Source organism: Pseudoduganella sp. OTU4001 (genome assembly GCF_038440195.1).
Classification (GTDB): Bacteria; Pseudomonadota; Gammaproteobacteria; order Burkholderiales; family Burkholderiaceae_D; genus Rugamonas.
In genome coordinates this window covers 163,730-218,403 of sequence record NZ_JASATG010000005.1, presented here as the reverse complement: position 1 = coordinate 218,403, position 54,674 = coordinate 163,730, and the positions used below count along the sequence as shown (strand labels likewise).

Genomic DNA, 54,674 nt, shown 5'->3' with positions numbered 1-54,674 from the left:
CAACTGCGTGCGGCTATCGAAACGCCACAGCGCATACATGTCCAGCACGCGTTTGCGGCTGGTTTCCACGGTCTGCTTTTCGCTGACCCGGGTGCGGATCGGCGGGGTCCAGTTGTAGCCGGCGCCCAGCGTCAGTGGGATGTCTTTCAGGCGGTAGTCCATGCCCAGGTTGGCCGTCTGCCTGGCTTGCTGGTCGAGGCGGTTGTCCGGGCCAGGGATGCCGTCCACATTGGACCAGAAGCGGCTGTAGTTGCTGCGGAAGTCGACTTGCGGCGCGTCTTCCATCAGCTCCGCCAGCGAGAACTTGGCTTCCAGCTCGATGCCGCTGGTGCGCGCCTTGCCTACATTGGACGGCGCGGAGACCCAGCGCAAACCGAGCTCGGTCTGGCGCTGCACCAGGTCGCGGCGGATCAGGTCGTCGATCTTGCGCACAAAGCCGCTGATGCTGACGATGCCGTTGCGGCCCAGGTAATGTTCGTACGCCAGGTCGAGGCCGGTGGCCAGTTCCGGCTTCAGGTTCGGGTTGCCGGTGCGGTCAGGGCTGGTGGCGCTATTCAGGCGCGACAGCGCCGGCGCGGCGATCAGGTCCTGCACATTGGGCGACTTGTAGCTCTTGGTCAGGCTGGCGCGCACCTGGTCTTTTTCGTAGCCGGGGATTTTCCAGACCGCGTGCAGCAGCGGGCTGAATACCTTGCTGGTGTTGGCGATGCTGCCGTCGCTGCGGTCGGAGGTGGTGCGGATGCCTTCCCAGCGCGCGCCGAGGGAGGCCGACCATTGCGGCGTGATGTCCCATTCATCCTGCGCGAACAAGGCCACGCGGCGGGTGTCGGCTTGCAGGTTCTCGCCGGAGTCGGCGAATTGCGGCTTGCCGTCCTTGTCCAGCGAGACGCGCAGCTGTTCGCGGTTGCTGGCTTCCAGGTCCCAGCCGGCGGCGAGCAAGTGGCCGGCGCCCAGCGGCGTGGTGTACTTGCCGCCGGTGTTAAGGCTCTTGTCCTTGGTGTGGTCGGTGTCGGTGAAGCGGTCCAGCAGCGCGCCGCCATAATCGTACTGGTTGCGCACGGAATCGCTGTCACGCTTGCCCAGGCCGAAGCCGAACTTCACATCCAGCTTGCTGGCGCCCTGCAGGCGGTGCACCCAGTTGCCGAAGCCGCGCAGGAAGGTGACGTCGTTGTCGTTGCGCTGCTGCGCCAGGTTGTATTCCGGTCCGCCTGGACGTCCTGCCGGCAGCAGCGGTAAGGGCTGGTCGAGCGAAGTGGTGGCGTTGCTGCGGCCTTGCTGGTGCATCAGGAAGGTCTGGAAATTCAGCGTATCGCCGTTCTCGAACTTGTACGACAGGCGCGGCACCAGGTGCAGCATCTTGTTGGTGCCGGCGCTTTCGCTGTGCAGGAATTGCTCCTTCACCAGGCCGCCGTCGGCATCCGTTTCGGTGTTGTGGGTCTTGCTGCTGTCATGCTGGCGGTTCACGTTGAGCGATGCCGACAGGGTGTAATTCAGCGCGCCCGATTTGCCGGGAATAGTCACCGACAGTTCCGGCGAATGACGTCCCTGCTCCAGGCGGTCGGAGGCTTTGACCTGGATGTCGCGCACCTGGTAGCCGTCGCGCAGCACGATATTGATGGTGCCGGCAATGGCGCGCGCGCTGTGTTCCGCCACCGGGCCGCGCATGATTTCAATGCGTTCGACCTGGTCGGGCGACAGTGATTCCATGGAGAAACCTGCTGGCGGGCGCTCGCCGTTCACCAGCACCTGGGTATAGCCGCTGCCCAGGCCGCGCATGCGTACTTCGCCGCCACGTCCCGGACGGCCGCCCAGGGTCACGCCCGGCAGGCGCTTCAGCACGTCGCCGATATTGTTGTCGCCATTGCGGTCCAGCTCTTCGCGGCCGTAGATTTGCTTGCCGGCGGTGGAATTGCGGCGCTCGACCATATCGTCCTGGCGGCCGCCGCTGATGGTAACCTGGGGCACGACTGGATCGCTTGGCTTGCTGGCCGGCTGGGTCTGGGCGGCGGCGCTGGCCGCCACGCCCAGGCTTGCCAAGGCGAGTGGGATGAACTTCTTCTTCATGGAGCGGGATTGTAAACCCCGCCCCGGTAGCCGGCGCACGGCCGGCGCCTTTTTTACTATTTGATACTTACATGCCGCGGCCCGGGCCGCCACCCATGCCGCCGCGTCCACCAGGGCCGCCGCGATGGCCACCCTCGCCGCCAGGCGGACGCTCACCGCGACCGCCTCCGCCAGGACCGCCTTCCACGCGGACTAGTTGGTCCAGGAGAAACTTCGCCGCCGCCTCGCGCTGCCTGTCGTCCAGCGCATCGTTGATGCCCAGCCACCACTCGCGCAGCTGGCGGTCTTCGGCCGCCGACGTGGCCTGCTCCGCTTCCAGGCCGGCCTGCAGCTCGCGCAGTTCGACGTTCTGGGCCTCCAGCCGCTGGCGCGTGGCTTCCTGCAAGCGCTCCCGGCGCGCCTTGCGCTCACGCAACAATGCCTTGCTCTGGCTTTCCACTTTCGACCACAAGGTGGACTGGTTGGCGTTCAGGTTGAGGGACTTGCGGAATTCGGAGGCCATCGGCACCAGGTCTTCGGCGCGCATTTCCATGACAGGCACGGCAAATGCCGGGGCCACGGCCATGGCCAGCACCAGCCACGCTGCGCGGGCAGAACGGATCAGTTTCATGTCTTGCTCCAGATAAAAAAAGTGCCTGCGGGGCCGCAGGCACAAACCACTTAGGGTAGAGAGAGATAGCAAACCCAGTGTAGGGCGGCCCGTTACGGCCAACTGGCTTTCTTACAAATATTTACTCCGGTAAAAACCTTGGCATACAACTACAAACTTAGTAATTTTTCGTGGCTTTTCCTCGGATTTATTCCATGTCGGCAGCTACGATTGCTGGAAATCAGGTTTATACTGATTTCCAATGGCGGTCGAGTTAACCGCTGTATTCGGAACGGGTGACACATGGGCAAGAAACTCAAGAACGCCGGCCTGATTGGCTTGGGCGTGGTGGCAGGGGTCGCGGTATCCCTCCAGTTTTCCGCGATGGCACAGAAGCAGGTCGATCCTGTCCTGCCGCTGGAAGAGCTCAAGCAGCTCGCCGATGTGTACGGCCTGATCAAATCCGACTATGTCGAATCGGTAGAAGACAAGAAGCTGCTGACCGAAGCCATCGCCGGCATGGTCGCCTCGCTCGACCCGCATTCCGCCTACCTGGACAAGAAAGCTTATGCCGAGCTGCGCGAAGGCTCGCAGGGCAAGTTCGTCGGCCTGGGCATTGAAATCGGCCAGAGCGACGAGGGCTATATCAAGATCGTGGCCCCGATTGAGGATTCCCCGGCTTACCGCGCCGGCATCAAGCCAGGCGACATGATCACCCGCCTGGACGCCACTTCCCTGAAGGGCCTGAGCCTGGACGAGTCGGTCAAGAAAATGCGCGGCGAGCCTGGCACCAAGGTGACCCTGACCATCATGCGCAAGGATGAGCCGCAACCGCTGCAGTTCACCCTGAACCGCGAAGAAATCCACCAGAAAAGCGTGAAGGCGCGCATGGTCTCGCCGGGCTATGCCTGGGTGCGCATCTCGCAATTCCAGGAACCGACGGTGGAAGACCTGGCCACCAAGATCACCGAACTGTACCGCCAGGACCCGCACCTGAAAGGCCTGGTGCTGGACCTGCGCAACGACCCGGGCGGCGTGCTGCAAGGCGCGATCGGTGTGGCGGCAGCCTTCCTGCCGAAGGACACGCCGATTGTGTCGACCAACGGCCAGCTGCCCGATTCCAAGCAGATCTTCTACGGCCGCGCCGAGTACTACTCGCTGCGCGGCGACGGCGACCCGCTGGCCAAGCTGCCGGAAGCGGTCAAGCATGTGCCGATGGCCGTGCTGGTCAACACCGGCTCCGCCTCCGCCTCGGAAATCGTGGCCGGCGCCCTGCAGGACTACAAGCGCGCCACCATCATCGGCTCGCAGACCTTCGGCAAGGGCTCGGTGCAGACCATCCGCCAGCTGACGGCCGACACGGCGGTCAAACTGACCACCGCGCGCTACTACACCCCGCACGGCCGCTCGATCCAGGCCAAGGGCATCTCGCCTGACCTGGCGGTGGATGAGAACGAGGATGGCGACGGCCTGAACGGCTTGCGCATGCGCGAGGCCGACCTGGCCAAACATCTGTCCAACGACCGCGAGCAGGAAGCCGGCAAGCTGCAGCGCGACGAGCTGGAAGAACAGATGCGCATCCTGGCGTCCGAGAAGAAGCGCAAGCCGCTGGAATACGGCAGCGGCGAGGACTTCCAGCTGAAACAGGCGCTCAACCACCTGCAAGGCATTCCAGTGCAGCTGGCCAAGGCGGAATCCAAACTGGTCAAACTGGACCCGCCACCCAAGAAATAAGCGGTGAAAGATCAAGGCGGCGCCCCCTGGGGCGCCGTTTTTCGTTACAGATGCGGTAAAATCGGCCGGCTAACCGGTCGCTTGACCCATTCCCAAAAAAGAAAGATTGATCATGAAACAAGCCGTCATCAGCGGAACCGGCCTCTATACTCCAGAAAACTCGATCAGCAACGAGGAACTGGTCACCGCTTTCAACGCCTACGTCGAGCTGTTCAACGCGGAAAACGCCGCCGCCATTGCGGCAGGCACCATGACCGCGCTGGAACCATCCAGCGCCGCCTTCATTGAGAAGGCTTCCGGCATCAAGTCGCGCCATGTGATGGAAAAGAGCGGCATCCTGGACCCTAAGCGCATGACCCCGCGCATCCCTGAGCGCAGCAACGAAGAACTGTCGCTGCAGGCCGAGATCTGCGTGGCCGCCGCCCGCCAGGCGCTGGACCGCGCCGGCCGTACCCCTGCCGATATCGATATGGTGCTGGTGGCTTGCTCGAATATGCAGCGCGCCTACCCTGCGATGGCGGTGGAAGTGCAGCAGGCGCTGGGCATCGAGGGCTTTGGCTTCGATATGAACGTGGCCTGCTCCTCCGCCACTTTCGGCATCCAGCAAGCGGTGACCGCGGTGCAGACCGGCCAGGCGCGCGCAGTGCTGATGCTGAATCCTGAGATTACTTCCGGCCACCTGGACTACCGCGACCGCGACAGCCACTTCATCTTCGGCGACGCTTGCACGGCGGTGATCGTGGAGGACAAGGAGAATGCGGTGTCCAAGCACCAGTGGGACATCCTGGATACCAAGCTGAAGACCAGCTTCTCCAACAATATCCGCAATAACTTCGGCTTCATGAACCGCTTCGACGAAAGCGGCATTGGCGCACCGGACAAGCTGTTCAAGCAGCAGGGCCGTAAGGTGTTCAAGGACGTGTGCCCGATGGCAGCGCAGATGATCAAGGATTCGATCGACCGCGCCGGCCTGAAGGTTGAGCAGATGAGCCGTTTCTGGCTGCACCAGGCCAACCTGAGCATGAACCAGCTGATTTCCCGCACCATCCTGGGCCGCGATGCGGAGCCGCTGGAAGCGCCGGTGATTCTGGATACTTACGCCAATACCTCCTCGGCTGGCTCGATCATTGCCTTCCATAAGCACCAGGACGATCTGCCGTCCGGTTCTTATGGCGTGATCTGCAGCTTCGGCGCCGGTTACTCGATCGGCTCCGTGGTCGTTCGCAAGGTTTAAGGGCGATCAAAGGGGCGTGCTTTATACTCCTTGAGAAAGGAGTCCTGCATGCCCCATGACGTCAGCCTGATTACCACTATTGCCGCAGCCCTTGGCTTCGGTCTCGTCTTTGGCTTTATCGCCACCCGCCTCAAGCTCCCCGCCCTGGTTGGCTACTTAGCCGCCGGCATCCTGATAGGTCCCGCCACTCCCGGCTTTGTTGCCGATACCGCCCTTGCCGGCCAGCTGGCCGAAATCGGCGTGATGCTGATGATGTTCGGCGTCGGCCTGCATTTCTCGCTGGACGACTTGTGGGAAGTGCGCAAGGTCGCCCTGCCCGGCGCCATCCTGCAAATCGGCGCCGCGACCGGCATGGGCATGGCCCTGGCGCACTGGTGGGGCTGGAGCCTGGGCGGCGGCCTGGTGTTCGGTTTGGCGCTGTCGGTCGCCAGCACGGTGGTCCTGCTGCGCGCGTTGGAGGAACGCGGCACGCTCGATTCCTTCAACGGCCGCATTGCGGTCGGCTGGCTGGTGGTAGAGGATCTAGTCACCGTGCTGGTACTGGTGCTGCTGCCGGCCGTGGCGGGCGCGCTGGGCGGCAACGCGAGCGATGCGGCGCACGGCCATGGCGCGGCTGAAGGCGGCCTGCTCAAGGCGCTGGCTGTCACGCTGGGCCAGGTCGCGCTGTTCGTCGGCTTCATGCTGCTGGTGGGCCGCAAGCTGTTCCCCTGGGTCCTGTGGCAGGTGGCGCGCACCAACTCGCGCGAGCTATTCACGCTGTGCGTGATTGCCGCCGCTGTCGGTATTGCCTATGCCGCGACGGTCCTGTTCGGCATTTCCTTCGCGCTGGGCGCTTTCTTCGCCGGCATGGTGCTGCGCGAGTCGGAGCTGAGCCACCGGGCGGCGCATGAATCGCTGCCGCTGCGCGATGCGTTTGCGGTGCTGTTTTTCGTATCGGTCGGCATGCTGTTCGAGCCTGCCATCCTGGTCGAGCAGCCGCTGCGCGTGCTGGCCGTGGTGGGCGTCATCCTGTTCGGCAAATCGCTGGCAGCGTTCGCGCTGGTAGTGCTGCTGCGCTATCCGGCCGGCACCGCACTGATGGTTTCGGCCAGCCTGGCGCAGATTGGCGAGTTCTCCTTCATCCTGGCCGCGCTGGGCATATCGCTCGGCCTGTTGCCGCATGAAGGCCAGAGCCTGATCCTGGCTGGCGCCATCCTGTCGATTGCGCTGAACCCGGTGATGTTCCTGCTGAGCGACGGGCTGGGGCGCCTGCTGGGCAAGAACAAGGCGCTGGCGGCGCGTTATGCCCGCAGCACCGACCCGCTAGCCGAGCTGCCGATGACGACCGCAGCTTCCAAGCTGGAAGGCCAGGTGGTGCTGGTGGGTTACGGCCGCGTGGGCCGCAATATCGCCGAAGCGCTGACTGCGCAGGGTATCGAATACGTGGTAGCCGAGCAGAACCGCGAGCTGGTCGACCAGCTGCGCCAGCAAGGCATCGCCGCGGTGGCGGGCAATGCCGGCGAGCCGGCCGTGCTGATCCAGGCACACATCCACAAGGCGCGCATGCTGGTGGTGGCGACGCCGGATACCTTCCATGTGCGCGCCATGATCGAAACGGCGCGCGCGCTGAACCCGGATATCCAGGTCGCCGTGCGCACCCACAGCGAAGAAGAGGCGGCGCTACTGCGCAACGAGCGCGCCGGCGCCATCTTCATCGGTGAGCAGGAACTGGCGAAATCGATGGCCGCTTACATCACGGAAAAAATTGTCCTAAATCGTTCCTGACCCCAAAACGGACAATTAGAGCCTGGAGGCAAGTTCGGCGCCTTCTTTGATGGCGCGTTTGGCGTCGAGCTCGGCTGCCAGGGCGGCGCCGCCGATCTTGTGGAAGCGGGGGGCGCCGGGGGCGGGTGCTTCGCCTTCGGGCGGCATCAGCTCGGTCAGGCTTTCCTGGCCGGCGCAGATCACCACATTGTCCACGGCCAGCAGGCGCTCTTCTTCGCCGACCACGATGTGCAGGCCGTGGTCGTCAATCAGCTTGTATTGCACGCCGGGGATCATGACCACGCCGTTGCGCGCCAGTACGGCACGGTGCACCCAGCCGGAAGTCTTGCCGAGGCCGGCGCCGAGCTTGCTGGTCTTGCGCTGCAGCAGGTAGAGCTGGCGCACCGGTTCGGCCACCTTGGCCGGCACCAGGCCGCCGCCGCTCTTGGCGTGCAGGTCGACGCCCCATTCGGCAGTCCAGTGCTCTTTCGCCAGCGGCAGGGAGTGCGCGGGGTTGTGCAGCAGGTATTCGCCTACGTCGAAGCCGATGCCGCCGGCGCCAATAATCGCTACGCGTTTGCCGACCGGCTTCTTGTCTCGCAGTACGTCGAGGTAGGACAGCACCTTCGGGTGGTCGATTCCGTCGATCTTCGGCTTGCGCATGCGGATGCCGGTGGCGACGATCACGTCGTCATAGCCGCCGGCCAGCAGTTCTTCGCGCGTGACGCGGTGGTTCAGCTTGAGCTTGACGCCGGTCAGCTCGATCTTGCGGCCGAAGTAGCGCAGGGTTTCGTTGAATTCTTCCTTGCCGGGGATTTGTTTGGCGATGTTGAACTGGCCGCCAATGCGCTCGCCTGCGTCAAACAGGGTGACGTCGTGGCCGCATTCGGCCGCCACCGTCGCTGCGGACAGGCCGGCCGGGCCGGCGCCCACCACGGCCACCTTGCGGCGTGCGGCGGCCTTGCGGTACACCAGCTCCGTCTCATGGCAGGCGCGCGGGTTCACCAGGCAGCTGGCGCGCTTGTTCTGGAAGGTGTGGTCGAGGCAGGCCTGGTTGCAGCCGATGCAGGTGTTGATTTCGTCGACGCGGCCGGCGGCGGCCTTGTTGACGAACTCGGCATCGGCCAGGAAGGGGCGCGCCATCGATACCATGTCGGCATCGCCACGGCGCAGGATGTCTTCTGCTTCGGCCGGCATATTGATGCGGTTGGAGGCCACCACCGGAATCGTGACTTCCTTGCGCAGGCGCCCCGCCACTTCGGCAAAGGCGGCGCGCGGTACGGAGGTGACGATGGTCGGCACGCGGGCTTCGTGCCAGCCGATGCCGGTGTTCAGGATGGTGGCGCCGGCGTGCTGCAAGGCCTTGGCGACAGTCACCACCTCGTCCCAGGTATTGCCGCCGTCAACCAGGTCCAGCAGCGAGTGGCGGTACATGATGATGAATTCGCGGCCCACCGCCTCGCGCATGCGGCGTACGATTTCCACCGGCAGGCGCATGCGGTTTTCGATGCTGCCGCCCCAGCGGTCGGTGCGCAGGTTGGTGCGGGCGCACAGGAACTGGTTCAGCAGGTAGCCTTCGCTGCCCATCACTTCCACGCCGTCATAGCCGGCCTTCTGCGCCAGCCTGGCGGCGCGCACATAGGCCTTGATGGTCGATTCGATGCCGCCTTCGGTCAGCGCTTTCGGCTTGAAAGGCGAGATCGGCGATTTCTTGTCGGAGGCCGAGACGGCGAAGGGCTGGTAGCCATAGCGTCCCGCATGCAGGATCTGCATCAGGATCTTGCCGCCTTCTTCGTGCACGGCGCTGGTCACCTTGCGGTGGTTGAAAACGTCGCCTATAAAGTTCATGGTGCCGCCAAACGGCAGCAGCCAGCCCTGGCGGTTCGGCGAGATGCCGCCGGTGACGATCATGCCCACGCCGCCCCTGGCGCGCTCGCGGTAGAAGGCCGCCAGCTTGTCATAGTTGTAGAAGCGGTCTTCCAGGCCGGTATGCATGGAACCCATGATGACGCGGTTGCGCAGGGTGGTAAAACCCAGGTCCAGGGGGGACAGGAGATGAGGGAAATTCGTGGTCATGGCGGTATGGCGGGAGTTACGTGCGCTGGCTAACGAAGGAAGCGCGCGGCGCTTGTATTCTGCCATCAGTTCCCTTACGCTGGTAGCATGAAGCGACTGTTATTAGTACTGTTCCTCGGTTTTGCTGCGCCTGCGTTTGGCGCAGGGCAGGCGTCCCGGGTGGAGCTTCCGAAGCTGGAAGTGACCGTCCACCGGGTCAAGGCAGACGCGCTTCAGCTCTATGAAGTCAACGCCAGCGGCTCGGTGCATGCGTCGCTGCCGACGGTGTGGCGCACCCTCACCTCCTACGACAATATGGAGGAATTCGTGCCGGACATGGCTTCGTGCCGGGTGCTATCGCGCAATGGCAATGAAGTCATTATTGAGCAATTTGGTACGGCGCGCTTCCTGTTCATGTCACGCTCGATCCACCTGGTGGTGCGCGCGACGGAGCAGCCGATGTCTTCGATCGACATCGCCCTGGTCTCGGGGGATATGAAGCACTATGAGGCGCGCTGGGAATTGATTCCCATTCCGGAAACCGGCGGCACCCGCGTGATCTACAGCGGGCGCCTGATGCCGAACTTCTATGTACCCGGCATCCTCGGCACCAACATCATCCGCGGCGACGTGGAGCGCATGATGGGTGCGGTGCTGGCCCACCTGGAGCGCCAGCCGGCGCTGCCGAAACAGTCGGAGATGGCACGCGGCCTGGTCGGCGGCGTGCAAAACCCTTAAGCCGTGTAGTGGTCGCGGTCGCGCACTTCCGCGAAGTTTTCCAGGCTGCCGATGCGGATCATCACCGGGTTCATGCTGGACTTGGACTGCATCGAACGCCAGGCGAATTGCCATTCTTTCTCGACTGCATCTTCACGCGTCTTGGTGAAGGCCGCGCCCAGGGCGGAGCGGCCAAAGTATTCCATGGCGCCATCGATACCGGCCCAGTTTGGCAGGGTGCGCTGGACGGCGCGGTGGATGCGCTCGCCGAATTCTTCGGTGTTGTGGATGACCAGGCAGCTGTCGGCGCCGAAATGGTCGAACAGTTCACGTTTCCAGGCTTGCGAGAAGCTCAGGGTCAGGAAGCTGCCCACAGGGCGCAGCACGAACTGGCCTTCCTTCAGGGCTTGTTCGAGTTCGCTGCGCGGGCCGTAGCGGTGCAGCGTAGGGGGACGTTTGTAGTCGTGCATGATGTTTCTTAGTTCTGGTTTCTTTCAATGTGCCGCACATGGCGGTGGGCACGCATAAACGTCGAGGCGATGAAGATTTCGCGCAGCAGGTAGCCGAAATTGCCGATCAGGCAGATCATCGCGGCGATGAACAGGCCGGCGATGTATTTGTCCAGCGGCAGGTTGGTGGTGTCGCCGACGAACAGCAGGGCCACCACCAGGCAGACCAACAGGCCGCAGGCCGTGGCCAGCGCAATCGCAACGTTGATCAGGTGCGAACGGCGGTACAGCACGTCCAGTTCGTTGATGTAAGTGTCGTTATAGGCTACATCCAAACGCTCTTCCAGCACGCGCGATCGGTCGATGATGCGCGCCAGGCGGTTCAGCAGCACCAGCAGGTTGGTGCAGACGGTGGACAGCATGAACACCGGGGCAATCGCGAGCTGGATGATGTGGGCGATATCGCCAAGCTGGAGATTCATTATGCGAAGCGTCCTTGCTGTCGGAATTGTTCGGTGGCGCCGACCAGGGCGCGGCTGATGCCCAGCTCCATGGCGCCGTGGCCTGCATCCGGGATCATTTTCATGACGGCGTTGCCGCCCCAGGCTTGCTGCAGGCGCCAGGCCGATACCGGTGGGCAGATCACGTCATAGCGGCCCTGCACGATCACGGCCGGCAAATGGGCGATGCGATCCACATTGGCCAGCAGCTGGTTGTCGCTGAAGAAGCCCAGGTTGGCCATATAGTGCGATTCCATGCGGCCGACGCCCAGGTCCAGGGTGTCCGACGGCGGTTCGTCCGGCTGCGGCAGCAGGAACACGCGGCGGCCTTCGAATTTGCTCCAGGCGCGCACGGCGGGCCAGTGCACGTCCGGATTCGGGTCCATGATGCGTTTGACGTAGGCTTGCAGCAGGTTGCCGCGCTCTTCTTGCGGGATGGGGGCGATGAATTCGTCGTACACCTCGGGGTGGAACCATTCGGAGCCGCCCAGGAACCAGTCGATTTCCTTCTGCGTGCAGAGGAAGATGCCGCGCAGGACGAAGCCCAGGCAGCGCTCCGGGTGCGCCTGGCCATAGGCCAGCGCCAGCGTGGAGCCCCAGGAGCCGCCGAATACCAGCCATTTTTCGATGCCGAACAGGGTGCGCAGGCGCTCGATGTCCTCGATCAGCAGCTGGGTGGTGTTGTTGCGCACTTCGCCCAGCGGGGTCGATTTGCCGGCGCCGCGCTGGTCGAACAGGATCACGCGGTAGTGGTCCGGGTTGAAGAAGCGGCGGTGCTGCGGCGACATGCCGGCGCCGGGGCCGCCATGGAAGAACACCACCGGGATGCCGTTCGGGTTGCCTACCTCTTCCCAGTAAATTGTATGGATGTCATCAACCGCCAGCATGCCGCTGCTGCGGGGCTGGATCGGGGGGAACAGGTGTGGCAAGGCGTCAGGCATGGTTATCCTCTGTGCGTGAAGCCAAGATTGTAACCGCTCAGAAGAAGGTGTTCACGGCTTGCAGGACGTTGTACGTGTCATCCACAAGCAGCAGCACGGGCCATTTGTCGAAGGTGGTGCAGGGATGGGAGATGCCGCAGCCTACCAGGTCGCCCACCTGCAGGTCGGCTTGCGTGCCTTCCGGCCAGCGCAAATAGGCGTGCTGGTCGTTCATTTTGTCGATCACGGCGCCGGCCGGCAGCGCCAGCGGCGCGCCGCCGGGACGGTGCGCCGCGATTGCCATCGGCAAGCCCAGGTCGAAGCCGGCATCGCGCTTGCCCATGGACAGGATGGCCAGGTTTGGCTCCGGGCGCGAGAGCACGGTGGTCCAGACTTCCAGCGCCGGGCGCAAACCCGCGCCGGCCTTGCTGCCTTCGCGCGCATCCAGTTCGGCGATCTGGTTGAAATAGTGGCCATGGTCGTTGGTCAGGTAGCAGCCGCTGCGCAGGACAGGTAGCACCTTCTTGCCCGTCACCGCCAGACCACTGAAGCCGCGCGCCACCAGGTCGAAGTACGACGAACCGCCAGCGGAGATGATCACCTGCTCGCCAGCGAACAGGCCCTCGCCCGCTGCGGCCTGCAGCAATTCCCCCATGCGGCCGAGGAACAGGTTGACGGTGTCCACATCCGACGCCAGGCCTTCGTAGCCTTCAATGCCGGCCAGCTGCAGGCCCGGCGCGGCGGCCACCGCACGCGCCACCGCCATCACCTCTTCCGGTTCGCGGCAACCGGCGCGCTTGCCCCGCATGCCCAGCTCTACCAACAGCGGCAACGGCCGCTCCAGCCCGGAGGCCTGCACCGCCTGCGACAGGCGCTGCACGCCTTGCAGCGAATCGGCCAGGGCGAAGAATTCGAAGCCGGGATCCTCCTGCATCAGGTGCAGCACGGCGCGGATATCGGCCGGCGCCACCAGCTCATTGGCCAGGATCACCCGCCGCACGCCAAAGCGCACCGCGATCTGCACCTGCGGGATGGTGGCCAGCGTAATGCCCCAGGCCCCGTTCTCGATCTGCGCCGCGAACAGCTGCGGGCACATGGTGGTCTTGCCGTGCGGCGCCAGCAGCACCCCGTGGCGCTCGCAGAAGCCGCGCATCCAGGCCAGGTTGTGCTGCAAGGCAGAGGCCTTCAGCACCGCCACCGGCAGGCTGGTATCGGCCGCCAGCACGTTCCAGTGCTGGGCGCCGACCATGTGCTGGCGCAATGGTTCCAGCAGCGGAAGGCCTTTGACGCCGGGCAGCAGGGTCTGTTCATCAAGTTCAGGCAGGGCGTACATAGGATTCGGCCTCGAAATAATAGTTCTCGCCTTCGTCGAGATAGGAATTCACCAGGCGCATCCCGGCGGCGGCAAGCAATTGCCCATATTGTGCCTCACCCAGCGACTGCGAGGGCCGGCCAGTCTGGAGGTCGATCCACTCGGCGGCCTGGCGCGGTGCGCTGAACAGGAAACGGCCACCCGGCTTGAGGGCCCGGCCGACGCGTTCGATCAGCTGTCGCTGCCCGTCCGCCGGCAAAAGGAAGATGAGGCCGACTGCAATGGCCGCGTCAAAGGTTCGATTGAAAAAGGAGCTGGCCTGGGCCGTTTCGCAGGCGGTTGGCGCATCAGGAAAGCGGTGGCGGAAGGCTGCCAGCAAGGTCGGGGAAGCGTCGATGCCGAAGATGCTGAAGCCCTCTTCCGCAAGGGTAGCGGCGACCGGTACGCCCGCACCGCAGCCGATGTCCACCACCTCTCCGCCCCGGGGCAGCGTTTTAGCCCAATGCCGCACGACATTGCGCCCGATATCGGAACGGGCTGCAATGAAGTCGTTGGCGATGGCTTCCCAGCCGCCGGAGGGGTCGTCAATCAATGCCAGAGCCCCAGGATCAGGCCGAACACCAGGAACTGGGCGGTATGGTAGCCGCCGTCGATCAGCCACAGCTTGAAGCTGCGCTGGGCGAACTGGTAGTTGATGCCAAAGCAGGCTGCCGCCATGCCGAAGCCTGCCATGAGGCCGTGCTTGAGGGCGTATTCCAGCGAAGCTTCCGGGCCGATCCAGCGCGCGAACGTGACGGCGGCCAGCAGCGAGAACAGGAAGGCGATGCCGAATACCTTGGCCGGGTGGCCGTCCTGCTTCACGCCGCCATTTTCATCATTCCACATCTTGCCGAACAGGACTGGCGAGTACCACAGGCCGCCCAGCATGAAGCTCGATACCGCCGCCAGCAAAACTGCCCAGTAATTCATTCCCCACATTTCCATCGTTGTCTCCTGTTGGTTATTGTTGAGCAGAACGATATGCGAGGTGGGGCCGGCGGTCAATTAACTGTTGCAATGCTCGGAAAGCAGCTCTCCCATCTTGCCGGCGGCAGCCTGGCGGTCGTCGGCCCAGGTCAGGGCGGATTCGGTGGTGGACGGGGCTTCGCGGCGCAGGAAACTGACGTAGGTGGAGCCCTTCCTGCCGGTCACATGCAGCAGCCGTACTTCGCAGCTATAGCGTTCGCCACCGTTGCCCGCTGCGGACTTGGCGGTGCTCAGTACGTCGACCTTGGTGACTTGCCCGATATGGGCCACCAACTGCGCGCGCTCGTTGAGGATGTCGACCAGCTTGTCCTTGGGGATGTCGCGGCTGCAGGCGGTTGCGGCCAGCGCCAGCGATACAGCTAACAATTTCTTCATTTGGCATCCATGGAAAAAACGCCGGCCGGTACGGGGACCGGACGGCGTTCGCGTTGCGTTGCTCTTTGCTGCGATCAGGACATGTGCTGGCCGCCGTTGATCGCGATATTGGCGCCGGTCAGGAAGGCCGCTTCGTCGGAAGCCAGGTAGGCCACCAGGCCTGCCACTTCTTCCGGCTTGCCCAGGCGCGCCATCGGGATTTGCGGGATGATTTTCGAATCCAGCACGTCCTTAGGGATCTCCATCACCATCTTGGTGCCGATATAGCCTGGCGAGATGGTATTCACGGTGACACCCTTGCGCGCCACTTCCAGCGCCAGCGCCTTGGTGAAGCCGTGCACGCCGGCCTTGGCCGCCGAGTAGTTGGTCTGGCCGAACGCACCCTTCTGGCCGTTGACCGAGGAGATGTTGATGATGCGGCCCCAGCCGCGATCAACCATCTTGTCCGCGACCGGCTTGGTCATGTTGAACACGGAATCCAGGTTGGTCTTCATCACGGCATCCCAATTGACCTTGTCCATCTTCTTAAAGGTCATGTCGCGGGTGATACCGGCGTTATTCACCAGCACATCCACCACGCCGATGTCGCGCTCGACCGCAGCGATGCACTGCTGCGCCGAATCGTAGTCCGACACGTCGCAAGGATAGGCTGCGAAGTTATAGCCCTGGTCCTTCATCGTGGCCAGCCACGATTCATGCGTCTTATTACTTGGGGAATACGTGGTTACCACCTTGTAGCCCAGTGCGCTCATCTTGATGCAGATCGCTTCGCCCAGACCACCCATGCCGCCCGTTACTAATGCAACTCGTGCCATTTATGTTCCCCTCTTTATTTAAACGAAAGCTCAGTCGCGCTCAACTGCCAGTGCTACACCCATGCCACCGCCGATGCACAGCGAGGCCAGGCCCTTCTTCGCGTCACGGCGGACCATTTCATGCAGCAAGGTCACCAGGATACGGGCGCCGGAAGCGCCGATCGGGTGGCCAATCGCAATCGCGCCGCCATTGACGTTGATCTTGCTGGTGTCCCAGCCCATTTCCTTGTTCACGGCGCAGGCTTGCGCAGCGAATGCTTCATTGATTTCCATCAGGTCCAGGTCTTGTGGCGACCAGCCGGCCTTCTTCAGGCACAGCTGCGATGCCGGTACCGGGCCCATGCCCATGTAGGCTGGATCCAGGCCGGAGGAGGCGTAGGCCTTGATGCGTGCCAGCGGGGTCAGGCCCAGCTGCTTGGCCTGCGACGCGGACATCATGATCACGGCAGCAGCGCCATCGTTCAGGCCGGAAGCATTGCCGGCGGTGACAGAACCCGCCTTGTCGAAGGCTGGGCGCAGGCCGGCCAGCGCGTCCAGGGTGGAGCCCGGTTTGACGTACTCGTCCTGGTCGAACAGGATGCTGCCCTTCTTCTGCACGATTTCCAGCGGGATGATCTCGTCCTTGAACTTGCCTTCCTTCTGGGCCGCTTCGGCTTTCAGCTGCGACTGCAGGGCGAACTCGTCCTGCTGGGCGCGCGAGATATCGTATTTCTTGGCGACGTTCTCGGCGGTGATGCCCATGTGGTACTGGTTATAGACGTCCCACAGGCCGTCCACGATCATGGTGTCGACCATCTTGGCGTCGCCCATGCGGAAGCCGTCGCGCGAACCGTTCAGCACGTGCGGCGAGGCGCTCATGTTTTCCTGGCCGCCGGCGATGATGATGTTGGCGTCGCCGCACTTGATGGCTTGCGCCGCCAGGTGGGTGGCCTTCAGGCCGCTGCCGCAGACCTTGTTGATGGTGTAGCCCGGAACGCCATGTGGCAGGCCGGCTTTGACGACTGCCTGGCGGGCAGGGTTCTGTCCCACGCCAGCGGTCAGTACCTGGCCCATGATCACTTCGCTGATCAGGTTTGGATCAATGCCAGTCTTGGCCAACAAGCCCTTGATGACATGCGCGCCCAGCTCTGCTGCCGGGATCTTGGCCAGGGAACCGCCAAACTTGCCTACTGCGGTTCGGCCTGCTGCAACGATTACTACATCATCCATTCTGCTTCTCCGGGGGTGGTATGAAAATGTTTCAATGCATTCTAGCTAACTGTCTGCAATGCGGCCACAATGGCCTACCGGAACAGGGGCTTATTCAAAGCCACATCTGTTGCCTCCCGTCCAAAGGCTTGGGCGCGGTCGAGCACTTGCATCCCCTGGTCGGTCGCCATTTGCAGCAGGTCTTGTGGATGCTGGATGGCCAGGAATTCGTTGGATGCCGCGGTCATGGCGGCCAGTGAAGCCCATGCGGTATCACGTTGCCAGTCACAAAGACTGACGAAGCTTGCAAATTGTGCGTCAAAGGCCGCTTGCGTGGCGCGCGCGAATTCATCATTGAACGTGACCATGGCCGTGCTCCTTCAAATTGATGACTGATAAACCGCAAGACTTCTCATGTTATTACGCGATTCGTGAGAAACGTTTGATAAACATCAAGGCTGCTTTCATTTTGCATAATTCCCAAAGCGATGTCACGACAATAACTTGATACCGTCCAGTGCGCCGGCGCACTGCTCGCGTATCACGTTGACGAAGTCGGTTACATAGGCCTTGTGCTGCAAGGCTGGCGGCACGGACACGAACAAATCGCTCCACAAGCCGGTTTCGCCCACCGGGCGCGCGACCACGTAGTCGTAGTCGACATAGTTCTTGATGGCCCAGTTGGGCAATGCAGCCACACCGCGCCGGCTGGCGACCAGCTGCAGGATGGCGACGGTAAGTTCCGCCGTGCGGCGCTGGAAGTCCACACCAGCGGGACGCAGCACTTCGCGGATCAGGTCGATGCGCTGCTCCGGTACCGGATAGGTGATCAGCGTTTCGCCGGCAAAGTCTTGTGCCGCAAGGCGCCGTTGCGCGGCAAGCCGGTGCTTTTGCGCCATCACGGTCAGGATTTCAAAACGGAACAGCGGGAACGTCGTGTACTCGGCGCTGTAGTCGGAGCCGATCACCAGGTCGGCAGCGCCATTGCGCAGCAGGTCGGCGGGCTCGCTGTGGAAGCCGGACACCAGGTCGATCTCCACGTCCGGCCAGCGGGTGCGGAATTCATCCATCACTGGCATCAGCCAGTCGAAGCAAGTGTGGCATTCGAGGGCGACGCGCAGCTGGCCAGTGTCGCCTTGCGACAGGCGGATCACGTCGCGTTCGGCGCGTTCGACTTCCGGTAACAGCATATCGGCCAGTTTCAGCAGCCGTTCGCCGGTGGCGGTGAAGCCGATCGGCATGGATTTACGCTCGAACAGCGGCGATCCGTAGCGATCTTCCAGCAATTTGATTTGATGCGACAAGGCCGACTGGGTCAGGTTCAGCAATTGGGCCGCCTTGACCAGGCTACCGGAAGAGCGCAGGGCCGACAGCGTGCGCAGATGACGAATCTCGAGCATGTGTATGAATATTTTTCAAGTTAATGCGCAAAAAGTTTCGTTTTTATTATATGCCGCCATGCCGCAAACTGTACGTCACCAATATTTCGTAAGCATGACAATAATGAAACTCGTACAAACACATATTCCTGGTTTTCCCCGCATCGGCGCCGCACGCGAACTGAAGTTCGCGCTTGAGCGTTTTTGGCGCGGCGAGCTGTCCGAATCGTCCCTGCTTGAGACTGGGAGCAAGCTCCGTGCCCAGCACTGGGAAATGCAGCGCCAGCAGGGCCTGGACTTTGTAACTGTCGGTGATTTCGCCCTGTACGACCATGTCGCGAACCACATCCAGCTGTTCGGCTGCGAGCCGGAGCGCTTCGGTTTTCGCGGCTCGGAGACGCCGCTGGCGCGCTATTTCGCCATGGCGCGCGGCGATGGTGCACATGAATCGTGCGCATGTGGTCAAAATGGTGCGGCGCTCGAGATGACCAAGTGGTTCGACACCAATTACCACTACCTGGTACCCGAATTCAGCGCAGGTACGGAGTTCGCGCTGCACAGCGAACAGTTGCTGGCCGAAGTCGCGGAAGCGCGCGCGGCCGGCCATCCCGTCAAGGTCGCCTTGCTCGGCCCGCTAACGTTCTTATGGCTTGGCAAAGTGCGCGACGCGGGCGCCGCCACCGCGGACGCCGCTGCCGGCGGCGCCCACGATGCGCGCCTGGATCTGCTAGAGCGGCTGCTCCCGCTCTACAGCCGCCTGCTGGTGCAGTTGCGCGCCGCCGGTGCCGAATGGGTGCAGCTGGACGAGCCGATTCTCGGACTCGACCTGCCGAACGCGTGGCGCAACGCGTTCGAACCCGCTTACTGGCTGCTCAGCCAGTCCGGCACGCAACTGATGCTCGCCACCTATTTCTCGCCGCTGGAAGAAAACGTCAGCCTGGCCTGCCGCCTGCCAGTCGCTGGCCTGCACGTCGACGCGGTGCGCGCCGCCAGCGAGCTGACCAGCTTGGCCGACTGGCTCCCTGCGCATAAAGTGCTGTCGATCGGCATCGTCGACGGCCGCAACATCTGGCGCACCGACCTCGACGCCGCGCTCGCGACCCTGATGCCCGTGCTGGCTAAACGCAGTGGCGCGGTCTGGCTATCCACCTCTTGCTCGCTGCTGCATGTGCCCTACAGCCTGGCGGCCGAACCGGCACTGGACAACGAACTGCGCTCCTGGCTCGCCTTCGCAGAAGAAAAACTTGCCGAGCTGGCCCTGCTGAAGACCGCACTGTCGGCCGACGAGCGCGTGTCCGGTCAAGCTGCACGCGGCTTCGCTGCAGCACGCGCCGCACATGCCAGCCGCCGCACCAGCCCACTCGTCCATAATGCCGGCCTCCGAGCGCGCGTCGCCGCGCTGGCGGCTGAAAAGGCGCCCGACCGCCGCCACTCCCCGTTCGCGGACCGCCAGCGCCAGCAACAAGCGCGCCTCAAGCTGCCCGCCTTCCCAACCACCACCATCGGCTCCTTCCCGCAAACGCCGCACATCCGCGCCGCCCGCGCTGCCTTCAAGCGCGGCGAGCTGACTGCGGCGGTCTACGAGCAAGCAATGCGCGAAGAGATCGCCCACGCCATCCGCGAGCAGGAAGTGCTGGGCCTCGACGTACTGGTACACGGCGAAGCCGAGCGCAACGACATGGTGGAGTACTTTGGCGAGCAACTCGATGGTTTCGCCTTCACGGCCAACGGCTGGGTGCAATCGTATGGTTCACGCTGCGTCAAACCACCCATCATTTACGGCGACGTGCAGCGCCCGCAGCCGATGACCGTCGGCTGGGCGGAGTACGCGCAGAGCCTGACCGCCAAGCCGGTGAAAGGCATGCTGACCGGCCCGGTCACCATCCTGCAATGGTCGTTCGTGCGCGACGACCAGCCGCGCGATGCCACCGCCTGGCAAATTGCCGCCGCCATCCGCGAAGAAGTGCGCGACCTGGAGCAGGCCGGCATCGGCATCATCCAGATCGACGAACCGGCTTTGCGCGAAGGCTTGCCGCTACGCCGCAGCCGCTGGGATGCCTACCTGGCCTGGGCCACCAAGGCTTTCCGCTTGAGCGCCGCAGTGGCAGGCGATGCCACGCAGATCCACACCCACATGTGCTATGCCGAGTTCAACGACATCCTGCCAGCAATTGCCGCGCTGGATGCCGACGTGATCACGATCGAATCCAGCCGCTCGGCAATGGAGCTGCTGGGCGGCTTCGCGCGCTTCCGTTACCCGAACGAGATCGGCCCCGGCGTGTACGACATCCATTCCCCACGGGTGCCTGGCAGCGAAGAGATGGCCGCGCTGCTGCGCAAGGCCGCCAAGGTCGTACCGCCCGCCCAGCTATGGGTCAACCCCGACTGCGGCCTGAAAACCCGCGCCTGGCCCGAAACCACCGCAGCCCTGCAAAACATGATCACCGCTGCCCGCCAGCTTCGAAAAGAGATGGAACTTTCCTGAACTGTCCCTGTCCAAGCTCAAAGTCCCTCCAATCGAATGCGCGCAAAGTTAAGCCATTCGATGGGAGGCCATATGGATGATCGCGAGCGGATTGCTAAAGTGGAGACTGAGGTGACCGGCATGCAAAAGGATATAGACAGGTTATATGGTGCAATCGAATCCTTGCGTGAGCATATGGATAGGGGCTTCGCCGAACAACGCAAGGAACTTGCTGTAATGACGAGGTGGATGGTTGGCCTGACGATCATGCTCGCAGGCATGTTTGGTCGGCTTTTTGGCCTGTATTAGCCGATGGAATAGGTCCACCGCACGACAGTTTCGCCGTCGGAATCGACAAATGACTCGCCTTGGGCAAACCCGAGGCGAGTTACCAGCTTGGATGAGGCGATGTTCGCGGGGAGGATCTCTGCAATTACTGTCCGCACGCCCTCCCGCCCTGCCAGCACCAGAAGCTGCCGTACCGCCTCCGTTGCGATACCGCGGCCGCGCGCGGTCATCGCGACACCATAAGCAATCCCCACTTCGCCGCAGGACGGCAGTCCTTTAAAGGTGCAGCCGCCAAGCACTGCTCCGTTGGCCTTATCAACCATCAGGAATGGCGCACTCCAGAATGCCGGCACGCCGGCATCTATTTGGGCCAGCGCACGCGCGGCAACGTGCGGCGGTGGCATTGCGCCTTCCGCCGCACCAACCAAGTGGGCAGCAGGTGCCGAGTCGGCCAGTCCGCGCAAGTCCTCGTAAGCCAGTTGTACCAGTTCAACCGCGGCCATAATCAGCTGCCGCCCAGCACCGCGATGGCATTGATCGTGAGGACCGCGCCCGGCTTCGGCAGGGCTGCCACGCCAATCACGCTCCGCGCAGGATATGGTTCGGTAAAGAACTCGGCATAAGCGCGGTTCATTTCCGCAAAGTCGGCAACATCCACCAGGTTGACCTGCATATGCACCACATCCTGCAGGCTCGCATCCGCAGAGGCCAGCATAGCCGCAATATTCTTCAGGGTCTGACGTGTTTGGGTATAAGCGTCCGGCCCGGCAAGCTGGCCCGTAGCGGGATCGACACCCGGCGTTGCGGCGACGAACACTTGCCCGCCAGCCTTGACAGCGTGGCTGTATGGCCCGATTGGCGGGAAAAGATCCGAATTGACCAAAGTTCTTGGCATCACCGCCTCCTCATGGTTGCATTTTTAGTAATTTTATCACAGCAATTTTCCCGGTCAGCAGCCGCCGAGGCCGCATAAATGCAGGGTTCGCTTCCCCAAGCAACGTTTAGCAAAGTACAATGCACGCAGCCTGGGCTGAGCCCGTTTACCTTGCGATTGTTATGCCGAAGAGCACGTTCCAAAAGCCTATCGAAATCAAGATTTCCACCGTCGTTGCGGTGTCCGCCATCATGTACACCAGCGACCTGCAGGCCCTCGACGCCGCCATGCACGAAATGACTGGCGGGGTGCCGGACTTCTTCGAAGGCGACCTGGCGGTCATCGATGTGGGCGATCTGGCGCCGGGCTGCGAACGCATCGACTGGGCGGCCACCATCGCCCTCCTCAAAAAATACCGCCTGAATCCGGTGGCCGTGCGCAACGCCACGCCGGACATGGTGGAAGAAATCCAGCAACACGGCCTGCAACTGGACAGCGGCAAGCGCGACGAAGCGCCAGCCGCCGCGCCAGTGCAAGCAGCGCCTGCACCGGCCCCCGCGCCGGCCCCGGCACCTGTCCAAGCGGCGGCGCCAGCGGCACCAGCTTTCAGCGGAACCATGATCATCGATACCCCGGTCCGCGCCGGCCAGCGCATTTACGCGCGCGGCGGCGACCTGATCGTGATGGCCGTCGTGAACAACGGCGCCGAGATCATCGCGGATGGCAGTATTCACGTTTACAACACTTTGAACGGCCGTGCCCTGGCGGGCGCCTCCGGCGACACCAATGCCCGCATTTTCGCTCTGTCGATGAGCCCGGAACTGGTCTCGATCGCGGGTGTTTACAGCACGTTTGAAGACGGATTCCCGGCTGCGCACGCACGCCAGCCGACACAAATCCGGCTGAATGGCGACAGACTGGATATACAATCTGTCAATTCCGCAAAATAATTAAGTTCAGTAAAGGATTCTTTGTGGCACGAATTATTGTAGTTACGTCCGGCAAGGGCGGTGTCGGCAAAACGACTTCCAGCGCCAGCTTCTCCACCGGCCTCGCCCTGCGCGGCCACAAAACCGTCGTCATCGACTTTGACGTCGGCCTGCGCAACCTGGACCTGATCATGGGTTGCGAACGACGCGTTGTGTATGACCTGATCAACGTGGTGAACAAGGAAGCCACCCTGAACCAGGCCCTGATCAAGGACAAGCACTGCGACAACCTGTACATCCTGCCGGCGTCCCAGACCCGCGACAAGGATGCGCTGACCGAAGACGGCGTGGAAGCCGTACTGGCCGAGCTGATCAAGATGGAATTCGATTTCATTATCTGCGACTCGCCAGCCGGTATCGAGCACGGCGCCCTGATGGCGCTGACCTTCGCCGACGAAGCCCTGATCGTGACCAACCCGGAAGTATCGTCGGTGCGTGACTCCGACCGCATCCTGGGCATCATCCAGGCCAAGTCGCGCCGCGCGCTGTCGGGCGGCGAGCCGGTCAAGGAACACCTGCTGATCACCCGCTACTCGCCGAAACGCGTGGAAGCGGGCGAAATGCTGTCCTACGGCGACGTGCAGGAAATCCTGCGCATCCCGCTGATCGGCATCATTCCGGAATCGGAACAGGTGCTGCACGCGTCCAACCAGGGCAACCCGGCGATCCATTTCAAGGGCACCGACGTGGCCGAGGCCTACACCGATGTGGTGGCGCGCTTCCTGGGCGAGGAAATTGAGCTGAAGTTTACGGACTACGAGAAGCCTGGTTTCCTGAAGCGTATCTTTGGAGCTAAATAATGGCGCTGCTCTCTTTCCTGTTCCAGAACAAGCCAAAAACGGCGAGTGCGGCCAAGGAGCGCCTGCAGATCATCATCGCCCGCGAGCGTAACGGCCGCGCGGGCCCGGATTTCCTGCCGGCGCTGCATAAAGAACTGATTGATGTGATTTCGAAGTACACCAAGGTGTCGGCGGACGATATCAAGATCTCGCTGGACCGCCAGGGCAACCTGGAGGTTCTGGACGTGAACGTCGTTTTGCCGGACGCTTAAACCCGGTAAACCTGGGTCTGACCCAAGGGTCTGACCCAGGTTTACCGGTTCTGGGCGCCAGCCACCACCTGCCGTGCCACATTGGCACACGCCTCCACATGCTGGTACCCAATCTGCCGAAAGGCAAAGAAACCAATAGTCGCTGAAGCAATTTGACCAGCGATAGGCACCAGCTTGCCCGCCTGCTTCGCCGCCAGCTTGCCCGCACTGCGTTTCAGCACCGTCCCGACCAGTTCGCGCGTCACCACCTTCCCCACCAGCATCCCGCCCAGGCTGATCACCGCCTCGTAGGCGATGAGCTTCAATTTCGGCTGCATCCGGTCGATTTGCGCCGGCGACAAGCCGAATTCATGGTTCACATCATCGATGAGCTGGGTGAACAGCCGCAGGTCCGAAACCACGTCGATACCCGGGATCGGCACCGCCGCCACGCCGGCCGAAACCGCAGCCCGGCGCCGCACCAGACGGCGGCAACGCTCCCGTACTTCAGCAATATCCGCCTCGCTCGCCGGCATTACAGTCCAGTCGTTTTTCATGGTTTTTGCCCCTTTTCCGACTTGCAAAACATCATCTAATCCATTGTGCTAGCCGCCCAAGCAGTGTACCGTGTGATTGAGAGACAGCCTCGCACGGCAACTAAAGAGTAGTACCATGCGGCAATAAATAATCAAATTGGTAACTATTTCTTGTAAATCTCTGTTATATTCGTGTGACTGCTTCTTAACATTTTGCTGTAAAGAACCATGAGAATCGTTGTCCTTGATGCTGACCGCAGCCAGGCAGACTTGATCTGCCAGGTATTGACCTCGGCTGGTCACGCCTGCCACGGCTTCCAGTCGGCCAAGGACTTGCTCGTTAACCTGCGCAAAGACAGCTACGACATGCTGATCCTTGACTGGCAGGTAGCCGATATGGAGCCGGGCGAACTGGTTCGCAAGGTGCGCGAGAAGCTGCCTGAGAACGGCCCAGTGCTGTTCCTGACCACAAGTTCCGGCGAAGACGATATCGTGGCCGGCCTGGCTGCCGGCGCCGAAGACTACCTGGTGAAACCGCTGCGCCGTGCCGAGCTGGTTGCGCGCGTGCAAGCCCAGCTGCGCCTGGCCTACCCAAGCCAAAACGGCGCCGAGCAGTTGCAATTTGGCCAATACGTGTTTGAAACCCGCCCGGGCCGCCTGCTGATGGATGGCCAGGTACTGGACGTCACCCACAAAGAGTTCTACCTGGCCTTGCTGTTTTTCCGCAACATTGGCCGCCCCTTGTCGCGCGCCTACATCCACGAGGCCGTGTGGATCCGCGAAACCGACGTCCCATCCCGCACGATGGACACCCACGTTTCCCGCGTCCGCAACAAGTTGCAATTGAAGCCAGAAAACGGGTTCCGCCTGGTGCCGGTCTACAGTTACGGCTACCGCCTGGAAAAGCTGGGGTCCTAAGCCCCTAGCGACATCAAGGTATAATGGCGGCATGCAACTCCTCGCCGTCGGACTCAATCACACCACTGCACCGGTCGCCTTGCGCGAACGGCTGGCGTTCGCGCCTGAGCAGCTGGGCACGGCGGTGGCGGCAGCGCGCAACTGGTTCGCGCGCGCCGATTCGCAAGGCGGCGACGAGGCGGCCATCCTGTCCACCTGCAACCGAACCGAGCTGTATGCGGCCAGCAATGCCGCCCACCCGCTCGACGCCGGCGCGCAGTTCCTGGCCGACTTCCACAAGCTGAACTATTCCGAGCTGCGCCCGCACCTGTACATGCTGCCGCAGCACGATGCCGTGCGCCATACCTTCCGCGTGGCCTCCGGCCTGGATTCGATGGTGCTGGGCGAGACCCAGATCCTGGGCCAGATCAAGGACGCCATCCGCACCGCCGACGAAGCGGGCGGCCTGGGCACCTACCTGCACCAGCTGTTCCAGCGCAGCTTCTCGGTCGCCAAGGAAGTGCGCAGCACCACCGAAATCGGCGCCCACAGCGTATCGATGGCGGCGGCCGCCGTGCGCCTGTCGCAGCGCATCTTCGACAAGGTCTCCGAGCAGAACGTGCTGTTCATCGGCGCTGGCGAGATGATCGAGCTGTGCGCCACCCACTTTGCGGCGCAGAACCCGAAGTCGATCACCGTGGCCAACCGCACCATGGAACGCGGCGAAGCGCTGGCGCACCGCTTCAACGGCAAGGCCATGCGCCTGGCCGACCTGGGCAACCAGCTGCAGCAATACGATATCGTCATTTCCTGCACCGCCTCCTCGCTGCCGCTGATCGGGCTGGGCATGGTGGAGCGCGCGATCAAGGCGCGCCGCCACAAGCCGATGTTCATGGTCGACCTGGCCGTGCCGCGCGATATCGAGGCCGAAGTCGGCCGCCTGAACGACGTCTTCCTGTACACGGTGGATGACCTGGGCAAGGTGGTGCAAACCGGCATGGAAAACCGCCAGGCCGCCGTGGCCCAGGCCGAAGCGATTATTGAGACCCGCGTGCAATCGTTCATGCACTGGATCGACGACCGCGCCGTGGTGCCGGTGATCCAGGGCCTGCAGGAAAACAGCGAGACCATCCGCCTGCTGGAATTGGAACGGGCACGCAAGCTGCTCGCCAAAGGCGAATCGGTGGATGCGGTGCTGGAAGCGCTGTCGCGCGGCCTGACCGCCAAGTTCATGCACGGCCCGCAGCAAGCGCTGCACCGCGCCCAGGGCGACGAGCGCGCCCAGCTGGCCGAGCTGCTGCCACAATTGTTCCGCGGCCGCCGTTAGCGGCCTCCCCTGCCTTCTTCGTGCCGCCATTTGCGCGGCTGCACCCTCATCGAAAACAGGATTCTATGAAACCTTCAATGCTGGCCAAGCTGGACCAACTGGCAAACCGCCTGGTCGAACTGGACGAACTGCTGATGTCCGAAGGCGCGACGTCGAATATGGACAGCTACCGCAAGATGACGCGCGAGCACAGCGAGCTGCAGCCGTTGGTGGCGCTGTACAAGGATTACCTGCAGGTGCTGGGCGATATCGACGACGCGCAAGCCATGCTGTCCGACCCGGATATGAAGGAGTTCGCGCAGGAAGAAATCGAAGCGGGCAAGGCGCGCCTGGGCGGTCTCGAGCTGGACCTGCAGAAGATGCTTCTGCCGAAGGATGAAAACGACGAACGCAACATCTTCCTGGAAATCCGAGCCGGTACCGGCGGCGACGAATCGGCCCTGTTCGCGGGTGACCTGCTGCGCATGTACACCCGCTTTGCCGAACGCTCGCGCTGGCAGGTGGAAATCGTATCGGCTTCGGAAAGTGACCTGGGCGGCTACCGCGAGGTGATTGCCCGCATTATCGGCAATGGCGCCTACTCCAAGCTTAAATTCGAATCCGGCGGCCACCGCGTGCAGCGCGTGCCGGCCACCGAAACCCAAGGCCGCATCCACACCTCCGCCTGCACGGTAGCGGTGATGCCGGAAGCGGACGAGGTGGAGGACGTGCACATCAACCCGGCCGACCTGCGCATTGACACCTTCCGCGCCTCGGGCGCCGGTGGCCAGCACATCAACAAGACCGATTCGGCGGTGCGCATCACCCACCTGCCGTCCGGCATCGTGGTGGAATGCCAGGACGACCGTTCCCAGCACAAGAACAAGGCCTCGGCCATGAAGGTGCTGGCCGCGCGCATCAAGGACGTGCAGCTGCGCGAACAGCAATCGAAGGAAGCGGCCACCCGCAAGAGCCTGATTGGTTCCGGCGACCGCAGCGAGCGCATCCGGACCTACAACTTCCCGCAGGGCCGCATGACCGACCACCGCATCAACCTGACACTGTACAAGCTGGACATGATCATGGACGGCGACCTGAACGAACTGACCACCGCCCTGACCACCGAACACCAAGCCGAGCAGCTCGCCGCCCTCGGCGACTAAGGCCGAGCCCGTGTCCACCTTGGGGTCAGGCTCTTTGGTAGACACGAGCACATGCGTGCGAAAGCTGAGCCCGTGTCCACTAAAGAGCCTGACCCCAAGGTGGACACGGGCTGGGCTGTAATGCCAGATTAAGGATCGCGCGGGGGCTTTGTGCGAGAATTGGCCGAATTTCTAACTGTTAAGTTTATGACGATGAGCAACCGTAACGTTTTGCTGGCAATCGCCTTGGTGAGCTTTGGCATGATCGGTGCCGCGATGTATCTGCAGCATGTGCTGTTCCTGATGCCTTGTCCGCTGTGCGTGATCCAGCGCTATTTGTTCATCGCCTTGGGTATCGCGGCGTTGGTGGGCGCTTTCAGCTCCAAGCCGAAGGCGGCGGCGGGTGTGGGCTTGCTGGCGGCATTGGGCGGCCTTGGCGTGGCGGGCAAGCAGCTGTGGGTGCTGGCGCATCCTGGCCTGTCCTGCGGCATCGATCCGATGGAAACCGCCCTGAATAAAATCCCTACATCCGAATACCTGCCTTGGCTGTTCTACGCTGAAGGCCTGTGCCAGGATGCGACGGAAAAATTCATGGGGCTGCAAATTCCGGTCTGGTCCTTCATCTGGTTCACTATCCTGGCCATCGGTACCGCCTGGGTGGTGCTGCGTAAGCGCGCATGAGCATCGTGATCGCGGCCGGCACCACGCTGGGGGCGCTGCAACGTGCGCCCTTGATGGATCCGGTCGACCAGCGCATCCTGGTGTGCCACGCGCTGGGCATCAGCCGTACGGCCCTGATTACGCAATCGGAGCGGGCGCTGGAGGCGGACGAAGCGGCGCGTGTCGCGGCCCTGCTGCAACGCCGCGCAGATGGCGAGCCGGTGGCTTATATCGTCGGCCAGCGCGAATTCTTTGGCCTCGAGTTCGAAACCACCCCGGCGGTGCTGATCCCGCGCCCCGATACCGAACTGCTGGTGGAACTGGCGCTGGAACGCCTGCCGCCGCGCGGAAAGGTGCTGGACATGGGCACCGGCAGCGGAGCCATTGCCGTCGCCATCGCCCACAGCCGCCCCGATGCGGAAGTGACCGCCCTCGACGTCAGCCAGGAGGCCCTGGCCGTGGCCAGCCGCAACGCCCTGCGCAACGGCGCGCGCGTGCGCTTCCTGCACAGCGACTGGTATGGCGCCGTAGCGGGCGAGCAATTCGACCTGATCGTTTCCAACCCGCCCTATATCGCGGACGGCGACCGCCATCTGTCCGAGGGTGACCTGCGCTTCGAGCCAAGCGGCGCACTGACCGACTTTGCCGATGGCCTGAACGCCCTGCGCACCATCATCGCCGGCGCGCCGGGCCGTTTGGCGCCCGGCAGCTGGTTGCTGATGGAGCATGGCTACGACCAGGCGGCAGCCGTCCGCGGGCTGCTGTCATCAGCGGGTTACACTGATGTACAAAGCTGGCAGGATCTGCCTGGCATCGAACGGGTTAGCGGCGGCAGGGCACGGTAAAATGCGGCTTCCAGCCCGGTTTTGGGGGCCTTCGCACGCGCTTTTCGGTTTTCGGTTAATCTCGCACCAATCTTGATTTGCTGCAGCGGAAAGGAAGAGCAAATTGTCCAATCTATTGACGCGCCGCCTGGCCTTGCTGGCCGACGATAAGCACCGTGCGGTGCTGGGCGGCGGCCTGCGCGGCATCGAGCGAGAGACCCTGCGCGTGCAGCCCGATGGCCACCTGGCGCATACGCCGCATCCGCTGCCCCTGGGCTCCGCCCTGACCCACCCGCACATCACCACCGATTATGCGGAGACCCTGCTGGAGTTCATCACCCCGGCCGAACACGATATCGCCGTCACGCTGGAGAAGCTGGATGCGATCCACCGTTTCAGCTACACCAAGCTTGGCAATGAACTGATCTGGAGCCAGTCCATGCCCTGCGAGCTGCCGGCCGAAAAGGACATCGAGATCGCCTGGTACGGCAAGTCCAACCTGGGCATGCTGAAGCACGTGTACCGCCGCGGCCTGGCCCTGCGCTATGGCAAGGCGATGCAGTGCATCGCGGGCATCCACTACAACTACTCGCTGGACGAGCGCCTGTGGCGTATCCTGGCCGAGAACGAGGGCGCAACCCACATCACGCCCAAGGCCTACCAGTCGGAAGCCTACCTGGCCACCATCCGCAACTTCCGCCGCTACAGCTGGCTGCTGATGTACCTGTTCGGCGCCTCGCCGGCGCTGGCGGAGGGCTTCCTGCGCGGCCGCCCGCACAAGCTGGAAAAGCTGTCGGGCGATACGCTCTACCTGCCGTATGCGACCAGCCTGCGCATGAGCGACCTGGGTTACCAGAACGAGGCGCAATCCGGCCTGCACCCGCACGAGAACAGCCTGGATTCCTATGTGGCCACGCTGACCAAGGCGGTCAACCAGGCCTACGAGCCGTATGCGAAGATCGGCACCAAGGTGAATGGCGAGTGGGTGCAGCTGTCCACCAACGTGATCCAGATCGAGAACGAGTATTACTCGACCATCCGTCCGAAGCGCGTGATCAACACCGGCGAGCGTCCGATCCAGGCGCTGTGCAACCGCGGCGTGCAGTACATCGAAGTACGCTGCATGGATGTGGACCCGTTCGAACCGGTCGGCATCAATGTGCAGACCGGCCGCTTCCTCGATGTGTTCCTGCTGTTCAGCGCACTGGAAGAAAGCCCGCTGATCACGCCGGAACATGGCGAACTGCTGGCGCGTAATTTCGCCCGCACCGTGAAGGAAGGCCGCCGTCCGGGCCTAACCCTGAACCGCGATGGCGAGGAAGTCACGCTGAAGCAGTGGGGCCTGGACCTGCTTGAGCGCTTCAAGCCGGTAGCGGAGCTGCTGGACCGCGAACATGGCGGCCGCGAACACATGGCGGCGCTGGAAGCGCAGGCGGCCAAGCTGCACGATCCGGAGACCACTCCTTCGGCCCGCGTGCTGCAGGCATTGCGCAACAACGGCAAATCGTTCACGGCCTTCGGCCTGCACCAGAGCGAAAAACACGCGGCCTATTTCCGCAGCCATCCGCCAAGCGCGGAGGATGTGGCGCGCTTTACCGAGATGGCGCGCGTGTCGATCGCGGAGCAGGAAGAGCTGGAACGCACCCAGACCGGCAGCTTCGACGATTACGTCGCAGCCTACCGCGCCAGCAACCTGTGCCCGAACCACTGCACCTGACCCTTGCTCACTTTCTATAACGAACAGCATAGCGATGCATCCCGGGTGCAGCCGGTGCTGTCCGAGCTTGGGCGGCGCGGCCTGGGACAGATCGTCACGCCGCATGGCGTGCCGCTGATGGCGCTGGAGCGTACCCACGCGCCGCGCTACCTGAATTTCCTGCGTACGGCCTGGGCCGAGTGGGTCGCCGCTGCGCCGGGCAATGCGGCGCGCCCTGCCGCGGCAACGCAATGGCCAATCCGCAGCTTCCGTACCGACATCGAACCGGCCAGCTTTGCAGCACGCCTCGGCCTGTATTCGATGGATGCTGTCACGCCTATCACCGCCAGCACCTGGACCGCCGCAAAAACGGGCGCCGATTGCGCCGTCAATGCGGCGCATGCGCTGCGAGTCGGCGAGCGCGCCAGCTTTGCGCTGACGCAGCCGGGCGGCCATATGGCCGGCGCGGATTTCTGCGGGGGCGGCTGCTACCTGAATAACGCTGCGCTGGCGGCGCAGCATTTGCTGGACGACGGCCTGTCGCGCGTCGCCATCCTCGATCTGGACTACCACCATGGCAATGGCACCCAGGGCATCTTCTATGAGCGCCCGGACGTGCTGTGCGTGTCGATCCACGCCGATCCGCGCCATGCCTTCCCGTGGTTCTCCGGCCATGCCGACGAAACCGGCGGCGGCGCCGGCGTGGGCTACAACGTCAACCTGCCCCTGGCGCCAGACGCCACGGCGGCCGATTGGTTCGCGGCACTGGAAACTGCTTGCCTGCGTGTGAACATGTTCCGCGCCGAGGCGCTGGTGGTGGTGATGGGCGATGGCTTCGGCCTGCAGGCCGGCGACTTCCTGCGCGCTGGCGAGCGGTTGTCGTGGCTTGGACTGCCGACTGCTTTCATGTTCGAAAGCGGTGGCCCGCTGATCGTCAATGTGCTGGAAGGCTTCGACTGCGCAGTGGACTAGGGCAGCGTCAAGCGCGCTTCCAGGCCACCGCCCTCGCGCTGGTGCAGCGTCAACGAGCCGCCCATCGCGGTCGCCAGCTGGCGCGCAATCGCCAGGCCCAGCCCGGTGCCGCCGGTCTCGCGGCTGCGTGAGGACTCCAGCCGCACGAAAGGCTCGAACACGGCTTGCAGCGATTCCTGGGGGATGCCAGGTCCGCGATCCAGCACGCTGATCACGACGCCAGTGCCGGGACGCTCCGCCGGCGCCACGTGCACCTCCGCACTGCCACCGAACTTGAGCGCATTGTCGATCAGGTTGCCCAGCACGCGGCGCAGGGCCTGCGGGCGCAGCTCCATCGCATGGCCAACTGCGCCATGCAAAGTGACCTGCTGGCCGGCGTCTGTGTAGTCGTGCACCATGCTGTCCAACAGCGCATCAGGGTCGATGCGTGTCGGCGCCTCGCTGGTGCCGTGCAGCGTGCGCGCATAGGCCACGCCTTCCTTCACCAGCTGCTCCATGGAGATCAGGTCCTGGCGCAGCTTGGCCTGCTGATCCTCATCATCCATCATATCGACGCGCAAACGCATGCGGGTAATCGGCGTCTGCAAATCGTGGGAGATCGAAGCGAGGATCTGTATGCGTTCCGCCATATAGCCGGCAATGCGCTGCTGCATGGCGTTGAAGGCGCGCGCAGCACGCGCCACCTCGGAAGGCCCGTTCTCGGGCAGGTGGGCGCCCTGCATATCCGGCCCCAGCGCATCGGCCGCCAGCGCCAGCTGCTGCAAAGGCCGCGTCGCCAAGCGCACCGCCAGCCAGCAGCACAAGGCAAAGACCGCCAGCTGCGCCGCCATCAGCGCGCCAAACCAGGGCGACATCGGCACGCTGCGCATCGGCCGGAAGTCGATCGTCAGCGGCATGCCATCACTCAGTTCCAGGTGCACCTGGTAGCGCTCCGTCGCGCCGCGAATCTGGTGCACGGTCAGCTTGTACTGTTTGCCCACACCCTCTTCGAACGAACGCACGGCATTGGCCTGCAGCTTGTCCAGATGCGGCAGCGACTCATCGCACGCCTCGAGCCTGAACTCATAGCTGCGGCGCGCCAGGCGCGGCAGCCACTCCGCGCGCTGCGCCGCAGGCAAGGCGTCGAGCAAGGCTACCGAGGTGGCAACCTCGCGCTCGATATAACCCATCATCAGGTTATTGGTCGCCTCATTCCGCTCACGCATGGTGAGCCAGAACGACAGCCCCTGCGCCACCGCCACGCCCAAGCAGAGCAACAGCGCCAAACGCGCAAACAGGCTGCGCGGCCAACGCAGGCGCATCATGGCTCGCCCGCTGCCAGCGTCACCGCTGCAGAGAAGACATAGCCCTCGCTGCGCAAGGTCTTGATATAGCGCGGCTCACGTGCCGTGTCGCGCAGGCGCTGGCGCACCCGGCTGACCAGCAGGTCGATCGAACGGTCGAACTGGTCGGCATTGCGGCCTTGCGTCAGGTTCAGCAGCTGGTCGCGCGTCAGCACGCGCTGCGGATGGTCGAGGAAGACGCGCAGCAGGCGGTATTCCGCGCCGCTCAGCGCAACCTGCGTGCCGTCGGCGTCCAGCAGGTGGCGCGCCACGGTGTCCAGGCGCCAGTCGCCAAAGGCCAGCATCGGCACACTCTCATTGACCTGCATATTCGGCGGCAGCATGCGCGTGCGGCGCAGCACTGCGTTGATACGCGCCAGCAGCTCGCGCACGGCGAAGGGCTTGGGCAGGTAGTCGTCGGCACCCATTTCCAGGCCGATGATGCGGTCCGTTTCGTCGTTGCGGGCGGTGAGCATCAGCACCGGGATCGCCTTGTGCTTGCCGGCGCGCAGGTCGCGGCACAGGGCCAGGCCATCTTCGCCGGGCAGCATCAGGTCCAGCACGATCAGGTCGGGCGTGTCGTCTTCGACGATGCTGCGCATCTGGCGGCCATTCGCGGCCAGCGAGGCGCGCAGGCCATTCTTCTGCAAATAGGCTCCGATCAGCTCGCGGATATCGCGGTCATCGTCGACGATAAGGATGTGGTCAGTGTTTTCCATGAGCCCATGATAACCAATGCCGGTACCAGATTTGTATCCCAGTGTGTACAGGCTTGGGCAATACACAAAACATTGCACTCGGCCCCCTCGCGTGACATATGCCAGATACCTGGAATTGGTCCAATAGCGTCATACCAGAACACGGAGCCCACCATGATCAACCCGCTCGACACACCGCTGGCCTTCCTGGCAGGCCTGCTGACCATCGCCTCGCCCTGCGTGCTGCCGATGCTGCCCATCCTGCTGGGCTCCGGCGTCAACCAGCGCAACCACCGCCGCCCGTTGCTGATCGTGGCCGGCTTTGTACTGAGCTTTGCCAGCTTCGCCATGCTGCTGGGCGCCGTATCGGCGGTCATCGAGGTGGCGCAGGAAGTCTTGCGCAATACCGCGCTGGCCCTGCTTGCGCTGTCCGGCCTGTTCCGCGTCTGGCCTGCGCCATACGAATGGCTGATGGCGCGCCTGCCGGGCCGCAGCGCAGCGCCCGCCACCTCCGATGATGGCAACGGCAGCGCCTTCCTGCTTGGCGTCTCCCTGGGCGCCGTATGGACCCCGTGCGCCGGCCCGGTACTCGCTTCGATCCTGGTGCTGGTCGTGAAGGCACAGGATCCGGCCTGGTCCGCCCTGCTGCTGACGCTATATGCCCTGGGCGCGGCCGTGCCCATGCTGGGAATTATCTATGGCGGCCAGTACGCCACCCAGCGTGTGCGCTCCGTGGCGCGCCATGCCCAGCGCCTGCAACAAGTCTTTGGCGTGCTGGTGCTGGTCACCGCCGCCGCGATCTACCTGCAATACGACACCCTGGCTTACGCCTGGGCCGCCCAACACCTGCCAACCCTGAAAGGACTGTAACCATGCCCCATTACCTCAAATTCCTCACTGCCGCGGCGATGCTCGCCGGCGCCAGCGCGGTTTCGGCCGCGCCGGCCACCGCCCCCGAGTTCACCGGCATCAACCAATGGCTGAACAGCGAACCGCTGACTATGAAGCAGCTGCGCGGCAAGGTTGTGCTGGTCGATTTCTGGACCTATGACTGCATCAACTGCATCAACACCCTGCCGCATGTCGTGAAGTGGTACGACAAGTACAAGGACAAGGGGCTGGTGGTGGTGGGCGTGCACACCCCGGAATTCGGCTTCGAGCGCAAGACGGAGAATGTGCGCGCCGCCATCAAGCGCTTCGACATCCGCTATCCAGTGGCCCAGGACAACCGCTACGAGACCTGGAAAGCGTACGACAACCGCTATTGGCCGGCTTTCTATCTTGTCAACAAAAATGGCCAAGTGGTGTACACCCACTTCGGTGAAGGCCGGTACGAACAGACGGAAGCCAAGATCCAGCAACTGTTGAGCGAAAAATTCTAGAAAAATAGCTTGCAATTGAATCGCACACTATCTATAGTGTGCACATGGGCAGCACAATTCGCCCGGGAAGCTGTAAATCAATAGCACACTAGTTAATCGCTCACTACAAAGGAAAACCATCATGGCTAAGATCTCCAACGTTCTGTACCGCGCAAACGCTACTTCCACCGGCGGCCGCGAAGGCAAATCCGTCTCCAGCGACGGCGCCCTGGACGTCAAACTGACCACCCCGAAAGAACTGGGCGGCAACGGCGCCTTCGGCACCAACCCGGAACAGCTGTTCGCAGCCGGCTACTCGGCCTGCTTCATCGGCGCGATGAAATTCGTTGGCGGCCGCGACAAGATCGCCGTGCCGGCAGACGTTTCGATCAACGCCACCGTTGGCATCGGCCAGATTGAAGGCGGCTTCGGCATCGAAGTGGAACTGAAGATCTCCCTGCCTGGCCTGGACCGCGAAACCGCGGAAAAACTGGTGAACGCTGCCCACCTGGTCTGCCCTTACTCGAACGCGACCCGCGGCAACATCGACGTCACCCTCACTATCGTATAAGCAAACATGGGCACGGCGGCCAAAGCGGCCGTGCCCACCTTCAAGGAGAAATATCATGAAAGCATTTGCCACCATCATCGCTACCGCCGCCCTGGCCCTCTCCACTGCCGCACAGGCAGCGCCCAATAGCGGCGAAGGCTACCAGGCCGACACCACCACCGTATCGACCAAGACCCGCGCTGAAGTGAAGGCTGAGACCATCGCCGCCCTGCGCCGCGGCGAAATCCTGAACGGCGAAGAATACCCGCGCAACATCGCCGGCCCCACCAGTGGCAAGACCCGAGCCGAAGTGAAGGCTGAACTGGCCGCCGCCATCCGCAATGGCGAAATCCGCTACGAGCAATAAGCGTAAAATGGTCGCCTCCCATCACGCGAGGCGACCAATGATTGAATGGCAGTGGCTGGACTTCAAGAGCATTCCCAACACGGACTTGTATGAGCTGCTGCGGCAGCGGCAGGAGGTCTTCGTGATCGAGCAGCAGTGCTTTTACTCGGATATGGATGGCTATGACCAGGATGCCCACCACCTGCTTGGCTGGTCCGGCATCAACGGCAAGCGCACGCTGGCGGCCTACCTGCGCTGCATCGCGCCCGGCATCAAGTATCCGGAAATGTCGCTGGGACGCGTATTGACTGCCCAAGCGGCACGCGGCAGCGGCGCCGGGCGGCAACTGATTGCGGAGGGCATCCGCTGCGCGGAGATGCTTCATCCGGGCCACCGCATCCGCATCGGCGCCCAGGCGCACCTGGAAAAGTTCTACGGCAGCTTCGGCTTCAAGGCCGTCGGCGAGCCCTATGACGAAGACGGCATTCCGCACCTGGAAATGCTGCGGTAAACGAAAAAGCGGCCCACTGAACTGACCCCAAAAAGTTGGACGGTTTAGTTTGCTAGGCTACCAAGGGCTGGATCCTGTATTGCACGGGACTCAGCCCTTTTAACTTCTGCTTGATGCGGTCGTGATTATAGTAGTGGATATAGCGCTTGAGTCCTGCCCTCAGCTCATCGGCGCTGCTAAATTTATTGGGGTGGTAGAACTCTGATTTCAGAACCGCGAAGAAGCTTTCCATCGCAGCATTGTCGAGGCAATTCCCCTTGCGCGACATGCTTTGCTCTACGCCCTTGCTACGTAACGCGCGCTGGAATGCAGGCATTCGATATTGCCAGCCTTGATCGCTATGAAGCAAAGCCTTGTCGCTAGATTTAAGTTTGGCTAAGGCCTTCTTCAGCATAGAGCCCACCAACTCAAAGGTGGGGCGCTTTGCCGTTTCAAAGGCGATGATCTCACCGTTAAACAGGTCCAGAACCGGCGAGAGGTATAGCTTTTCGCCCGCCACATTAAATTCAGTCACATCCGTCACCAGCTTCTGCTTGGGCGCCTCGGCGTTGAATTGTCGCTGCAGCACGTTGGGGGCAGCATGTCCCACCTCTCCTTTATATGAGCGGTATTTCTTCGGGCGCACCAGCGACTTGAGCCCCAATAGGCCCATCTGGCGCTGTACCGTCTTGTGATTGACCTGGTGCCCTAAATTCCGAATGGCGAGCGTAATTCGACGATATCCATAGCGCCCTTTGTGGCGAGCAAAGATCCACTGGATCTGGCCCTTTAGTGCCAAGTGCTTGTCAGCCGCCTGGGCTACCTTTATCTGATAGTAAAAAGTACTACGTGCCAGGCCAGCCAGCTCAAGCAAGCCAGCAAGTGGGAATTGGTGCCTTAGTTCGTTTACGACTTGCGCTTTTTGCGCGCGGTCGTGCGTTGCTCCCGCTGCTCTTGAACTAAGGCCTTCAACTTTTTTAGATACGCATTCTCCATACGCAGGAAATTTACTTCCGCAAGGAGATCTTCACGGCTACGGGCATCGTCGTCAACTGGAAGTTGCGGTGGGGTGGGCTTGGGATCGGCCATTTTCTTCGGCGCGCCACGTCGCCGTGGCTGTAGTGTATTTATACCGCCGCTATGATAGCAGCGCTCCCATTTCGACAAATGGCCAGGGCTACGGATATTGAACGCGGCTGCTGTCTGGCCATAAGACAATTCGTTGTCCCACATATGCTGAAGTATTGCCAACTTCTGTGCTGCGCTATAGCTGGCAGTTTTTCGCACCAAACCGGCCTCGCCGTGCATTTGATACAAATTCACCCAGCGCCTTACCTGGCCATCGCTGAGGCCATACTGATGAGCCAGTGTCTGGCTCCCGATATTTCCGTACTCATATCGCTGGACAACTTCCAGCTTGAATTCTGTTGTGTACTTTGCCAATGAAAAGCCCCGAAAGTTGGTGTCCAACTTTCGGGGTTCAGTTCACCACTGGGCCGCTTTTTCTCGTCATGGCTGGCCGGATTAGCGGCTGATTGCCATCACTTCAACGTCGAACACCAGTGCGGTGTTGGCTGGAATGACCGAGTTGCCGCTCGCGCCGTATGCCATGTTCGCAGGGATGATCAGGGTGCGCTTGCCGCCCACTTTCATGCCCAGCAGGCCCTGGTCCCAGCCCACGATAACCTGGCCGCGGCCCACGGTGAAGGCGAATGGGTTGCCGTTGCGGGAGGTTTCGAACTGCTTGCCCTTCTTGTCGGTGGCAGCCGCGTCGTACAGCCAGCCGGTGTAGTGCACGGTTACCAGGTCGCCGTTGCTCACTTCCACGCTGTTGGAACCGACTACGGTGTCGACCTTGGTGAATGCAGGCTGTTCCGGGGTGGTAGTGGTCGGTTTGTCATCGCCGCCACCGCCGCAAGCTACCAGCGCCAGCGCGCATGCCAGGGAAGCAATCACTTTGAACATCGTATTCTTCATTTCTTTCTTGCCTATCAAATGGTCAGTGGTGTGGATAATGGAGCAGCAGTTTATCAGACTGCTACCCCCTCTTCCCCACTGACATAATCGGTTACAAATTTTGTGTCTTCAAATTTCCACTTGTGTACCTAGTTCGATGACACGGTTCGGTGGGATCTGATAGTAGTCCGCCGCGGCGCGCGCATTGCGCGACATGGCCACGAACAGGTGCTCGCGCCATGGCGCCATGCCGGCGCCCGGGGCCGAAATCACGGTCTGGCGGGCGATGAAGAAGGAAGTTTCCATCATCTCGAATTTGAGGCCCTTGGCTTCGCACAGCGCCATGATGGCCGGCACGTCCGGCTCGTCCTTGAAGCCGTAGTGGATGTTCAGCTGGAAGCATTCGTGGCCGAGGGCGGTCACGCGTACCTGCTCCTCCGGCGGAACATACGGTTCTTCCACGATATGCACGGTGAAGAACACCACGCGTTCGTGCAGCACCTTGTTGTGAGACAGGTTGTGCAGCAGGGCGTGCGGCACGCCGTCGCTTTCGCCGCGCAGGAAGACGGCGGTGCCCGGCACGCGGGTCGGCGGCGCCATGAACAGGGAGTTCAGGAAGTCTTCCAGCGGGATGGCGTGCTTTTCCAGGTTCTTGAACACCAGCTCGCGGCCGGTGCGCCAGGTCAGCATTGTGGTGAACAGCGCGGTACCAAGCAGCAGCGGGAACCAGCCGCCGTGGAACAGCTTCAGCGCGGAGGACGAGAACAGCATGATGTCCATCACGATGAAGAAGCCGGTGGCACCGAAGCACAGCACTAGCGGCAGGTGCCAGCGGTAGCGGATCACGAAGAAGGTGAGGATGGTGGTGGCGAACATGGTCGCGGTCACCGCGATGCCGTAGGCGCCGGCCAGGTCGTCTGAATTCTGGAAGCCGATTACGGCGATCAGCACCACGATCAGCTGCAGCCAGTTCACCACCGGGATGTAGATCTGGCCCATCTCGCTTTCCGAGGTGTGCTGCACGCGCATGCGCGGCAGCATGCCCAGCGCAATCGCTTGCTTGGTCATGGAGAAGGTGCCGGAAATGGTGGCCTGGGAGGCAATCACGGCGGCGGCGGTGGACAGCACCACCAGCGGGTACACGCTCCAGGCCCCGAGCTGGTTATAGAACGGGTTGGCAATCGCTTCCGGATTGCGGATCAGCAGCGCGCCCTGCCCCAGGTAGTTCAGCACCAGGGCCGGGAAGGCGACCCAGAACCAGGCCAGGCGGATCGGGCGTTTGCCGAAGTGGCCCATGTCGGCGTACAGCGCCTCGGCGCCGGTAATCGCCAGCACTACCGCGCCCAGTGCGACGAAGGCGATAAAGCCGTTGTCGCGCATGAAGATGACGGCATAGTACGGATTGAGCGCTTCCAGGATGGCTGGCGTCTCAACGATATTGATCACCCCCATGACGGCCAGGGCTCCGAACCAGAGGGTCATGATCGGACCGAAGAAACGGCCGATGCCGGCCGTGCCGTGGCGCTGCACCGAGTACAGGGTGACCAGCACGATGATGGTCAGTGGCACCACGTATTTTTCCAGCGCCGGAGCCGCCACTTCCAGGCCCTCGATCGCGCCCAGCACCGAAATGGCCGGGGTGATCACCGAGTCGCCGTAGAACATGGTGGCGCCGAAGGTGCCGATCAGCAGCAAGGGGAAGTGCCATTTCGGCGCGACCTTGTGCACGGAATTCAGCGCCAGCGCCATCAGGGCCATGATGCCGCCCTCGCCGCGGTTATCGGCGCGCAGCACCAGGCTGACGTACTTCAGCGAGACAATGAGCGCCAGGCTCCAGAAGATCAGGGAGATGATGCCCAGCAGGTTTGGCTGGTTGAGCGCCAGGCCATGGGAGGGATCGAAGACGGTTTTGAGGGTATAAAGCGGGCTGGTGCCGATATCGCCATAGACAATGCCAATGGCTGCAAGCGTCAGTGCCGCTACGCTGCTTTTCTTATGTTCTGACAAAATTTCACCCAAAAGTGTTTTGGTGCATCGCACAATAGGCCAAGCCAAGGCCAATTGCAAGTTTTTCGGTGGCCGGTGCAAAAACCGCGAATGTGCTATTTTCCACCTTTACGGAAAGAAAATCATGCATATCAGCAAAGCCAGTAGCGCCGACGCGCCACAGCTCTTCGCGGTGTGGGAAGCCTCCGTCCGCGCCACCCACGATTTCCTCGATGAAGCCCAACTCCAACGCCTGGCGCCCCTGGTGCGCGAGCTGATGTCCAGTTACGCGCCAATTTACTGCCTGCGCGACGATTCCGGCGCGCCTTTTGCCTTCCTCGGCGTCTCCAATAACGAAATCGACATGCTGTTCGTGGCTCCCGCCCGGCGCGGCCAGGGCGCCGGCCGGGTGCTGGCCGAGTACGCCATTGCCACCCTGGGCGCCAATAAAGTAGGCGTCAACGAGCAGAACGGCCAGGCGGTGGGCTTCTATGAACGCCTTGGCTTCCGTACGGTCAGCCGCTCGCCGCTGGACGGCCAGGGCGAGCCGCTCCCTATCCTGCACATGGAGCTGGCATGAAGACCGGCATGCTGTACGCTGCCGGCGCTTTCCTGTCCTGGGGCCTGTTCCCCCTGTACTTCCACGCCATCAAGGACGTGCCGGCGTCTGAAATCCTGGCGCACCGCATGGCGTGGTCGCTGCTGTTCCTCATGCTGGTCCTGCTGGTGCGGCGCCAGTGGAAGTGGCTGCCTGAGGTGCTGCGCCAGCCAAAGGTGGTGGGCAGCTTCCTGGCCAGTGCCTTCCTCCTGAGCGCGAACTGGTTTGTCTATATATGGGCGGTCAATAACGGCCACGTGGTCGATGCCAGTCTGGGCTACTTCATCAATCCCCTGGTCAATGTGCTGCTGGGCATGGTGGTCCTGAAGGAAAAACTGCGGCGCGGCCAGTGGCTGGCCATCGGCGTAGCGGCAACCGGGGTGGCATGGCTGACCTGGCAAGCCGGCCAGGTGCCGTATATCGCGCTGGTGCTGGCGCTCAGTTTTGGCGCTTACGGCCTGCTGCGCAAGACTGCTGCGCTGGCGGCGCTGGAAGGGCTGTCGTTTGAAACCATGATCCTGTTCCCGCTGGCAGTGGCTTATCTGGGCTGGCTGGTGTTCAACGGCCAAAGCGTCTTCGTCAACGCCGAATCGGACAGCACGCGCTGGCTGCTGGCGGCGGCCGGGCCCACCACGGCGATCCCGCTGCTGCTGTTCGCGGCCGGCGCGCGCCGTATCCCGATGTCGGTGCTCGGCATGTTGCAATACATGTCGCCCTCGCTGCAGATGCTGCTGGGCGTGTGGGTCTTCCACGAAGCCTTCTCCAGCGCCCGCCTGCTGGGCTTTGTGCTGATCTGGAGCGCGCTGGCTATCTATATGCTAGAGGGTTGGTGGATTAGTCGAAGGACTTCAGCTGCTTAAAGTCGGGAACTTTTACAAGTTTTTTTGAACTCCCTGTGAAATCAGATACTTGGTAGATTGGCATGCTGTTTGCTTTACTTCCCAAACTGACAACACACTTACCTGGGAGTAACAATTGCTGAAGAAGATCCTGACTGGCATCGCCACCTTCGCCTGCGCCGCCAGTGTCCACGCAGGCCCTGTCTCGATGAGCACCTCGGTCAACCTGAACGCCAGCCTGCCTGACAGCAGCTGGCCCTTCTATTCGATGGTCACCTCGGTGAACGTCAACGGCACCCTGGGCAGCCTGGACGCCAACTCGATCCAGTCCGCCGTGCTGAAAGTCTTTGCGCATTCGTCGACGATCTTCAACGACATCGACAACGAATACGATGCCTACGTCAACACTGGTATCACCAAGACCGTCAGCGGTCGGACCGGCAAAGCGTGGGAGCGCAATGTCACCGTTGAGAAAAAGGACACCATCAAGGATACGCTGGTAGTCTCCGCCGGCTTCGCCGACGCCAGCGCCACTGTGGGCCATTCGAATAGCCTGACCAAGACGCAAGACAACCATTACGACGGATATGAGCGTATCGGCACCAGCAGCAACTACAAGCACTACTACACCGACAAGTACGAAGTGCAGGACGCCTGGAGCGGCGACGTCGTCGTCACCCTGACCCTGAATTCCCTGGCGCTGCTGGATCTGAAAAACGACGGCATCCTGGGGCTGGCAATCGGCACCTATTGGGGCCACCACTTCGATATCACCAAGATCCAGCTGGACTTCGTCGCCCTGGCTAATAACGATGGTAGCGTCGGAGGCGGCGCCAATGAGGTACCGGTGCCGGGTAGCCTGCTGCTGACCGGACTGGGCCTGGCCGCGCTGGCCAACGCCCGCCGCCGCAAGAATTGAGCGCTGGCTTGGCGCCAAGGGAAACCCGGCATATGCCGGGTTTTTTTTTGCCCCACCAAATGCGCTAAACTAGCGCCTTTACACATCGACCAGAACAGATACCGTGGCCAATTACGTCTATACCATGAACCGCGTGGGCAAAATCGTCCCACCGAAACGCCAGATCCTGAAGGATATTTCGCTGTCCTTCTTCCCGGGCGCCAAGATTGGCGTGCTGGGCCTGAACGGCTCCGGTAAATCCACCCTGCTGAAAATCATGGCAGGCATCGACACCGACATCCAGGGCGAAGCGCGCCCGATGCCGGGCCTGAATATCGGCTACCTGCCGCAGGAACCGCAGCTGGATCCTGAAAAAACCGTACGCGAAGAAGTGGAGTCCGGCCTGGGCGAAGCCTTCAACGCACAAGCCCTGCTGGAAGCGGTGTACGCGGCCTACGCTGAACCGGACGCTGACTTCGACGCGCTGGCCAAAGAGCAGGAACGCCTGGAATCGATCATCGCCGCTGCCGACGGCGGCAACCTGAACCTGCAGCTGGAAATGGCCGCCGACGCTCTGCGCCTGCCACCGTGGGACCAGAAGATCGGCGTGCTGTCCGGCGGTGAAAAGCGCCGCGTGGCGCTGTGCAAGCTGCTGCTGTCCAAGCCTGACATGCTGCTGCTCGACGAACCAACCAACCACCTGGATGCGGAATCGGTCGAATGGCTGGAGCAGTTCCTGGTGCGCTTCCCGGGCACCGTGGTCGGTATTACCCACGACCGCTACTTCCTGGACAACGCTGCCGAATGGATCCTGGAACTGGACCGCGGCCACGGCATCCCTTGGAAGGGCAACTACTCTTCCTGGCTGGACCAGAAGCAGGACCGCCTGAAGCAGGAAGAAGCCACCGAATCGGCGCGCCAGAAAGCGCTGCAGAAGGAACTGGAATGGTCGCGCCAGAATCCGAAGGCGCGCCAGGCCAAGTCCAAGGCCCGTATGGCGCGCTTCAATGAGCTGAGCGAATACGAATACCAGAAGCGCAACGAGACCCAGGAGATCTTCATCCCTGTGGCGGAGCGCCTGGGTAACGATGTGATCGAGTTCAAGAACGTCTCCAAGTCGTTTGGCGACCGCCTGCTGATCGATAACCTGAGCTTCATCGTCCCGCCAGGCGCAATCGTCGGCATCATCGGACCGAACGGCGCCGGTAAGTCGACCCTGTTCAAGATGATCGCCGGTATCGAGCAGCCGGACAGCGGCGAAGTGGCAATCGGTAAGACCGCCAAGATTTCGCTGGTGGACCAGAGCCGCGACAAGCTGGATAACGACAAGACCGTGTTCGAGGCGGTGTCCGGCGGCGCCGACATCCTGAGCGTGGGCCGTTTCGAAATGCCGTCGCGCGCTTATGTGGGCCGCTTCAACTTCAAGGGCTCGGACCAGCAGAAGATCGTTGGCAACCTGTCCGGTGGTGAGCGTGGCCGTCTGCACCTGGCCAAGACCCTGCTAATGGGCGGCAACGTCCTGCTGCTGGACGAACCGTCCAACGACCTGGACGTGGAAACCCTGCGTGCGCTGGAAGACGCGCTGCTGGAATTCGCCGGCTCGGTGATGGTGATTTCCCACGACCGCTGGTTCCTGGACCGTATCGCGACCCACATCCTGGCGTTCGAAGGCGATTCCCAGGTTACCTTCTTTGCTGGTAACTACCAGGAATACGAAGCGGACAAGAAGAAGCGTCTGGGTGAAGAAGGCGCGAAACCGAAACGTATCCGTTACAAGCCGCTGCACGGCTAAACCGGGAAACCAGTGTCTGACCCGCAAGGTCAGACACTACTCTGCCGAAGCCGCTGGCCGCAAGATCATACAGGGTCAGACCCTCGGGTCTGACCCTGGTTTACCGGTTTAAAGGAAGCCAAACATGCGTAAACAATTCCTCTGTGCTCTGTTGCTAGCCAGCGCCGGCGCGATCGCGCATGACGCCCCCCTCGACAAGCTGGCCTGGCTGGCCGGCTGCTGGACCCACACCAACGCCGAAGCCGGCTCCATGGAAATGTGGAGCCTGCCGGCCGGCGGCACCATGCTCGGCGTGGCGCGCACCGTGAAAAACGGCAAGACCGTCGAATGGGAACACACCATGATCCGGGAAACCGCGCCAGGCGTGTGGTCCTACGTCGCCAAACCAAGCCGCCAGCCGGAAGCCAGCTTCGCGGTCAAGTCGATCGGCGATGGGGAGGTGGTGTTTGAAAACCCGCAGCATGACTTCCCGCAGCGGATCATTTACAAGCGCGATGGCGCAGACGGGTTGAAAGCCCGGATTGAAGGCGAATCGAAGGGCAAGCAGAAAGCCTTCGACTACCCTATGAAGCGGACGCAATGTCCCGCTGGTGGGTGAGGCGGGTACAAGGACTTTAGCAGCGCAAGGCTGCCGCAGTCGCACCCGGCCTCGATCGGCACTTTGCGGGGGGGAGGCAGGCAAGCCGCCCTCCCCCTCGGTTCAGAAGCTGGCCTTCACGCCCAGGCTGACCCCGCCTTTGCGGCGGCCCTGTTCGTTGTCGTTCTTACCGTAGTGTTCATATTCCAGCACGCCCGACACTTTATCGGTGAAGGCGTACTCGGCGCCCACGGCTGCGTACAGGGCGTTGCGGCTGCTATCGCCGTTGTAGGCGACGGCCAGGCCGGTGGCCTTCACGTCATTCTTGTTGTGGGCCACACCGAGCTTGCCGGTCAGCGCCAGCTGCTGGCCGACCGGGAAGCTGCCCTTGCCTGCCAGGTAGAAGGACTTGGAGTCGCTTTCAATGGCGCCGCTGTTAGGACCCACCGAGTAAGCGTAACGGGACTTGCCGAAGTCGGTATAGCCGGCTTCCACGCCCCAGGTCTTGTCGAGCTGGACGCCACCGAAGATCTTGCCGCCCCATTCGGTCGACTTGCGGTCGCCCGAGCTGGTGTCGTTGGCGGCATTGTACTTGTGCTCGCTGGAAACCACGCCGACGCCGACGTAAGGTTTCAGCTCCTGGGCCTGGACGGAAGCCGCGCCCAGGGCAACGGCGGAAGTGATAAGGGCGAATGCGATTTTCTTCATGTTCGTGATCTTTCAGCAAAGTTAAGTTGGTCTTGCTTGGGATCGCGCTTCGTCTCTGGAAGTGCGATGGAAAGCACGATAGCACTGCCAAAAGTTCAATTGGGAGACGAACTGGTAAGAAATGTATAAGTTTGTAAGTGACCTTGAATTGCCACTGTTCGGCCCAAAATGGCCGAACTTGCCTTCAGATGATGAGGCGGAAGGTGAGGTTGATGCGGGCGCCGCGCGGCTGGCGTTCCTTGTTGATGCCGTGGCGCCAGTTATGCTGGAGTTTTCCCGCCATTAGCAGCAGGCTGCCGTCGGTTAGGTCGATTTTGACGGTTTTTGCCTGTTTTTTGTGCTTGAGGATGAAGGTGCGGCTGTCACCGAAACTGACCGAGGCGATGGCCGGCTCGCGCCCCAGCTCGGGTTCGTCGTCGCTGTGGAAACCCATGCTGTCCTGCTCGTTACGGTAGTGGTTCAGCAGCACGCTGTTGAAACGCCGCCCGGTTGCTGCCTCCACCGCACGCTTGATCTCCAGCTGGACGGCCGTGAAAGGCAAGGGGTCGAAGGTGCGGCCGGAATAGGTGTAGCGCGCCTCGCCGTACCAGGCACTCAGGCGCGGCTGGGCTACTTCGCGGCCGAACAGGAAGATGGTTTCCGCCTTCCATACCGTTTCGTCCAGCAGGCGCTGCATGACTTCGGCATTCGCGAACGGGAGCGGCAGCTGCTGCATGAAGTACAGCTCGCCATCGTCGACGGGAATCGGTAGCAGTTCGGGCTCAGCAGCAAAAAGGTCCATACGCGTTATCATACAGGGATGAAGAAACGACAATTCCTTGGCGCCGTGGCTGCGGCCAGCGCCCTTCCCTCCCTCGGTGCAGCCGCGCCCAAACCAGCTGAGCGCGGGCCAGCGCTGCTGACCGTCACCGGCGCCATCGCCAAGCCGAACCGCGGCAGTTTCGACCGCGTGGCGGACCAGATGATGCACCGTCAGCGCCTGAGCTTCGACAAGGCCTTCACGTTCGATTTCGCCGCCTTGGCCGCGCTGCCGGCCGTGACCATCAAACCGACGCTTGAATACGACGCACGGCCGCATACCCTGTCCGGCCCCTTGCTGATGGACGTGCTGAAAGCGGCGGGTGCGCAAATGAACGACAGCAGCAACCTGGTGCTGCGTGCGGTGGACGGCTATGCAGTGGCGGTAACGGCGGCGCGCGCACGGGCGCAGCGCTTCATTGTGGCGACGCACCTGGACGGCGCGCCGATGGCGCTGGGTGGCCTCGGCCCGTTATGGGCCATCTACGATGCGGATCGCGTGCCGGAAATGGCAAGCCGGCCCGTGGGCGAGCGCTTCAGCACTTGCCCATGGGCCCTGTATCACATCGAGGTTCAGGCGTAAGCTTCGGCCAGCGACATCACACGCGGGGTGATGCCGACGCCGATATCGCCGAAGATCTTGTTGATGATGGCCATATTGGCTTCGGCCTCGTCCGGCTTCCAGCCGTTGAACAGGTCGGTGCCGTCTTTCTGGAAGTGCAGGTCCAGCACCTTGCCGCGGTCCTTGTGCGTGTAGCCGGAGCTGTGCACCTGCTTGAAACCGCCAGCAGCCAGTGCTTCCAGCACAGCGGTTGGTGGATTATCCGGGTCGGTTGCCATGTATACGCCAAACGTCTTGCCAGGCGGTTTGGCAGCGATATCAACTTCGTAGATGCCAGGCGCCTTGGTGACAGACGTGGATTTCAAAAATAACATAGCGTTCCCCTAGAACTGTGTGTGGCTTTTCCCAAGTGAGCTAGCTTATTGCTAACGGCCAATTTTGTCACCCGTCGGGGGCGTCTTTTTGCTCCATCACAACAAATATCGCGCAAAAAGTGCTTACCTGCTCTTCAACTATACTTTTGCACTGCTGATTTGCAAGGGGCCCCTCAGGGCTTTCCCGCCCGTTTGCGCTCAGCCAACGCTACGGTCGGCGCCACCAGGGCCTGGTACAGGCTACCCGTAGCATAATCCCAAGCCGCAACCGCCGCCTGCTGCCGTTGTACGGTCGCCATATCGCCGCGCGCTACCGGACCAGTCAGCGCCGGCGCGGCGCCCAAGCGGAAGGCGTTTTCCATCGATTCCAGGGCCAGCGGCCGAGCCAGCTCGCGCGCTTCGGGCTCCGGTATGCCCGCCGCCTGGTAAGCGCGCAGGGCGGCATCGATCACCGTCACCAGGTAGTTGCTCGCGAACACGGCGGCTGCGTGGTAGACCGTTTTGGCGGCCGGGTCGATCTGCACCGCCCGCGCGCCAATCGCGGCCAAGGCTGGCAGCAGCACGTCGAGCGCCTGTGGGTCGCCTTCGACGCCGCAGAAAGTGCCTGAAAATTGGGCAGCCACCGCATCCGAATCGGCAAAACTGCGGATCGGATGCACACTGGCCACGTGCGCACCGGCCGCGCGTGCGGCCGCCAGGCGGTCGGACGCCAGCGCGCCGCTGCAATGGAACACCACTGCGCCTTGCAGCGGCACGGCAGCCGCCAGCGCCTCGCAGGCCGGCACAATCTGGTCGTCGGTCACGGTCAGCATGTAGACATCCGCGCGCCGCAGTGGTCGGTCGCCGCCCGCTACGGCTGGCGTACCGGCGCCAATAAAGGCCGCCGCTTGCGCCGCTCTGGCGACCGAGCGGGCCAGCACATCCTGCACCGCAAACGCCCCCGCCTGCGCGAACAGGCGGCCCAGCACGCGGCCCACATGGCCGCCGCCGATAATACTCAGGGTAGGCATCAGAAGCTCGATCCCGGCTGCTTGAGGAATTCGATTTCCTCCGGCGTCGATTCGCGGCCGAGGATGGCGTTACGGTGCGGGAAGCGGCCGAAACGGCGGATCACCTCGTAATGCTTCCTGGCGAAGTCCAGCATGCCGGCATAGCCGGTGGCATCCGCCGCCAGCATTTCGAACAGGTCCACGCTGCGCATCTGCATCGACAGGTTCTCCGAATGCTCGAGCGGCATGTACGAAAACGCGCGCTGCGCAGGCGGCAAGGTCTGGTTGGCGCCCGAATCGTCCAGCGCACGCGCCGCCTCCAGCGCCAGCTCGTCGCCGGCGAACGCTTTAGGGGTGCCGCGATAGACGTTGCGGGTGAACTGGTCCAGCACGATGATACGCGCCAGGGTGCCTTGCGTGCCCTCGTCGTCCCACTGGCGCAGGCCGCCCAGCAGGCCTTCTTCAATCACGTCGCCGAACTGCTGGAAGATCGCACGGTCAAAGGCATCATCCTTGCGCCACCATTCCGGGCGCTGCATATTGTGTCCCTTGGCGCCGATCGGCAGGAACCAGAAATCGAGTACGTCTTGTGAATGGATGACCAAACCTGCCTCCTAGTTGCGTGCATGGGTGACCTGGAAGCTGTCGATGCCGTCGAAATGCACCATCTCCTCGGCAATGCGCGACAGCGGCGAACCGCTACGCTTGCTGAGGGCCAGTGCGACGAAGCGCCACTCCTGCTTGCCCTGGTCCATGCCGATGGTGAGCGAACCACCGGCGATTTCATATCCTCGTTCCAGCGCCATCGCCCGCAGCTGGTCCTCCTTCGGCTCAAAGCCCGGCTTGAAGCGCATGGTGATGGCAATCGCATGGCGCGACGGCAGCCAGGCCTCCACCTTGGACAGGAAGATCATCGACATCGCGCACAGGAAAGCCAGCCCCATGGCGCCCATGTAGAAGCCCAGTCCCACGGCCACACCGATGCAGGAAGAGGCCCAGATCGAAGCCGCCGTCGTCAAACCCGAAATATTGAAGCCCTCGCGCATGATCACGCCGGCGCCGAGGAAGCCGATACCGGTCACGATGCCCTGGATTACGCGCGTGGGGTCGGTGCCGATCAGTTCCGACATATGCCCGCCGAACCACAGCGAGGGGTAGCCGCACACCACGGTCAGAGCGCAAGAGGCCATGCACACCAGGCCATATGTGCGCATGCCGGCTGCGCGGCCATGGTACGAGCGCTCGTAGCCGACCAGAAGACCTAGCAGAAGCGCTCCGCCGATATTCATAAGGATGACGAAGTTGGTCGCCAATTCGCCGGACGACCAGTAAGCACGCAGGAACTCTATGCTGGGCATGGCTGCCTCACTTTATGATTTTGGTGTTTTCTTTGCTGCGAGCTGCTTTTCAAATGCTACATCGAGTTTGCTGACGCGTTTGGCCTTTTGCGGGCCCTGTGCGTTGACGAAAGCGACAAAATCATCCAGCTCCATCGGCGGGCAAAGCGGCGGCTGGCCCGGGCCTTCGGTCAGGAAGAAGTGGCCGCTGCCGGTCATGGTCATCGAATAGGCCTGGTTGCCGGAGCGATCTTTCAGGCGCGCCAGGGCGGCGGAAGCTCTGGTGGAGCGGCTCATATCGCCTCCGTCCTTTCTTCCAGCCAGCGCAGCGCCGCGCCGCTGACATGCTTGCGCAGGCGCTGGCGCACGGTGGCGTGGTAGTCGTTCAGCCAGCGCACTTCATCCTCGCGCAGCAGCGACTTGTCCACGCAGCGGGTGTCGATCGGGCACAGGGTCAGGGTTTCGAAGCGCAGGAACTCGCCGAATTCGGAATCGGCCGCCGGTACGTTGAGCACCAGGTTCTCGATGCGGATGCCCCATTTGCCGGGACGGTAGATGCCCGGCTCGTTGGAAGTAATCATGCCAACCTCCATCGCGGTGTGCGCATCGGGCGGCGTGGACGGCGAAATCGACTGGGGGCCTTCGTGCACATTCAGAAAGAAGCCGACGCCGTGGCCGGTGCCATGGCCAAAGTCGATACCAGCCGCCCACAGCGGCGCGCGGGCGATCGCATCCAGCATCGGCGACTTCACGCCGCGCGGGAACTGGGCGACCGACAGCGCCATCATGCCCTTCAGCACCAAGGTGAAATCGCGCCTGTGCTCCTGGGTGATGGCGCCGACCGGCACCACGCGGGTGATGTCGGTGGTGCCGCCGGTGTACTGGCCGCCGGAGTCGATCAGCAGCAGTCCGTTACCTTCGATGACCGCACTGCCCTGCACCGGCGCGCGGTAGTGCATGATGGCGCCGTTGGCGCGGAAGCCGGCGATGGTGCCAAAACTCGGGCTGACAAAGCCCGGCTGGCGGCGTCGCGCTTCCAGCAAGTGCTGGCCGATGGCGTATTCCGTCAGCGGCTCGCGCTTCGGGTCCGCCAGGGTTTGTTCCAGCCAGCTGAAAAATTCGCACAGCGCGGCGCCATCCTGCTCCATCGTGGCGCGCACATAGTCCGCCTCATGCTCGGTCTTGCGCGACTTGGCGAAGGTGGTCGGGTTGATGGCTTCGATCACGTTGACACCATCGCGCACCGCCTGGCGCGTGCCGAAGGTGATGCGGCGCGGGTCCAGCAGCAGCGTGCTGCCGGGCGGGATAGCAGCCAGCGCGTCCGCCGCTTCTTCATACGGTTCGACGAAGACATTGTCCGCCGCCAGCAGGCCCGCCAGCCCCGGCTCGATCTTGCCGGCGCCGACGAACAGCATCGCGCGCTCACTGTCGATCAATGCGTGGGACAGGAAGATCGGGTTGTAGTTGACGTCCGAACCGCGCAGGTTGAACAGGTAGGCGATGTCGTCCAGCGTGGAAATGATATGGTGGGTCGCGCCCTGGCGCACCATTTCCGCCCGCAGCACGGCCAGCTTGGCGGCACGGGTCTTGTCGGCGTAAGGGCGCTGGTGTTCGTAGACCGGCGCCTCAGGCAAGCCTGGGCGGTTGGTCCACACCTCATTCAGCAAGTCCAGGTCGGTGCGCATGGCGATGCCGCGTGCCTGCAGCAGGCGTGCGATCGACAGGCCCAGCACCGCGCCATCCACCGCCAGCACCTGGCCCGGCTTCAGCGTTTCCGCCAGCCATTCCACATACTGTATGCTGGCGCCTGATGAAATTTTCATCAGCTGCACGCCGGTGCCGGCCAGCTCACTCTCCGCCTGGGTCCAATAACGGCCGTCGGTCCAGACGCCCGCGAAATCCTGGGTGATGATGAAAGTACCGACCGAACCGGTGAAGTTCGACAGCCACTCGCGCCCCTGCCAGCGTGGCGGCAGGTATTCGGACAAGTGGGGATCGGAAGAAGGGACCATGCAGGCATCAACCTGATGCCGCCGCATCGCCGCACGCAGTCCCTCGAGTCTATTGCTGATTGAATCTCTCATGGCGCCATCATACCGCGATGGCGCCATGGATGCGGGATTACATGCGCGGCACGCCTTCACGGTTCACGGTAATGTAGCGGCCCGGTTCGGAGGCAAGTTGGGCGCGGTGTTCGATGCCGCGGAACTCATAGGTCACGTCCCAGTATTGCGGGGTGCGGCTGGGCATTGATTCGCAACGCTGTACGTTCTGGGCATACTGGTTGCTGCCCTGGCGGGCCACATTAGAGCCGACCGCCGCGCCGGCGATGGCGCCGCCGACGGTGGCCAGGTCGCGTCCGGAACCGCCGCCAACCTGGTGGCCCAGCACGCCGCCGATCAGGGCGCCGGCAATGGCGCCGGCAGCGTTATTACCGCCCGAGACGTCGGACACTTGCTGCCGCTCAACCCAGCAGCGCTGCTCCGGCGGGCCGACCACAGCGCGGGCGGAAGTGATGGGCGCCTCGAAAGTACGCTCGCTGGGGCGCATGCGGTATTCATAGGCGGCTTCCGGGCGAGGTCCAGGCGCATAGGCCGACTCGCTGAAGCGGCGGTTCCTTGGTACCGCGCGGATCGAGGTAATGCTGTCGTTCAGGCCCATGTCTTCCAGCGAGGCATAGCTGCCGCGACGCAGGATGCGGCATTCGCCACGGAAATTGGGGTGTTCGCAGACTTCCCAACGGCCACGCTCCACCACGATCGACGAAGCGCGGTCATCGAAACCGATGGCGCGCATGTCGCGCACGGAATTGGTGACGCTAATTGGCCGGCCGCGCCAGCCTTCCTGTGGATAAAGCGTGATTTGTGCCCAGGCCTGACTGCACAGCAATGCGGCCGCTGCAGCCGCCGCCAGTTTGAATTGGGTATGCATGATGTCCTCCCGTAACAGATAGCTGCAGCGTGCACCAACCGGGCAAACTGGTCTGTTAGGGAACGCTCGTTCAGGCTTCGAAGCGGCGCAAGCCGTCGAGGTCGAGGATGCGGATGCCGCCGTAGTCAACGCGCAGCAAGCCTTCTTTTTCAAGCACTTGCAGCGCCTGGTTGGCACGCTGGCGCGAGGAGCCCGACAGCAAGCCGACCTCCTCCTGGGAAATCTGCACCAGCCGTTCGATGCCGGGATACAAATGGGAATTGAATAGTGACGCCAGGCAGCGAGCGACGCGGGTGTCCGGGTCCAGTAAGCGTTCGTTTTCCACCATACCGATGAACTGACCCAACCGTTCATTGAGCTGCATCAAAAGGAACCTGGTGAAGGGTAGGCTATTCTCGAGCAGGTAGTGGAAAGTGACAGCAGGCATGCGTGCGATGCGGCTGTCGCGCAGGGTCATGGCGTCGTATTTGCGGTGCTCATCTTTGAGTAATGAACCTTCGCCGAACCAGCCGCCGGGCGGTACGCCGGTAAATGTGACGCTTTTCCCGTTAGGCGAAAAATTATTCATTTTCACCATGCCCGAAATAATGCCGATCCAATTATCGACAATCTCGCCTTTATGGCAAACGAAGCCGCCCTTGGGAATGAATTCCTCGTAACAGGTCGCTTCCACCCGCGCCAATTGCTCCGCCGTGAGCACGGGCGCCCAGGTGGAGCTGCGTATGGCTTCGATCAGGCTCGGTTCGTTTTTCATAGTTGTTGCGCTGCACCATCAAAAGTCGTTCAATTGTCTTTGAAATGACAACCTTGCGACTTAGCTCACGCTAATATCATCACACAAAAAAGCTTAGGCACCCAAAAAACCAAGGAGACACCGTGCAGGATAATCTGACGACCTTCCCTCGCAGGCTGCTACAGCATGGCAAGGAGCGGCCGCATAAGCCTGCGTTCCGCGAAAAAGACCTGGGCATCTGGCAGACCTGGGACTGGCAGCAAGTGAACGCTGAAGTGCGCGCGCTGGCCTGCGGTCTGGCGGCCATAGGCTTCCAGCGCGGCATGAACCTGGCCATCATCGGCGACAACCGGCCGCGCCTGTACTGGTCGATGCTGGCGGCGCAGTGCCTGGGCGGCGTGCCGGTGCCGCTGTACCAGGACGCGCCGGCGGCCGATATGGCCTTCGTGCTGGAGAACGCGGAGATCGCGTACGCCATCGTGGAGGACCAGGAGCAGGTCGACAAGCTGCTGGACCTGTGCGACCAATGCCCGAATATTAAGCACATCGCCTACGAAGACGAACGGGGCATGCGCAATTACACGCACTCGCAGCTGATGTCCTACGCCCGCTTGCAGGAGCTGGGCCGCGAGTACGACAAGGCGCATCCCGGTTTCTACGAGGCGGCGATTGCGGAGGGTAAGGAGAGCGACAGCGCAATCATCCTGTACACCTCCGGCACCACCGGCAAGCCGAAGGGCGTGTGCCAGACCCACAAGGCGCTGCTGTCGGCGGCGATCGGCGGCATCGGCTTCGACAAGCTGACCGACTCGGAAAATGTGCTGTCCTACCTGCCGATGGCCTGGGTCGGCGACTGCCTGTTCTCGTTCGCTCAGGCGGTGACGGCCGGCTTTACCGTGAATTGCCCGGAGTCGTCGGATACCGTCACCACTGACTTGCGCGAGATCGGCCCGTCCTACTACTTCGCGCCACCGCGCATATTCGAGAACATGCTGACGCAGGTGATGATCCGCATGGAGGATGCGGGCGCCATCAAGCGCAAGATGTTCCA

At 62.5% G+C, this 54,674-nt stretch carries 60 protein-coding genes (2 of these 60 running past the window's edge); 28 read left to right on the top strand and 32 right to left on the bottom strand.

What is annotated here, in order from left to right:
• Positions 1-2,064 carry the 5' portion of a TonB-dependent receptor plug domain-containing protein gene (locus AAHE99_RS07290; RefSeq protein WP_342115971.1) on the bottom strand. 138 nt of this gene lie to the left of the window's left edge, so only the first 2,064 of its 2,202 coding nucleotides appear in the window; the start codon lies at positions 2,062-2,064; the stop codon falls past the left edge of the window.
• A 67-nt stretch (positions 2,065-2,131) separates the two neighbouring features.
• Positions 2,132-2,674, bottom strand: a complete 543-nt coding sequence (locus AAHE99_RS07285; RefSeq protein WP_342115967.1) for a hypothetical protein — start codon at positions 2,672-2,674, stop codon at positions 2,132-2,134.
• A 282-nt stretch (positions 2,675-2,956) separates the two neighbouring features.
• Between AAHE99_RS07285 and AAHE99_RS07280 the strand changes: the two genes are divergently transcribed.
• The 3 genes from AAHE99_RS07280 to ybaL all read left to right on the top strand — a co-directional run bounded on the left by AAHE99_RS07280 (position 2,957) and on the right by ybaL (position 7,385).
• A complete protein-coding gene (locus AAHE99_RS07280; RefSeq protein ID WP_342115964.1) occupies positions 2,957-4,387 on the top strand; it encodes a S41 family peptidase in 1,431 nt (476 codons plus the stop codon).
• 112 nt (positions 4,388-4,499) lie between these two features.
• Entirely contained in the window at positions 4,500-5,621 is a 1,122-nt protein-coding gene (locus AAHE99_RS07275; protein ID WP_342115961.1) for a beta-ketoacyl-ACP synthase III, read from the top strand.
• A gap of 48 nt (positions 5,622-5,669) precedes the next feature.
• A complete protein-coding gene (ybaL, locus tag AAHE99_RS07270) occupies positions 5,670-7,385 on the top strand; it encodes a YbaL family putative K(+) efflux transporter (RefSeq protein ID WP_342115958.1) in 1,716 nt (571 codons plus the stop codon).
• Positions 7,386-7,400: 15 nt separating this feature from the next.
• On the opposite strand, the gene AAHE99_RS07265 is transcribed toward ybaL, so the two are convergent.
• Positions 7,401-9,440: an NADPH-dependent 2,4-dienoyl-CoA reductase gene (locus AAHE99_RS07265; RefSeq protein ID WP_342115953.1), complete on the bottom strand. Its 2,040-nt coding sequence runs from the start codon at positions 9,438-9,440 to the stop codon at positions 7,401-7,403.
• An 87-nt stretch (positions 9,441-9,527) separates the two neighbouring features.
• Between AAHE99_RS07265 and AAHE99_RS07260 the strand changes: the two genes are divergently transcribed.
• Positions 9,528-10,157, top strand: a complete 630-nt coding sequence (locus AAHE99_RS07260; protein WP_342115950.1) for an SRPBCC family protein — start codon at positions 9,528-9,530, stop codon at positions 10,155-10,157.
• Here the strand turns inward: AAHE99_RS07260 and AAHE99_RS07255 are convergent.
• The 11 genes from AAHE99_RS07255 to AAHE99_RS07205 form a co-directional block, all read right to left on the bottom strand.
• On the bottom strand, positions 10,154-10,606 hold the full coding sequence (locus tag AAHE99_RS07255; protein WP_342115947.1) for a hypothetical protein: 453 nt from the start codon (positions 10,604-10,606) through the stop codon (positions 10,154-10,156). The genes AAHE99_RS07260 and AAHE99_RS07255 overlap by 4 nt on opposite strands.
• Before the next feature lie 8 nt (positions 10,607-10,614).
• A complete protein-coding gene (locus AAHE99_RS07250) occupies positions 10,615-11,067 on the bottom strand; it encodes a DUF2721 domain-containing protein (RefSeq protein ID WP_342115944.1) in 453 nt (150 codons plus the stop codon).
• On the bottom strand, positions 11,067-12,026 hold the full coding sequence (pip, locus tag AAHE99_RS07245) for a prolyl aminopeptidase (RefSeq protein ID WP_342115942.1): 960 nt from the start codon (positions 12,024-12,026) through the stop codon (positions 11,067-11,069). Before pip ends, AAHE99_RS07250 begins: the two co-directional genes overlap by 1 nt.
• A 37-nt stretch (positions 12,027-12,063) precedes the next feature.
• On the bottom strand, positions 12,064-13,338 hold the full coding sequence (locus tag AAHE99_RS07240; protein ID WP_342115939.1) for an amino acid deaminase: 1,275 nt from the start codon (positions 13,336-13,338) through the stop codon (positions 12,064-12,066).
• A complete protein-coding gene (locus AAHE99_RS07235; RefSeq protein WP_342115936.1) occupies positions 13,322-13,909 on the bottom strand; it encodes a class I SAM-dependent methyltransferase in 588 nt (195 codons plus the stop codon). The genes AAHE99_RS07240 and AAHE99_RS07235 overlap by 17 nt, the downstream gene beginning before the upstream one ends.
• The gene (locus tag AAHE99_RS07230; protein WP_342115933.1) at positions 13,906-14,286 is read right to left on the bottom strand and encodes a DUF1761 domain-containing protein; all 381 of its coding nucleotides are present in this window, start codon (positions 14,284-14,286) and stop codon (positions 13,906-13,908) included. The genes AAHE99_RS07235 and AAHE99_RS07230 overlap by 4 nt, the downstream gene beginning before the upstream one ends.
• A gap of 75 nt (positions 14,287-14,361) precedes the next feature.
• Positions 14,362-14,718: a hypothetical protein gene (locus tag AAHE99_RS07225; protein WP_342115931.1), complete on the bottom strand. Its 357-nt coding sequence runs from the start codon at positions 14,716-14,718 to the stop codon at positions 14,362-14,364.
• Between the two features lie 74 nt (positions 14,719-14,792).
• Complete coding sequence (phbB, locus tag AAHE99_RS07220) at positions 14,793-15,533, bottom strand: acetoacetyl-CoA reductase (RefSeq protein WP_342115928.1); 741 nt, start codon at positions 15,531-15,533, stop codon at positions 14,793-14,795.
• A 30-nt stretch (positions 15,534-15,563) separates the two neighbouring features.
• The gene (locus tag AAHE99_RS07215; RefSeq protein ID WP_342115925.1) at positions 15,564-16,742 is read right to left on the bottom strand and encodes an acetyl-CoA C-acetyltransferase; all 1,179 of its coding nucleotides are present in this window, start codon (positions 16,740-16,742) and stop codon (positions 15,564-15,566) included.
• Positions 16,743-16,816: 74 nt separating this feature from the next.
• Positions 16,817-17,089: a hypothetical protein gene (locus tag AAHE99_RS07210; RefSeq protein WP_342115923.1), complete on the bottom strand. Its 273-nt coding sequence runs from the start codon at positions 17,087-17,089 to the stop codon at positions 16,817-16,819.
• Positions 17,090-17,212: 123 nt separating this feature from the next.
• On the bottom strand, positions 17,213-18,121 hold the full coding sequence (locus AAHE99_RS07205; RefSeq protein ID WP_342115919.1) for a LysR family transcriptional regulator: 909 nt from the start codon (positions 18,119-18,121) through the stop codon (positions 17,213-17,215).
• 103 nt (positions 18,122-18,224) lie between these two features.
• Here AAHE99_RS07205 and metE point away from each other — a divergent pair, with 103 nt between their 5' ends.
• On the top strand, positions 18,225-20,585 hold the full coding sequence (gene metE / locus AAHE99_RS07200) for a 5-methyltetrahydropteroyltriglutamate--homocysteine S-methyltransferase (protein WP_342115917.1): 2,361 nt from the start codon (positions 18,225-18,227) through the stop codon (positions 20,583-20,585).
• Between the two features lie 72 nt (positions 20,586-20,657).
• The gene (locus AAHE99_RS07195) at positions 20,658-20,873 is read left to right on the top strand and encodes a hypothetical protein (protein WP_342115914.1); all 216 of its coding nucleotides are present in this window, start codon (positions 20,658-20,660) and stop codon (positions 20,871-20,873) included.
• Here the strand turns inward: AAHE99_RS07195 and AAHE99_RS07190 are convergent.
• Together AAHE99_RS07190 and AAHE99_RS07185 are read right to left on the bottom strand one after the other, a co-directional pair.
• Positions 20,870-21,355 (bottom strand): GNAT family N-acetyltransferase, encoded by a 486-nt coding sequence (locus AAHE99_RS07190; protein WP_342115911.1) that lies wholly within the window; start codon positions 21,353-21,355, stop codon positions 20,870-20,872. The two genes, AAHE99_RS07195 and AAHE99_RS07190, sit on opposite strands and share 4 nt — an antisense overlap.
• A 2-nt stretch (positions 21,356-21,357) precedes the next feature.
• Positions 21,358-21,747: a RidA family protein gene (locus AAHE99_RS07185; protein ID WP_342115909.1), complete on the bottom strand. Its 390-nt coding sequence runs from the start codon at positions 21,745-21,747 to the stop codon at positions 21,358-21,360.
• A gap of 161 nt (positions 21,748-21,908) precedes the next feature.
• Here AAHE99_RS07185 and minC point away from each other — a divergent pair, with 161 nt between their 5' ends.
• From minC to minE, 3 genes are read left to right on the top strand one after another with little or no spacing between them, the layout of a single operon-like run.
• Positions 21,909-22,676 (top strand): septum site-determining protein MinC, encoded by a 768-nt coding sequence (minC, locus tag AAHE99_RS07180; RefSeq protein WP_342115906.1) that lies wholly within the window; start codon positions 21,909-21,911, stop codon positions 22,674-22,676.
• Between the two features lie 23 nt (positions 22,677-22,699).
• On the top strand, positions 22,700-23,515 hold the full coding sequence (gene minD / locus AAHE99_RS07175) for a septum site-determining protein MinD (RefSeq protein WP_342115902.1): 816 nt from the start codon (positions 22,700-22,702) through the stop codon (positions 23,513-23,515).
• A complete protein-coding gene (gene minE, locus AAHE99_RS07170) occupies positions 23,515-23,766 on the top strand; it encodes a cell division topological specificity factor MinE (RefSeq protein WP_155454789.1) in 252 nt (83 codons plus the stop codon). The genes minD and minE overlap by 1 nt, the downstream gene beginning before the upstream one ends.
• A gap of 41 nt (positions 23,767-23,807) precedes the next feature.
• On the opposite strand, the gene AAHE99_RS07165 is transcribed toward minE, so the two are convergent.
• Complete coding sequence (locus tag AAHE99_RS07165; protein ID WP_342115896.1) at positions 23,808-24,302, bottom strand: hypothetical protein; 495 nt, start codon at positions 24,300-24,302, stop codon at positions 23,808-23,810.
• Between the two features lie 207 nt (positions 24,303-24,509).
• Here AAHE99_RS07165 and AAHE99_RS07160 point away from each other — a divergent pair, with 207 nt between their 5' ends.
• The 7 genes from AAHE99_RS07160 to AAHE99_RS07130 all read left to right on the top strand — a co-directional run bounded on the left by AAHE99_RS07160 (position 24,510) and on the right by AAHE99_RS07130 (position 31,778).
• Entirely contained in the window at positions 24,510-25,199 is a 690-nt protein-coding gene (locus AAHE99_RS07160; protein ID WP_342115895.1) for a response regulator transcription factor, read from the top strand.
• Positions 25,200-25,230: 31 nt separating this feature from the next.
• Complete coding sequence (hemA, locus tag AAHE99_RS07155) at positions 25,231-26,505, top strand: glutamyl-tRNA reductase (protein ID WP_342115892.1); 1,275 nt, start codon at positions 25,231-25,233, stop codon at positions 26,503-26,505.
• A 65-nt stretch (positions 26,506-26,570) separates the two neighbouring features.
• Entirely contained in the window at positions 26,571-27,647 is a 1,077-nt protein-coding gene (gene prfA, locus AAHE99_RS07150) for a peptide chain release factor 1 (RefSeq protein WP_342115890.1), read from the top strand.
• Between the two features lie 186 nt (positions 27,648-27,833).
• A complete protein-coding gene (locus AAHE99_RS07145) occupies positions 27,834-28,307 on the top strand; it encodes a disulfide bond formation protein B (RefSeq protein ID WP_342115886.1) in 474 nt (157 codons plus the stop codon).
• Entirely contained in the window at positions 28,304-29,131 is an 828-nt protein-coding gene (prmC, locus tag AAHE99_RS07140; protein ID WP_342115883.1) for a peptide chain release factor N(5)-glutamine methyltransferase, read from the top strand. The genes AAHE99_RS07145 and prmC overlap by 4 nt, the downstream gene beginning before the upstream one ends.
• 103 nt (positions 29,132-29,234) lie before the next feature.
• Positions 29,235-30,827, top strand: coding sequence for a glutamate--cysteine ligase (gene gshA / locus AAHE99_RS07135; RefSeq protein WP_342115881.1), 1,593 nt, complete (start codon positions 29,235-29,237; stop codon positions 30,825-30,827).
• A gap of 3 nt (positions 30,828-30,830) precedes the next feature.
• Positions 30,831-31,778, top strand: coding sequence for a histone deacetylase family protein (locus AAHE99_RS07130; RefSeq protein ID WP_342115879.1), 948 nt, complete (start codon positions 30,831-30,833; stop codon positions 31,776-31,778).
• On the opposite strand, the gene AAHE99_RS07125 is transcribed toward AAHE99_RS07130, so the two are convergent.
• Both AAHE99_RS07125 and AAHE99_RS07120 read right to left on the bottom strand, forming a co-directional pair.
• The gene (locus AAHE99_RS07125) at positions 31,775-33,082 is read right to left on the bottom strand and encodes an ATP-binding protein (protein WP_342115878.1); all 1,308 of its coding nucleotides are present in this window, start codon (positions 33,080-33,082) and stop codon (positions 31,775-31,777) included. The two genes, AAHE99_RS07130 and AAHE99_RS07125, sit on opposite strands and share 4 nt — an antisense overlap.
• Positions 33,079-33,819, bottom strand: coding sequence for a response regulator (locus tag AAHE99_RS07120; RefSeq protein WP_342115875.1), 741 nt, complete (start codon positions 33,817-33,819; stop codon positions 33,079-33,081). Before AAHE99_RS07120 ends, AAHE99_RS07125 begins: the two co-directional genes overlap by 4 nt.
• A 153-nt stretch (positions 33,820-33,972) precedes the next feature.
• Here AAHE99_RS07120 and AAHE99_RS07115 point away from each other — a divergent pair, with 153 nt between their 5' ends.
• The 5 genes from AAHE99_RS07115 to AAHE99_RS07095 all read left to right on the top strand — a co-directional run bounded on the left by AAHE99_RS07115 (position 33,973) and on the right by AAHE99_RS07095 (position 36,566).
• A complete protein-coding gene (locus AAHE99_RS07115; protein WP_342115872.1) occupies positions 33,973-34,668 on the top strand; it encodes a cytochrome c biogenesis CcdA family protein in 696 nt (231 codons plus the stop codon).
• Positions 34,669-34,670: 2 nt separating this feature from the next.
• Complete coding sequence (locus AAHE99_RS07110; protein ID WP_342115868.1) at positions 34,671-35,180, top strand: thioredoxin family protein; 510 nt, start codon at positions 34,671-34,673, stop codon at positions 35,178-35,180.
• 121 nt (positions 35,181-35,301) lie between these two features.
• Entirely contained in the window at positions 35,302-35,730 is a 429-nt protein-coding gene (locus AAHE99_RS07105; protein WP_342115866.1) for an organic hydroperoxide resistance protein, read from the top strand.
• Between the two features lie 55 nt (positions 35,731-35,785).
• Positions 35,786-36,076: a DUF4148 domain-containing protein gene (locus AAHE99_RS07100; protein ID WP_342115865.1), complete on the top strand. Its 291-nt coding sequence runs from the start codon at positions 35,786-35,788 to the stop codon at positions 36,074-36,076.
• A 37-nt stretch (positions 36,077-36,113) separates the two neighbouring features.
• The gene (locus AAHE99_RS07095; protein WP_342115863.1) at positions 36,114-36,566 is read left to right on the top strand and encodes a GNAT family N-acetyltransferase; all 453 of its coding nucleotides are present in this window, start codon (positions 36,114-36,116) and stop codon (positions 36,564-36,566) included.
• A gap of 52 nt (positions 36,567-36,618) precedes the next feature.
• On the opposite strand, the gene AAHE99_RS07090 is transcribed toward AAHE99_RS07095, so the two are convergent.
• The 3 genes from AAHE99_RS07090 to AAHE99_RS07080 form a co-directional block, all read right to left on the bottom strand.
• Positions 36,619-37,988, bottom strand: a protein-coding gene (locus AAHE99_RS07090; RefSeq protein ID WP_342115860.1) for an IS3 family transposase whose coding sequence is annotated in 2 segments (ribosomal slippage) — positions 36,619-37,514 and positions 37,514-37,988 — 1,371 coding nt in all. Because the reading frame shifts where the segments join, the coding sequence is not laid out codon by codon here.
• 81 nt (positions 37,989-38,069) lie between these two features.
• Positions 38,070-38,522: an FKBP-type peptidyl-prolyl cis-trans isomerase gene (locus AAHE99_RS07085; RefSeq protein WP_342115857.1), complete on the bottom strand. Its 453-nt coding sequence runs from the start codon at positions 38,520-38,522 to the stop codon at positions 38,070-38,072.
• A 108-nt stretch (positions 38,523-38,630) separates the two neighbouring features.
• Positions 38,631-40,511, bottom strand: coding sequence for a potassium transporter Kup (locus AAHE99_RS07080; protein ID WP_342116042.1), 1,881 nt, complete (start codon positions 40,509-40,511; stop codon positions 38,631-38,633).
• Positions 40,512-40,632: 121 nt separating this feature from the next.
• Here AAHE99_RS07080 and AAHE99_RS07075 point away from each other — a divergent pair, with 121 nt between their 5' ends.
• The 5 genes from AAHE99_RS07075 (at position 40,633) to AAHE99_RS07055 (ending at position 45,212) form a co-directional block, all read left to right on the top strand.
• Positions 40,633-41,067 carry a GNAT family N-acetyltransferase gene (locus tag AAHE99_RS07075; RefSeq protein WP_342115855.1) on the top strand — a complete coding sequence of 145 codons (435 nt, stop codon included), beginning with the start codon at positions 40,633-40,635 and terminating at the stop codon, positions 41,065-41,067.
• A complete protein-coding gene (gene rarD / locus AAHE99_RS07070) occupies positions 41,064-41,945 on the top strand; it encodes an EamA family transporter RarD (protein ID WP_342115853.1) in 882 nt (293 codons plus the stop codon). The genes AAHE99_RS07075 and rarD overlap by 4 nt, the downstream gene beginning before the upstream one ends.
• Before the next feature lie 115 nt (positions 41,946-42,060).
• Positions 42,061-42,843 carry a PEP-CTERM sorting domain-containing protein gene (locus AAHE99_RS07065; RefSeq protein ID WP_342115850.1) on the top strand — a complete coding sequence of 261 codons (783 nt, stop codon included), beginning with the start codon at positions 42,061-42,063 and terminating at the stop codon, positions 42,841-42,843.
• Between the two features lie 103 nt (positions 42,844-42,946).
• A complete protein-coding gene (gene ettA / locus AAHE99_RS07060; protein ID WP_342115848.1) occupies positions 42,947-44,614 on the top strand; it encodes an energy-dependent translational throttle protein EttA in 1,668 nt (555 codons plus the stop codon).
• A gap of 124 nt (positions 44,615-44,738) precedes the next feature.
• Complete coding sequence (locus AAHE99_RS07055) at positions 44,739-45,212, top strand: DUF6265 family protein (RefSeq protein ID WP_342115845.1); 474 nt, start codon at positions 44,739-44,741, stop codon at positions 45,210-45,212.
• Positions 45,213-45,314: 102 nt separating this feature from the next.
• On the opposite strand, the gene AAHE99_RS07050 is transcribed toward AAHE99_RS07055, so the two are convergent.
• Together AAHE99_RS07050 and AAHE99_RS07045 are read right to left on the bottom strand one after the other, a co-directional pair.
• Complete coding sequence (locus AAHE99_RS07050; protein ID WP_342115844.1) at positions 45,315-45,899, bottom strand: porin family protein; 585 nt, start codon at positions 45,897-45,899, stop codon at positions 45,315-45,317.
• A gap of 184 nt (positions 45,900-46,083) precedes the next feature.
• Complete coding sequence (locus AAHE99_RS07045) at positions 46,084-46,680, bottom strand: alpha-ketoglutarate-dependent dioxygenase AlkB family protein (protein ID WP_342115842.1); 597 nt, start codon at positions 46,678-46,680, stop codon at positions 46,084-46,086.
• 18 nt (positions 46,681-46,698) lie between these two features.
• On the opposite strand from AAHE99_RS07045, the gene AAHE99_RS07040 reads away from it, so the two are divergent.
• Positions 46,699-47,280, top strand: a complete 582-nt coding sequence (locus AAHE99_RS07040; protein ID WP_342115839.1) for a molybdopterin-dependent oxidoreductase — start codon at positions 46,699-46,701, stop codon at positions 47,278-47,280.
• On the opposite strand, the gene AAHE99_RS07035 is transcribed toward AAHE99_RS07040, so the two are convergent.
• The 8 genes from AAHE99_RS07035 to AAHE99_RS07000 form a co-directional block, all read right to left on the bottom strand.
• Positions 47,271-47,633, bottom strand: coding sequence for a hypothetical protein (locus tag AAHE99_RS07035; protein WP_342115837.1), 363 nt, complete (start codon positions 47,631-47,633; stop codon positions 47,271-47,273). The two genes, AAHE99_RS07040 and AAHE99_RS07035, sit on opposite strands and share 10 nt — an antisense overlap.
• A 173-nt stretch (positions 47,634-47,806) precedes the next feature.
• Positions 47,807-48,643: a Rossmann-like and DUF2520 domain-containing protein gene (locus AAHE99_RS07030; RefSeq protein WP_342115834.1), complete on the bottom strand. Its 837-nt coding sequence runs from the start codon at positions 48,641-48,643 to the stop codon at positions 47,807-47,809.
• Positions 48,643-49,227, bottom strand: a complete 585-nt coding sequence (locus AAHE99_RS07025; protein WP_342115831.1) for a DUF924 family protein — start codon at positions 49,225-49,227, stop codon at positions 48,643-48,645. Before AAHE99_RS07025 ends, AAHE99_RS07030 begins: the two co-directional genes overlap by 1 nt.
• A 9-nt stretch (positions 49,228-49,236) precedes the next feature.
• Positions 49,237-49,980 (bottom strand): MgtC/SapB family protein, encoded by a 744-nt coding sequence (locus AAHE99_RS07020; protein ID WP_342115829.1) that lies wholly within the window; start codon positions 49,978-49,980, stop codon positions 49,237-49,239.
• A 12-nt stretch (positions 49,981-49,992) separates the two neighbouring features.
• Complete coding sequence (locus AAHE99_RS07015; protein ID WP_342115826.1) at positions 49,993-50,256, bottom strand: hypothetical protein; 264 nt, start codon at positions 50,254-50,256, stop codon at positions 49,993-49,995.
• Positions 50,253-52,043 carry an aminopeptidase P family protein gene (locus AAHE99_RS07010; RefSeq protein WP_342115823.1) on the bottom strand — a complete coding sequence of 597 codons (1,791 nt, stop codon included), beginning with the start codon at positions 52,041-52,043 and terminating at the stop codon, positions 50,253-50,255. The genes AAHE99_RS07015 and AAHE99_RS07010 overlap by 4 nt, the downstream gene beginning before the upstream one ends.
• A gap of 37 nt (positions 52,044-52,080) precedes the next feature.
• Positions 52,081-52,890: a beta/gamma crystallin-related protein gene (locus AAHE99_RS07005; protein ID WP_342115820.1), complete on the bottom strand. Its 810-nt coding sequence runs from the start codon at positions 52,888-52,890 to the stop codon at positions 52,081-52,083.
• A 70-nt stretch (positions 52,891-52,960) separates the two neighbouring features.
• On the bottom strand, positions 52,961-53,644 hold the full coding sequence (locus AAHE99_RS07000; RefSeq protein ID WP_342115819.1) for a Crp/Fnr family transcriptional regulator: 684 nt from the start codon (positions 53,642-53,644) through the stop codon (positions 52,961-52,963).
• A 122-nt stretch (positions 53,645-53,766) separates the two neighbouring features.
• On the opposite strand from AAHE99_RS07000, the gene AAHE99_RS06995 reads away from it, so the two are divergent.
• Positions 53,767-54,674, top strand: the start of a protein-coding gene (locus AAHE99_RS06995) for an AMP-dependent synthetase/ligase (RefSeq protein ID WP_342115817.1). 1,015 nt of this gene lie beyond the right edge of the window; only the first 908 of its 1,923 coding nucleotides appear in the window; its start codon is at positions 53,767-53,769; its stop codon lies beyond the right edge, outside the window.

Bases quoted from the DNA above. Each gene is read 5' to 3' on its own strand.
- AAHE99_RS07050 (WP_342115844.1), bottom strand. From the start codon at position 45,899: ATGAAGAAAATCGCATTCGCCCTTATCACTTCCGCCGTTGCCCTGGGC.
- AAHE99_RS07250 (WP_342115944.1), bottom strand. From the start codon at position 11,067: ATGAATCTCCAGCTTGGCGATATCGCCCACATCATCCAGCTCGCGATT.
- AAHE99_RS07015 (WP_342115826.1), bottom strand. From the start codon at position 50,256: ATGAGCCGCTCCACCAGAGCTTCCGCCGCCCTGGCGCGCCTGAAAGAT.
- AAHE99_RS07205 (WP_342115919.1), bottom strand. From the start codon at position 18,121: ATGCTCGAGATTCGTCATCTGCGCACGCTGTCGGCCCTGCGCTCTTCC.
- phbB (WP_342115928.1), bottom strand. From the start codon at position 15,533: ATGGCACGAGTTGCATTAGTAACGGGCGGCATGGGTGGTCTGGGCGAA.
- AAHE99_RS07005 (WP_342115820.1), bottom strand. From the start codon at position 52,890: ATGCATACCCAATTCAAACTGGCGGCGGCTGCAGCGGCCGCATTGCTG.
- AAHE99_RS07165 (WP_342115896.1), bottom strand. From the start codon at position 24,302: ATGAAAAACGACTGGACTGTAATGCCGGCGAGCGAGGCGGATATTGCT.
- AAHE99_RS07035 (WP_342115837.1), bottom strand. From the start codon at position 47,633: ATGTTATTTTTGAAATCCACGTCTGTCACCAAGGCGCCTGGCATCTAC.
- AAHE99_RS07285 (WP_342115967.1), bottom strand. From the start codon at position 2,674: ATGAAACTGATCCGTTCTGCCCGCGCAGCGTGGCTGGTGCTGGCCATG.
- prfA (WP_342115890.1), top strand. From the start codon at position 26,571: ATGAAACCTTCAATGCTGGCCAAGCTGGACCAACTGGCAAACCGCCTG.
- AAHE99_RS07255 (WP_342115947.1), bottom strand. From the start codon at position 10,606: ATGCACGACTACAAACGTCCCCCTACGCTGCACCGCTACGGCCCGCGC.
- AAHE99_RS07215 (WP_342115925.1), bottom strand. From the start codon at position 16,742: ATGGATGATGTAGTAATCGTTGCAGCAGGCCGAACCGCAGTAGGCAAG.
- AAHE99_RS07145 (WP_342115886.1), top strand. From the start codon at position 27,834: ATGACGATGAGCAACCGTAACGTTTTGCTGGCAATCGCCTTGGTGAGC.
- AAHE99_RS07225 (WP_342115931.1), bottom strand. From the start codon at position 14,718: ATGAAGAAATTGTTAGCTGTATCGCTGGCGCTGGCCGCAACCGCCTGC.
- AAHE99_RS07275 (WP_342115961.1), top strand. From the start codon at position 4,500: ATGAAACAAGCCGTCATCAGCGGAACCGGCCTCTATACTCCAGAAAAC.
- AAHE99_RS07110 (WP_342115868.1), top strand. From the start codon at position 34,671: ATGCCCCATTACCTCAAATTCCTCACTGCCGCGGCGATGCTCGCCGGC.
- AAHE99_RS07280 (WP_342115964.1), top strand. From the start codon at position 2,957: ATGGGCAAGAAACTCAAGAACGCCGGCCTGATTGGCTTGGGCGTGGTG.
- AAHE99_RS07105 (WP_342115866.1), top strand. From the start codon at position 35,302: ATGGCTAAGATCTCCAACGTTCTGTACCGCGCAAACGCTACTTCCACC.
- prmC (WP_342115883.1), top strand. From the start codon at position 28,304: ATGAGCATCGTGATCGCGGCCGGCACCACGCTGGGGGCGCTGCAACGT.
- ybaL (WP_342115958.1), top strand. From the start codon at position 5,670: ATGCCCCATGACGTCAGCCTGATTACCACTATTGCCGCAGCCCTTGGC.
- AAHE99_RS07265 (WP_342115953.1), bottom strand. From the start codon at position 9,440: ATGACCACGAATTTCCCTCATCTCCTGTCCCCCCTGGACCTGGGTTTT.
- minC (WP_342115906.1), top strand. From the start codon at position 21,909: ATGCCGAAGAGCACGTTCCAAAAGCCTATCGAAATCAAGATTTCCACC.
- AAHE99_RS07075 (WP_342115855.1), top strand. From the start codon at position 40,633: ATGCATATCAGCAAAGCCAGTAGCGCCGACGCGCCACAGCTCTTCGCG.
- metE (WP_342115917.1), top strand. From the start codon at position 18,225: ATGAAACTCGTACAAACACATATTCCTGGTTTTCCCCGCATCGGCGCC.
- AAHE99_RS07240 (WP_342115939.1), bottom strand. From the start codon at position 13,338: ATGTACGCCCTGCCTGAACTTGATGAACAGACCCTGCTGCCCGGCGTC.
- AAHE99_RS07045 (WP_342115842.1), bottom strand. From the start codon at position 46,680: ATGGACCTTTTTGCTGCTGAGCCCGAACTGCTACCGATTCCCGTCGAC.
- AAHE99_RS07125 (WP_342115878.1), bottom strand. From the start codon at position 33,082: ATGATGCGCCTGCGTTGGCCGCGCAGCCTGTTTGCGCGTTTGGCGCTG.
- AAHE99_RS07010 (WP_342115823.1), bottom strand. From the start codon at position 52,043: ATGAGAGATTCAATCAGCAATAGACTCGAGGGACTGCGTGCGGCGATG.
- hemA (WP_342115892.1), top strand. From the start codon at position 25,231: ATGCAACTCCTCGCCGTCGGACTCAATCACACCACTGCACCGGTCGCC.
- AAHE99_RS07190 (WP_342115911.1), bottom strand. From the start codon at position 21,355: ATGGCCGCGGTTGAACTGGTACAACTGGCTTACGAGGACTTGCGCGGA.
- AAHE99_RS07195 (WP_342115914.1), top strand. From the start codon at position 20,658: ATGGATGATCGCGAGCGGATTGCTAAAGTGGAGACTGAGGTGACCGGC.
- AAHE99_RS07085 (WP_342115857.1), bottom strand. From the start codon at position 38,522: ATGAAGAATACGATGTTCAAAGTGATTGCTTCCCTGGCATGCGCGCTG.
- AAHE99_RS07100 (WP_342115865.1), top strand. From the start codon at position 35,786: ATGAAAGCATTTGCCACCATCATCGCTACCGCCGCCCTGGCCCTCTCC.
- pip (WP_342115942.1), bottom strand. From the start codon at position 12,026: ATGCCTGACGCCTTGCCACACCTGTTCCCCCCGATCCAGCCCCGCAGC.
- AAHE99_RS07230 (WP_342115933.1), bottom strand. From the start codon at position 14,286: ATGAATTACTGGGCAGTTTTGCTGGCGGCGGTATCGAGCTTCATGCTG.
- AAHE99_RS07095 (WP_342115863.1), top strand. From the start codon at position 36,114: ATGATTGAATGGCAGTGGCTGGACTTCAAGAGCATTCCCAACACGGAC.
- AAHE99_RS07115 (WP_342115872.1), top strand. From the start codon at position 33,973: ATGATCAACCCGCTCGACACACCGCTGGCCTTCCTGGCAGGCCTGCTG.
- AAHE99_RS07030 (WP_342115834.1), bottom strand. From the start codon at position 48,643: ATGCCTACCCTGAGTATTATCGGCGGCGGCCATGTGGGCCGCGTGCTG.
- minE (WP_155454789.1), top strand. From the start codon at position 23,515: ATGGCGCTGCTCTCTTTCCTGTTCCAGAACAAGCCAAAAACGGCGAGT.
- AAHE99_RS07185 (WP_342115909.1), bottom strand. From the start codon at position 21,747: ATGCCAAGAACTTTGGTCAATTCGGATCTTTTCCCGCCAATCGGGCCA.
- rarD (WP_342115853.1), top strand. From the start codon at position 41,064: ATGAAGACCGGCATGCTGTACGCTGCCGGCGCTTTCCTGTCCTGGGGC.
- AAHE99_RS07055 (WP_342115845.1), top strand. From the start codon at position 44,739: ATGCGTAAACAATTCCTCTGTGCTCTGTTGCTAGCCAGCGCCGGCGCG.
- AAHE99_RS07120 (WP_342115875.1), bottom strand. From the start codon at position 33,819: ATGGAAAACACTGACCACATCCTTATCGTCGACGATGACCGCGATATC.
- AAHE99_RS07210 (WP_342115923.1), bottom strand. From the start codon at position 17,089: ATGGTCACGTTCAATGATGAATTCGCGCGCGCCACGCAAGCGGCCTTT.
- AAHE99_RS07020 (WP_342115829.1), bottom strand. From the start codon at position 49,980: ATGCCCAGCATAGAGTTCCTGCGTGCTTACTGGTCGTCCGGCGAATTG.
- AAHE99_RS07040 (WP_342115839.1), top strand. From the start codon at position 46,699: ATGAAGAAACGACAATTCCTTGGCGCCGTGGCTGCGGCCAGCGCCCTT.
- AAHE99_RS07160 (WP_342115895.1), top strand. From the start codon at position 24,510: ATGAGAATCGTTGTCCTTGATGCTGACCGCAGCCAGGCAGACTTGATC.
- AAHE99_RS07260 (WP_342115950.1), top strand. From the start codon at position 9,528: ATGAAGCGACTGTTATTAGTACTGTTCCTCGGTTTTGCTGCGCCTGCG.
- AAHE99_RS07000 (WP_342115819.1), bottom strand. From the start codon at position 53,644: ATGAAAAACGAACCGAGCCTGATCGAAGCCATACGCAGCTCCACCTGG.